General features: G+C 71.1%; 47 protein-coding genes, 1 tRNA gene and 1 pseudogene. 27 read left to right on the plus strand and 22 right to left on the minus strand.

Annotated elements, in window-relative coordinates; genetic code table 11:
- From FIF60_RS21675 to FIF60_RS15585, 7 genes and pseudogenes are all read left to right on the plus strand, one after another.
- A pseudogene (locus FIF60_RS21675) lies at positions 1 to 255 on the plus strand (hypothetical protein); the annotation flags it as partial.
- A gap of 377 nt (positions 256 to 632) precedes the next feature.
- Positions 633 to 1,655, plus strand: coding sequence for a UDP-3-O-acyl-N-acetylglucosamine deacetylase (gene lpxC, locus FIF60_RS15560; RefSeq protein WP_338032092.1), 1,023 nt, complete (start codon positions 633 to 635; stop codon positions 1,653 to 1,655).
- 94 nt (positions 1,656 to 1,749) lie between these two features.
- Positions 1,750 to 2,607 (plus strand): outer membrane protein assembly factor BamD, encoded by an 858-nt coding sequence (locus FIF60_RS15565; RefSeq protein ID WP_144187014.1) that lies wholly within the window; start codon positions 1,750 to 1,752, stop codon positions 2,605 to 2,607.
- 58 nt (positions 2,608 to 2,665) lie between these two features.
- The gene (recN, locus tag FIF60_RS15570) at positions 2,666 to 4,330 is read left to right on the plus strand and encodes a DNA repair protein RecN (RefSeq protein ID WP_144187015.1); all 1,665 of its coding nucleotides are present in this window, start codon (positions 2,666 to 2,668) and stop codon (positions 4,328 to 4,330) included.
- 2 nt (positions 4,331 to 4,332) lie between these two features.
- The gene (locus FIF60_RS15575; protein ID WP_158639249.1) at positions 4,333 to 4,800 is read left to right on the plus strand and encodes a GNAT family N-acetyltransferase; all 468 of its coding nucleotides are present in this window, start codon (positions 4,333 to 4,335) and stop codon (positions 4,798 to 4,800) included.
- A complete protein-coding gene (ligA, locus tag FIF60_RS15580) occupies positions 4,797 to 6,881 on the plus strand; it encodes an NAD-dependent DNA ligase LigA (RefSeq protein WP_144187017.1) in 2,085 nt (694 codons plus the stop codon). Before FIF60_RS15575 ends, ligA begins: the two co-directional genes overlap by 4 nt.
- Positions 6,874 to 8,751, plus strand: coding sequence for an AsmA family protein (locus FIF60_RS15585; RefSeq protein WP_144187018.1), 1,878 nt, complete (start codon positions 6,874 to 6,876; stop codon positions 8,749 to 8,751). Before ligA ends, FIF60_RS15585 begins: the two co-directional genes overlap by 8 nt.
- On the opposite strand, the gene FIF60_RS15590 is transcribed toward FIF60_RS15585, so the two are convergent.
- Together FIF60_RS15590 and FIF60_RS15595 are read right to left on the minus strand one after the other, a co-directional pair.
- Positions 8,733 to 9,173, minus strand: a complete 441-nt coding sequence (locus FIF60_RS15590) for a DUF1810 domain-containing protein (RefSeq protein ID WP_144187019.1) — start codon at positions 9,171 to 9,173, stop codon at positions 8,733 to 8,735. The genes FIF60_RS15585 and FIF60_RS15590 overlap by 19 nt on opposite strands.
- Entirely contained in the window at positions 9,170 to 10,954 is a 1,785-nt protein-coding gene (locus FIF60_RS15595; RefSeq protein ID WP_144187020.1) for an aminopeptidase P family protein, read from the minus strand. Before FIF60_RS15595 ends, FIF60_RS15590 begins: the two co-directional genes overlap by 4 nt.
- Before the next feature lie 188 nt (positions 10,955 to 11,142).
- On the opposite strand from FIF60_RS15595, the gene FIF60_RS15600 reads away from it, so the two are divergent.
- Positions 11,143 to 11,547 (plus strand): DUF1127 domain-containing protein, encoded by a 405-nt coding sequence (locus FIF60_RS15600; protein WP_144187021.1) that lies wholly within the window; start codon positions 11,143 to 11,145, stop codon positions 11,545 to 11,547.
- Between the two features lie 122 nt (positions 11,548 to 11,669).
- Here the strand turns inward: FIF60_RS15600 and FIF60_RS15605 are convergent, their stop codons facing one another.
- The 3 genes from FIF60_RS15605 to FIF60_RS15615 all read right to left on the minus strand — a co-directional run bounded on the left by FIF60_RS15605 (position 11,670) and on the right by FIF60_RS15615 (position 15,381).
- Entirely contained in the window at positions 11,670 to 12,560 is an 891-nt protein-coding gene (locus FIF60_RS15605; RefSeq protein ID WP_144187022.1) for a 50S ribosomal protein L11 methyltransferase, read from the minus strand.
- The gene (locus tag FIF60_RS15610) at positions 12,557 to 14,767 is read right to left on the minus strand and encodes an ATP-dependent helicase (RefSeq protein WP_144187023.1); all 2,211 of its coding nucleotides are present in this window, start codon (positions 14,765 to 14,767) and stop codon (positions 12,557 to 12,559) included. The genes FIF60_RS15605 and FIF60_RS15610 overlap by 4 nt, the downstream gene beginning before the upstream one ends.
- 119 nt (positions 14,768 to 14,886) lie before the next feature.
- Positions 14,887 to 15,381 (minus strand): pentapeptide repeat-containing protein, encoded by a 495-nt coding sequence (locus FIF60_RS15615; RefSeq protein WP_144187024.1) that lies wholly within the window; start codon positions 15,379 to 15,381, stop codon positions 14,887 to 14,889.
- Positions 15,382 to 15,456: 75 nt separating this feature from the next.
- Here FIF60_RS15615 and FIF60_RS15620 point away from each other — a divergent pair, with 75 nt between their 5' ends.
- Positions 15,457 to 16,401, plus strand: a complete 945-nt coding sequence (locus FIF60_RS15620) for a hypothetical protein (RefSeq protein ID WP_144187025.1) — start codon at positions 15,457 to 15,459, stop codon at positions 16,399 to 16,401.
- A 6-nt stretch (positions 16,402 to 16,407) separates the two neighbouring features.
- Here FIF60_RS15620 and metF read toward each other — a convergent pair whose 3' ends face one another.
- Positions 16,408 to 17,382 (minus strand): methylenetetrahydrofolate reductase, encoded by a 975-nt coding sequence (metF, locus tag FIF60_RS15625; RefSeq protein ID WP_144187026.1) that lies wholly within the window; start codon positions 17,380 to 17,382, stop codon positions 16,408 to 16,410.
- A 248-nt stretch (positions 17,383 to 17,630) separates the two neighbouring features.
- On the opposite strand from metF, the gene FIF60_RS15630 reads away from it, so the two are divergent.
- Together FIF60_RS15630 and FIF60_RS15635 are read left to right on the plus strand one after the other, a co-directional pair.
- Positions 17,631 to 18,422 carry an MlaA family lipoprotein gene (locus FIF60_RS15630; RefSeq protein ID WP_158639250.1) on the plus strand — a complete coding sequence of 264 codons (792 nt, stop codon included), beginning with the start codon at positions 17,631 to 17,633 and terminating at the stop codon, positions 18,420 to 18,422.
- Positions 18,419 to 19,054 (plus strand): MlaC/ttg2D family ABC transporter substrate-binding protein, encoded by a 636-nt coding sequence (locus FIF60_RS15635; RefSeq protein WP_239451658.1) that lies wholly within the window; start codon positions 18,419 to 18,421, stop codon positions 19,052 to 19,054. Before FIF60_RS15630 ends, FIF60_RS15635 begins: the two co-directional genes overlap by 4 nt.
- 75 nt (positions 19,055 to 19,129) lie before the next feature.
- Here FIF60_RS15635 and FIF60_RS15640 read toward each other — a convergent pair whose 3' ends face one another.
- Entirely contained in the window at positions 19,130 to 20,089 is a 960-nt protein-coding gene (locus FIF60_RS15640; protein ID WP_144187029.1) for a hypothetical protein, read from the minus strand.
- A gap of 123 nt (positions 20,090 to 20,212) precedes the next feature.
- On the opposite strand from FIF60_RS15640, the gene FIF60_RS15645 reads away from it, so the two are divergent.
- Positions 20,213 to 21,331 carry a hypothetical protein gene (locus tag FIF60_RS15645; RefSeq protein WP_144187030.1) on the plus strand — a complete coding sequence of 373 codons (1,119 nt, stop codon included), beginning with the start codon at positions 20,213 to 20,215 and terminating at the stop codon, positions 21,329 to 21,331.
- Complete coding sequence (locus tag FIF60_RS15650; RefSeq protein ID WP_144187031.1) at positions 21,328 to 22,416, plus strand: helix-turn-helix transcriptional regulator; 1,089 nt, start codon at positions 21,328 to 21,330, stop codon at positions 22,414 to 22,416. Before FIF60_RS15645 ends, FIF60_RS15650 begins: the two co-directional genes overlap by 4 nt.
- A gap of 4 nt (positions 22,417 to 22,420) precedes the next feature.
- Here FIF60_RS15650 and ettA read toward each other — a convergent pair whose 3' ends face one another.
- Positions 22,421 to 24,103: an energy-dependent translational throttle protein EttA gene (gene ettA / locus FIF60_RS15655; RefSeq protein ID WP_144187032.1), complete on the minus strand. Its 1,683-nt coding sequence runs from the start codon at positions 24,101 to 24,103 to the stop codon at positions 22,421 to 22,423.
- Positions 24,104 to 24,225: 122 nt separating this feature from the next.
- A complete protein-coding gene (locus tag FIF60_RS15660) occupies positions 24,226 to 24,465 on the minus strand; it encodes a hypothetical protein (protein ID WP_144187033.1) in 240 nt (79 codons plus the stop codon).
- A gap of 199 nt (positions 24,466 to 24,664) precedes the next feature.
- On the opposite strand from FIF60_RS15660, the gene FIF60_RS15665 reads away from it, so the two are divergent.
- Positions 24,665 to 25,474: a class I SAM-dependent methyltransferase gene (locus FIF60_RS15665; RefSeq protein ID WP_144187034.1), complete on the plus strand. Its 810-nt coding sequence runs from the start codon at positions 24,665 to 24,667 to the stop codon at positions 25,472 to 25,474.
- Positions 25,475 to 25,501: 27 nt separating this feature from the next.
- Here the strand turns inward: FIF60_RS15665 and FIF60_RS15670 are convergent.
- The 3 genes from FIF60_RS15670 to FIF60_RS15680 all read right to left on the minus strand — a co-directional run bounded on the left by FIF60_RS15670 (position 25,502) and on the right by FIF60_RS15680 (position 28,297).
- Positions 25,502 to 25,577, minus strand: a tRNA-Ile gene (locus FIF60_RS15670).
- A 59-nt stretch (positions 25,578 to 25,636) separates the two neighbouring features.
- Entirely contained in the window at positions 25,637 to 26,980 is a 1,344-nt protein-coding gene (locus tag FIF60_RS15675; protein WP_144187035.1) for a serine hydrolase domain-containing protein, read from the minus strand.
- Between the two features lie 102 nt (positions 26,981 to 27,082).
- Positions 27,083 to 28,297 (minus strand): E22 family MetX-like putative esterase, encoded by a 1,215-nt coding sequence (locus FIF60_RS15680; RefSeq protein ID WP_144187036.1) that lies wholly within the window; start codon positions 28,295 to 28,297, stop codon positions 27,083 to 27,085.
- A 113-nt stretch (positions 28,298 to 28,410) separates the two neighbouring features.
- Here FIF60_RS15680 and FIF60_RS15685 point away from each other — a divergent pair, with 113 nt between their 5' ends.
- Both FIF60_RS15685 and ppa read left to right on the plus strand, forming a co-directional pair.
- Positions 28,411 to 29,145, plus strand: coding sequence for a hypothetical protein (locus FIF60_RS15685; protein ID WP_144187037.1), 735 nt, complete (start codon positions 28,411 to 28,413; stop codon positions 29,143 to 29,145).
- A 68-nt stretch (positions 29,146 to 29,213) separates the two neighbouring features.
- Positions 29,214 to 29,768, plus strand: a complete 555-nt coding sequence (gene ppa, locus FIF60_RS15690) for an inorganic diphosphatase (protein ID WP_144187038.1) — start codon at positions 29,214 to 29,216, stop codon at positions 29,766 to 29,768.
- Between the two features lie 9 nt (positions 29,769 to 29,777).
- On the opposite strand, the gene FIF60_RS15695 is transcribed toward ppa, so the two are convergent.
- Genes FIF60_RS15695 through FIF60_RS15705 form a run of 3 tightly spaced genes read right to left on the minus strand, consistent with a single transcriptional unit; the run spans position 29,778 to position 34,632 of the window.
- Positions 29,778 to 30,755 carry an AEC family transporter gene (locus FIF60_RS15695; RefSeq protein WP_338032093.1) on the minus strand — a complete coding sequence of 326 codons (978 nt, stop codon included), beginning with the start codon at positions 30,753 to 30,755 and terminating at the stop codon, positions 29,778 to 29,780.
- On the minus strand, positions 30,674 to 31,858 hold the full coding sequence (locus tag FIF60_RS15700) for a M20 family metallopeptidase (protein ID WP_144187040.1): 1,185 nt from the start codon (positions 31,856 to 31,858) through the stop codon (positions 30,674 to 30,676). Before FIF60_RS15700 ends, FIF60_RS15695 begins: the two co-directional genes overlap by 82 nt.
- Positions 31,855 to 34,632, minus strand: a complete 2,778-nt coding sequence (locus FIF60_RS15705; protein WP_144187041.1) for a P-loop NTPase fold protein — start codon at positions 34,630 to 34,632, stop codon at positions 31,855 to 31,857. The genes FIF60_RS15700 and FIF60_RS15705 overlap by 4 nt, the downstream gene beginning before the upstream one ends.
- A gap of 86 nt (positions 34,633 to 34,718) precedes the next feature.
- Between FIF60_RS15705 and FIF60_RS15710 the strand changes: the two genes are divergently transcribed.
- Positions 34,719 to 35,690, plus strand: a complete 972-nt coding sequence (locus tag FIF60_RS15710) for a DUF808 domain-containing protein (RefSeq protein ID WP_144187042.1) — start codon at positions 34,719 to 34,721, stop codon at positions 35,688 to 35,690.
- A gap of 20 nt (positions 35,691 to 35,710) precedes the next feature.
- Here the strand turns inward: FIF60_RS15710 and FIF60_RS15715 are convergent, their stop codons facing one another.
- The 4 genes from FIF60_RS15715 to FIF60_RS15730 are packed head-to-tail and all read right to left on the minus strand — an operon-like array spanning position 35,711 to position 39,226.
- A complete protein-coding gene (locus FIF60_RS15715) occupies positions 35,711 to 36,454 on the minus strand; it encodes a maleate cis-trans isomerase family protein (protein WP_144187043.1) in 744 nt (247 codons plus the stop codon).
- Between the two features lie 11 nt (positions 36,455 to 36,465).
- The gene (locus tag FIF60_RS15720) at positions 36,466 to 37,746 is read right to left on the minus strand and encodes a TRAP transporter large permease (RefSeq protein WP_144187044.1); all 1,281 of its coding nucleotides are present in this window, start codon (positions 37,744 to 37,746) and stop codon (positions 36,466 to 36,468) included.
- Positions 37,743 to 38,207 (minus strand): TRAP transporter small permease, encoded by a 465-nt coding sequence (locus tag FIF60_RS15725; RefSeq protein ID WP_144187045.1) that lies wholly within the window; start codon positions 38,205 to 38,207, stop codon positions 37,743 to 37,745. The genes FIF60_RS15720 and FIF60_RS15725 overlap by 4 nt, the downstream gene beginning before the upstream one ends.
- 11 nt (positions 38,208 to 38,218) lie before the next feature.
- Entirely contained in the window at positions 38,219 to 39,226 is a 1,008-nt protein-coding gene (locus FIF60_RS15730) for a TRAP transporter substrate-binding protein (protein ID WP_144187046.1), read from the minus strand.
- 267 nt (positions 39,227 to 39,493) lie between these two features.
- Here FIF60_RS15730 and FIF60_RS15735 point away from each other — a divergent pair, with 267 nt between their 5' ends.
- A complete protein-coding gene (locus FIF60_RS15735; protein WP_144187047.1) occupies positions 39,494 to 40,480 on the plus strand; it encodes an MBL fold metallo-hydrolase in 987 nt (328 codons plus the stop codon).
- Positions 40,481 to 40,650: 170 nt separating this feature from the next.
- Here the strand turns inward: FIF60_RS15735 and FIF60_RS15740 are convergent, their stop codons facing one another.
- Together FIF60_RS15740 and FIF60_RS15745 are read right to left on the minus strand one after the other, a co-directional pair.
- Positions 40,651 to 40,860 (minus strand): hypothetical protein, encoded by a 210-nt coding sequence (locus FIF60_RS15740; protein WP_144187048.1) that lies wholly within the window; start codon positions 40,858 to 40,860, stop codon positions 40,651 to 40,653.
- Entirely contained in the window at positions 40,860 to 43,883 is a 3,024-nt protein-coding gene (locus FIF60_RS15745) for a PAS-domain containing protein (protein ID WP_158639251.1), read from the minus strand. The genes FIF60_RS15740 and FIF60_RS15745 overlap by 1 nt, the downstream gene beginning before the upstream one ends.
- Before the next feature lie 157 nt (positions 43,884 to 44,040).
- Between FIF60_RS15745 and FIF60_RS15750 the strand changes: the two genes are divergently transcribed.
- The 5 genes from FIF60_RS15750 to FIF60_RS15770 all read left to right on the plus strand — a co-directional run bounded on the left by FIF60_RS15750 (position 44,041) and on the right by FIF60_RS15770 (position 48,944).
- Positions 44,041 to 45,261: an NADP-dependent isocitrate dehydrogenase gene (locus tag FIF60_RS15750; RefSeq protein ID WP_144187050.1), complete on the plus strand. Its 1,221-nt coding sequence runs from the start codon at positions 44,041 to 44,043 to the stop codon at positions 45,259 to 45,261.
- Positions 45,262 to 45,333: 72 nt separating this feature from the next.
- Entirely contained in the window at positions 45,334 to 45,885 is a 552-nt protein-coding gene (locus tag FIF60_RS15755) for an Hcp family type VI secretion system effector (RefSeq protein ID WP_144187051.1), read from the plus strand.
- Positions 45,886 to 45,896: 11 nt separating this feature from the next.
- Entirely contained in the window at positions 45,897 to 46,595 is a 699-nt protein-coding gene (locus tag FIF60_RS15760; protein ID WP_144187052.1) for a DUF599 domain-containing protein, read from the plus strand.
- Positions 46,596 to 46,629: 34 nt separating this feature from the next.
- On the plus strand, positions 46,630 to 47,142 hold the full coding sequence (locus tag FIF60_RS15765) for a DedA family protein (RefSeq protein ID WP_144187053.1): 513 nt from the start codon (positions 46,630 to 46,632) through the stop codon (positions 47,140 to 47,142).
- 74 nt (positions 47,143 to 47,216) lie between these two features.
- Complete coding sequence (locus tag FIF60_RS15770) at positions 47,217 to 48,944, plus strand: SulP family inorganic anion transporter (RefSeq protein WP_144187054.1); 1,728 nt, start codon at positions 47,217 to 47,219, stop codon at positions 48,942 to 48,944.
- 1 nt (position 48,945) lies between these two features.
- On the opposite strand, the gene epmA is transcribed toward FIF60_RS15770, so the two are convergent.
- The gene (gene epmA, locus FIF60_RS15775; RefSeq protein WP_144187055.1) at positions 48,946 to 50,034 is read right to left on the minus strand and encodes an EF-P lysine aminoacylase EpmA; all 1,089 of its coding nucleotides are present in this window, start codon (positions 50,032 to 50,034) and stop codon (positions 48,946 to 48,948) included.
- Between epmA and FIF60_RS15780 the strand changes: the two genes are divergently transcribed.
- The 4 genes from FIF60_RS15780 to FIF60_RS15795 all read left to right on the plus strand — a co-directional run.
- Positions 50,033 to 51,091 (plus strand): lysine-2,3-aminomutase-like protein, encoded by a 1,059-nt coding sequence (locus tag FIF60_RS15780; protein WP_144187056.1) that lies wholly within the window; start codon positions 50,033 to 50,035, stop codon positions 51,089 to 51,091. The genes epmA and FIF60_RS15780 overlap by 2 nt on opposite strands.
- 45 nt (positions 51,092 to 51,136) lie before the next feature.
- The gene (efp, locus tag FIF60_RS15785) at positions 51,137 to 51,703 is read left to right on the plus strand and encodes an elongation factor P (protein ID WP_144187057.1); all 567 of its coding nucleotides are present in this window, start codon (positions 51,137 to 51,139) and stop codon (positions 51,701 to 51,703) included.
- Positions 51,704 to 51,721: 18 nt separating this feature from the next.
- Complete coding sequence (locus FIF60_RS15790; RefSeq protein WP_144187058.1) at positions 51,722 to 52,546, plus strand: inositol monophosphatase family protein; 825 nt, start codon at positions 51,722 to 51,724, stop codon at positions 52,544 to 52,546.
- Between the two features lie 87 nt (positions 52,547 to 52,633).
- The coding region (locus FIF60_RS15795; protein WP_144187059.1) for a hypothetical protein at positions 52,634 to 52,839 on the plus strand (206 nt) is incomplete at its 3' end.

Genomic DNA, 52,839 nt, shown 5'->3' on the forward strand with positions numbered 1-52,839 from the left:
CCGTCGATCTTCAAGCGGGTCACGCAGCAGCTGATGCAGCACGTCGAGCCTGCCCCCGCGGCTCCCCGCCAGGCGCCGACGCTCGGCGGCGCAGAGCCGCTTGCGCCGCGCCCGGCCGTCGCCACGCCGCCTGCCTATGCGGCGCAGCCCCAGCCCTCGGGGCTCGAGGCAAGCCCGCGCCCGGCCCAGCGGGCCATGCCTGCGGAGGATCTCGGCCTCGAGATCCCTGCCTTCCTCCGCCGCCAGGCCAACTGATCTCGGCGCGACCCCGCAATGAAAGGCCCCGGGAAGACGCTTCCCGGGGCCTTTTTCATGACCGAGGGCGTTGTTTTTCCTGCCCGCCCAGAACTCGCCCTAAATGTGGAAAAATCAGGGCGCTACACTGAAATATGCAGTAACAAGCCTTGACTTGAGGCAGGCCGCGCCGGGCCCTAGCGTCCCACCGTGTCGTGATCCGGCCGAGTCGGCTCGCGGCATCGGCTCGAAGGGCCGGTCCGGCAGCAGGGTTGACCTTTCCTGGGGTTGACCAGGCCTAGCAAGGATAGCACCTGCCGGCGCGACCCTATCCCGTGACGTGCCTCCCCCGGGTTCCGCTCCGCCCGGATTGTCGAAACTGCCGAGAGACATGCCCCGTGCAGATCACCCGTGACCCCGTGCAGCGCGACGCCCGCGCCATCCTCGCCCCGGCGAGGGGGGAGCGCGAGGTCCAGGCGACGGCGCTTGCGCCGCAGCGCACGCTGCGCGCGCCGATCGGCTGCACCGGCATCGGCCTGCATTCCGGGGCGCGGATCGCGCTGCGGCTGCTTCCGGCCGCGCCCGACAGCGGCATCGTGTTCCGCCGCACCGACCTTGGTGGCATCGAGATTCCCGCCCGGTTCGACCACGTGGTCGACACGCGGCTGAACACCACGCTCGGTCTTCCCGGCCGGCCCGACGCCGTCGTCGGCACGGTCGAGCATGTCATGGCCGCCCTCGCGGGCATGGGCGTCGACAATGCGGTGGTCGAGCTCGACGGCGCCGAGGTGCCGGTGATGGACGGCTCCGCCGCCCCGTTCGTGTTCCTGATCGAGTGCGCCGGCCTCGTCGCGCAGGAGGCGCCGCGCCAGGTCGTCGAGGTGCTCCGCCCCGTGCGCGTTGCCGAGGGCGAGGGGTTCGTCACGCTTCTTCCCGCCTCCTTCCAGGGCCTTGCCCTCGAGGCCGAGATCGATTTCCCGGCAGCCGCCGTGCGCCGGCAGAGCCGCGCCGTCCGCCTTACGCCGCATGGCTTCAAGGCCGACCTCGCCGCCGCCCGCACCTTCGGCTTCGCAGAGGAGGTGGAGGCGCTGCGTGCCGCCGGGCTCGCCCGGGGCGGATCGCTGAAGAACGCCGTCGTCGTCTCGGGCGCACGCATCCTGAACGAGGGCGGCCTCCGCTTCGCCGACGAATTCGTGCGCCACAAGCTTCTCGACATGGTTGGCGACCTCGCACTTTCGGGCGTCTCGCTCACCGCGCGCGTCGTCGCACGCCGCCCTGGCCATCGGCTGAACAACCTCGCGCTGCGCGCTCTCTTCGCCGATGACGCAGCCTGGCGCCTCGCTCCGGCGGGTCTCGGCGCCGGGGTGTCGGTGCGCGCGGGCGCGAGCGGCATCGCCGCGGCCGCCGCCGCGCCGGCCTGACATCATCCGCACGGGCGCTGGCCGCCAGATCCGGTCACATCGCGCCGAGCAGGCTCTGGCGCCGGCCGCCGGGGTGGTATAGTCGCTCCCTGCCATGACGACACCGAACCGCTCCTCGCCCCGCCGCCCGCTTCGTGGACGCGCGCTGCTCGCGCCGGCCCTGCTCGCCGCGGCGCTTCTCGTCGGATGCGGCAACACCGACGATCCGCGCGACCCGCTGATCTCGAGGGAGAGGCCGGTCGAGCAGATCTACAACGAGGCGGTTGACGCGCAGCAGGCGGGCAACCACGCCCGCGCGGTCGCGCTGTTCGAAGAGGTGGAGCGCCAGCACCCCTACTCGTCATGGGCGACCACGGCGAAGCTGATGTCCGCCTACAGCGACTACCAGCGGAGCCGCTACACGGAGGCGATCGGCACGCTCGACCGCTTCATCAGGCTTCACCCCGCGCACCGGGACCTGCCCTACGCCTACTACCTCCGCGCCATGAGCTATTACGAGCAGATCGCGGATGTGGAGCGCGACCAGAGGATGACCGGCCAGGCCATGGCGGCGCTGCAGGACGTGGTCAACCGCTTCCCCGAGAGCCCCTATGCCCGCGACGCGCGGCTCAAGATCGACCTCGCGCGCGACCATCTCGCCGGCAAGGAGATGACGATCGGCCGCTACTACCAGCAGCGGAACCTCTACGCCGCGGCGGTGAACCGCTTCCGCCGCGTGGTCGACGAGTACGACACGACGAACCACGTCCCCGAGGCGCTGCACCGTCTCGTCGAAGTCTATCTCGCGCTCGGGCTGACCGAGGAGGCGCGCAAGTCCGCCGCCGTGCTCGGCCACAACTATCCGGGAAGCCCCTGGTACCAGGACAGCTACGCGCTGCTGACGCCCGGCGCGCAGCCGGCGGAGGTCGACCGGCCCGGCATGCTGTCGCGCTGGTGGTCGTCGGTCTTCTGAGCGCGATGCGCGCGCCCCGCACCGCCGTCACGTTCCGCCGGCGCTGACGGCACCGGCCGTGCTCGTCTCCCTCTCGATCCGCGACGTCGTGCTGATCGACAGGCTGGATCTCGTGCCCGGGGCGGGGCTGACGGCGCTGACGGGAGAGACGGGGGCGGGCAAGTCGATCCTTCTCGACAGTCTCGGCCTCGCGCTCGGCGATCGTGCCGAGGCGGGGCTCGTGCGCGCGGGCGCGGCGCAGGCTTCCGTCGCCGCAGGCTTCGCCCCTCCCCCCGGCCACCCGGCACTGGCGCTTCTCGCCGAGCACGGCATCGGCGCGGAGGACGGCATCGTGCTGCGCCGGGTTCTCGGCGCCGATGGGCGAAGCCGGGCCTTCGTCAATGACGAGCCCGTCGGCGTCGCGCTGCTGCGCCGCCTCGGCGCGCTGCTCGTCGAGGTGCAGGGACAATTCGCGCAGGTCGGCCTCGCCGACGAGGCGACGCATGCCGGGCTTCTCGATGCGTTCGGCCGGCTCGGGGGAGAGCGCGCGCGCACGGCTGGCGCCCATGCCTCCTGGCGCGCGGCGCTGCGCGCGCTCGCCGATGCGGAAGCCTCCGTCGTCTCCGCGCGGAAGGAGGAGGAGTACCTTCGCCACGCCGTCGAGGAACTGGCGAGGCTCGCGCCTGAGGAGGGCGAGGAGGAGGCGCTCGATGCCTCGCGGCGGCGCATGCAGCAGGGCGAGAAGCGTGCCGAGGGCTATGCGGAGGCGCTCGCCGCGCTTTCGCGCCAGCGCGGCGCGGCGACGGCGCTGCGCGAGGCCGCCCGCGCGCTCGACCGCCTGCCCCAGCCGAACGACGAGGCGGAGCCGCCGCTCGCAGCGATCGGCCGCGCGCAGGATGCGGTGGCGGAGGCGGAGATGCTTCTCGAACGCCTCGTCGCCGACAGCGGGCCGGACCCGCAGGGCCTCGAGCGCGCGGAGGAGAGGCTGTTCGCGCTGCGGGCGATGGCACGCAAGCACCAGACGAGCGTCGATGCCCTGCCCGCGCTCCTTGCCGAGCTGCGCGGGAGGCTCGCCGCGCTCGATGCGGGCGAGGAACGGATTGCCGGGCTTGCCGCCGCCGCCGCCGCTGCGCGCGAGACCTACCGCTCCGCCGCCGAGGCCCTCACCGCGGCGCGGACGGAGGCTGCTTCGAGGCTCGACCGCGCGGTGGCGAAGGAGCTCGCACCGCTCAAGCTCGAGAAGGCGCGCTTCATCACGGAAGTGACCGCTCTTCCGGAGGCAGAATGGGGACCGGACGGGTCCTGCTCCGTCCGTTTCCTGGTCGCGATGAACCCGGGCATGCCTCCCGCCCCGCTGGCGCGCACGGCATCGGGCGGCGAGCTTGCGCGGCTCATGCTTGCGCTCAAGGTCGTGCTCGCCGCCGGCGGCACGGTGCCAACGCTCGTGTTCGACGAGGTGGACAGCGGCATCGGCGGGGCGACGGCGGCCGCGGTGGGCGAGCGCCTCGCCCGCCTCGCGGCCGCGCTGCAGGTCCTGGTCGTGACGCACTCGCCCCAGGTGGCGGCGAAGGCCTCCGTGCAGTGGCGCGTCGCCAAGCGCAGCGGCAAGGCGGGAACCGTGACCACCGTCACGCCGCTCGGCGAGGAGGAGAGGCGGGAGGAGATCGCGCGCATGCTTGCCGGAGAGCGCATCACCGATGCCGCCCGCGCGGCCGCCGACAGCCTTCTCGCGGCAGGATCATGACGATGACGATCCGCCGCGCGGGCCCTGGCGATGCAACCGCCCTGCTTGCGCTGGCCGCTGCTCTCGCACGCACGCAGAACGACCCGGACGACCGCGCGACGATCGAGGATCTCCGTGAGGCCTGGCTCGACCAGGCCGCACCCGGCCTCGCCCTCATCGCCGAGCGGGAGGGTGAGGCCATCGGCTACCTCGCGATGATGCCGAGCTTCGAGAGCAGCCACGGAAGCCATGGCTTCTACGTGTCCGACCTCTTCGTCACGGCCGCGCACCGCAGGCGCGGCACGGCATCGGCCCTGCTTGCCGCTGCGGCACGGGAGGCGCTCGCGCGGGGGCGGACGAGCCTCTGGTGGGTCGCGATGCCGGACAACGAGGACGCCCACATGTTCTACCGCCGCCATGCGAACATCGAGCAGCGCACGCTTGCCTTCGCCGTCCTCGGGGAGAGGCTCGCGGAGATCGCGCGGCGATGAGCACGCTCCGTGCGATCGCCCCGGAGGCGCTGACGGAGGCGCAGGCGGCGGAGGAGCTCGCCGCGCTCGCGGCCGAGATCGCGCGTCACGACGCGCTCTACCACCAGCGCGACAGGCCCGAGATCTCCGACGCCGCCTATGACGCGCTGAAGCGCCGCAACGATGCGATCGAGGCGCGTTTCCCGAGACTGGTGCGCCCCGACAGCCCGGGCAGGCGCGTCGGTGCCGCGCCGGCGCGGGGTTTCGCCAAGGCGCGGCACCGCAAGCCGATGCTCTCGCTCGACAATGCATTCGGCGCGGACGAGTTCGGCGAGTTCGTCACCCGCATACGCAACTTCCTCGGCCTATCTGCTTCGGAACCCCTCACCTTCGTCGCCGAGCCGAAAATCGACGGCGCCTCGATCAACCTCACCTACGAGAAGGGCCGTTTCGTGCGCGGCGCGACGCGCGGCGACGGAACCGAGGGCGAGGACGTCACCGCCAACCTGCTCACGGTCAAGGACCTGCCGCGCAGGCTGAAGGGCGACGCGCCCGCCCTGATCGAGATCCGCGGCGAGGTGTACATGGAGCGGGGCGAGTTCCTCGCGCTCAATGCCGGGCTGGAGGGAGAGGGCGAGGAGCCCTTCATGAACCCGCGCAACGCCGCCGCAGGTTCGCTCCGCCAGAAGGACGCCGCGGTGACGGCGAAGCGCCCCTTGCGCCTCTTCGCCTACGCGATGGGCGAAGCGTCCGAGAAGGTGGCAGACACGCATTCGGGCTTCCTCGAGCGGCTCGAGGCCTGGGGCTTCCACGTGAACCCCCTCTCGAAGCGTCTCGAGGACTGGGCGGACGCCAACTCGTTCCAGGAGGAGATCGGCGCGCAGCGCGCCTCGCTTCCCTATGACATCGACGGCGTCGTCTACAAGCTCGACAGGCTCGACTGGCAGGAGCGCCTGGGCTTCGTCGGCCGCGCCCCGCGCTGGGCGATCGCCTGGAAGTTCCCGGCCGAGCAGGCCACCACCGTGCTCCGCGACATCGAGATCCAGATCGGCCGCACCGGCGCGCTGACCCCGCGGGCGGTGATGGACCCAGTGACCGTCGGCGGCGTGGTCGTCCGCCACGCAACGCTGCACAACGAGGACGAGATCGCGCGGAAGGACATCCGCATCGGCGACACGGTGATCATCCAGCGCGCAGGCGACGTGATCCCCCAGGTCCTCGGCATCGTATCCGAGAAGCGGCCGGCCGATGCCGTGCCCTTCGTCTTCCCCGACCGATGCCCCGCCTGCGGCAGCCACGCGGTGCGCCCCGAGGGCGAGGCCGTGCGCCGATGCACCGGCGGGCTGATCTGCCCCGCCCAGGTGGTCGAGCGCCTGAGGCACTTCGCCTCGCGCGGCGCCGTCGACATCGAGGGCCTGGGCGAGGAGAACGTCATCCTCTTCCACGAGGCGGGGCTGATCCGCCAGCCCGCCGACATCTACCGCCTGAAGGACCATCGCGAGACGATCCTCTCCTGGAAGGGCTGGAAGGACAGGAAGCTCGACAACATTCTCGGCGGCATCGAGGCGAGGCGGCGCATCCCGCTCGAGCGGCTGATCTTCGGCCTCGGCATACGCCGCATCGGCGAGGCCAACGCCAAGCTTCTCGCCCGGCACTACGGAAGCTTCGACGCCTGGCGCGAGGCGATGATCGCGGCGCGGATCGTCGGGTCTGAGGCGCGGGAGCAGCTGGGCTCGATCATCGGCATCGGCCCGGCCATCGCCGAGGAGCTCGTCGAATTCTTCGCCGAGCCGCGCAACATCGCCGCCCTCGATGCGTTGATGGCGGAGGTGAAGGCGGAGGACGCGGCCACGTCCAGCGAGGCCGGCGTCCTCGGAGGGAAAACGATCGTCTTCACCGGGACCCTCGAGACGATGACACGGCCTGAGGCGAAGGCCCGGGCCGAGGCGCTTGGTGCGAAGGTGACGGACAGCGTGTCGAAGAAGACCGATCTCGTCGTGGTGGGCGCAGACGCCGGCTCGAAGGCGGCGAAGGCGGCCGCGCTCGGCGTCCGGACCGTCACCGAGGCCGAGTGGCGCGAGATGGCCGGGTTCAGTGCCTGACACGACACCGAGGCGGCCGCGACTCCGGCGCGCCGCCATCCTGGCCGGTGCGCTGATAGCCCTCATCGTCGTGCTCGCCGGGGCGGCGGTGCTGCTCCTGCCGCGCGTCGAGCTTGCGGGGTTCGCAGCCGGGCGCATCTCTGCATCGGTCGGACGCGGCGTGACGATCGAGAGCCTTCGCATCGATCCCGGACAAAGCATCGCCGTCACGCTCCGCGGCGCGCGTCTGGCCAACATCGAGGGTGGAACCGAACCCGACATGGCGCGGATCGAGAGGCTCGATGCCGTGATCGAGGCCTGGCCGCTCCTGCGCGGCGCGGTGGTCGTGCGACGCCTCGAGGCGGAGGGCGGGAGGCTGCTTCTCGAGCGCGACGGCGAGGGCCGCGGCAACTGGTCATTCGGCCCGGCCTCGGATGCGCCGTCGCCGCCGCCGCGCGCGGGCGTTCCCGTTGTCCTGGCGCTCGCGCTCGCAGACGGGGAGATCATCATCCGCACCCGCAGCGGCAGGCGCCTTGCCCTTCGGATCGACGCCGCGGCGCTGGAGGCGCCGGACAGCGCGTCGCCCGCGGCGTTGCGCGCCGACGGCGCCTACAACGACGCCCCGCTCACCCTCGAGGCGGCGCTCGGCAGCTTCGACCAGCTGCACGACGCCGACCTTCCCTTCCCCATCGCGCTCCGCCTCCGCTCCGGCAACGCGGTTCTCGCGCACGAGGGCACGGCGATGGACCCGCTGAATTTCGACCAGGTGCGGGGAACGACCACCCTCGAAGGGCCGAGTCTCGGCGAGATCCTTGCCGTCGCCGGGCTCGAGGCGGGCTCGGACGTGCCCGTCGCGGTCGCGGCCTCCGGCTCCCGGGACGACGCGGACTGGCGTTTCGCCGATCTCACGGGAACCGTCGACGGCCATGCCGTGTCCGGCCCGTTGGTCCGCTTCGTCGAGGGGCCGGATGCCGACCCCGATCTCGTCGAGGCCACCCTGACCTTCGAGAAGCTCGATCTCGCCCGCTTCCTCGAAACCCTGCCTGACGGCGGCGGCGACGATGACGGACTGCTTCTGCCGCGCGTCGTGCAGCGCGAGCCTGACCCGCTGTTCCGCGGCGACCTTGCTGCGGGCGAGATCGCGTTCCGCCGCCTCCGCGGCACCGATGCGACCCTGAAGGTCGAGATCGCGCCGGGGCGGCTTACGGTCGAGACGCTCGCGCTCTCGGCGTTCGGCGGCAGGATCGAGGGAAACGGTACGGTGACGGAACGCGACGGCGAGGCGAGCCTCGAGGCGTTCCTGTCCGGCCGCGGAACGACGATCGACGGCGCCCGACGCGCCGCGGGCATCGAGCCTGTGCCGCTCGCCGGGCCGTTCGACCTGCGCGCGAGCATCACGGGCTCGGGCGAGACGCTCGCGCAGGCGGAGCGCGAAGCGCGGATCGTCGGCGTATTCGCCATGCAGGGCGGAAGCATCGAGCGCGAGTTGGTCGAGCAGGTCTCGACCGATGTCCGCGCCCTGTTCCGGAGCAACGGCGAACGCGCGCGAATCCTCTGCCTGCTCGCCATGGTCGACATTGCGGGAGGGCGGGGCGATATCGCGGCCGCGCGGCTGTCCACCACGGCCGGAACGGTCGTCGCCTCCGGCCGGATCGATCTCGCGCGCGGCACCGTCGATGCGCGCATCGGCTCAGTGGCGGAAACGACGAGCGGGATCGCGCTCGATGTTCCGGTACGACTCTCCGGCGCGCTGGCTGACCCCTCGATCGCGACGACCGAATGGCCGAGGGCGGAGCGCGCGCGGTTCAGCGTGGCAAGCCGCGCTGGCGGGTTGCCGCCGTCGCTTCGCGAGATCGCCGAGGCGAATGCCTGCTACGGCGCGGCGCGCTGAAGCAGCGCGCCGGTCGTCTCGCAGCGCGCGCCCGCGCAGAACGCGTCGAGCGCGCGTTCGAACACCCCGTCATCCTCCAGCGCGGCCGCGGCGAAGAGCGTCATCGAGGAGCGGAACTTCATATCGTCGGGCGAGCCGAAGATCGCGTGCAGCGAGGTGTTCGGCTGGCTGAGCACGGCCTCGGTGCATGCACGCAGGCGCGGGCCGAGCACGGGGTGGGCGAGATAGGCCCTCGCCTCGGCGAGCGAGGCGATGCCGTAGCGCACGGCCATCGGCGACTGGCCGAGCCCGCGCAGCTGCGGGAACACGAACCAGATCCAATGGGTGCGCTTGCGCCCCGCGCGAAGCTCGGCCAAGGCCGTCTCGATCACCGGCGCCTGCGCGGTGACGAAGCGGGCGAGGTCATGCGGGTCGGCGGTCACAGCGTCGGGCAGGCGCCGCGCAGCCAGGACGCCACCTCGGGCTCGACGAGCGGGGCGATCTCGCGCAGCACGCGGGCGTGATACGCATCGAGCCAAGCGCGCTCCGCCTCGGTGAGCATCGACGGAACGATCAGCCTCCTGTCGAACGGCGCGAGCGTCAGCGTCTCGAAGCCGAGGAAGGGCTTGATCGCCCCCGCGATCGTCTCCTCGCGCACGAGGAGCAGGTTCTCGAGCCGGATGCCGTAGCGCCCGGGGGCGTAGAAGCCGGGCTCGTTCGAGAGGATCATGCCGGGCTCAAGCGCGATCGGCCGCGCGGCGCGGGAGAGGCCGGTCGGGCCCTCGTGCACCGAGAGGTAGCTGCCGACGCCGTGACCCGTTCCGTGATCGTAATCGAGGCCGACATCCCACAGCGCGCGGCGGGCCTGCGCCTCGATATGCGGCCCGGCGATGCCCTTCGGGAACTTCAGGGTCGCGATCGCGATGTGGCCCTTCAGCACCCGCGTGAACCGGTCGGCGATCTCGGCAAGCGCGGGCGCGGCCTCGCCCACGAGCAGCGTGCGCGTGATGTCGGTGGTGCCGTCGCGATACTGCGCGCCGCTGTCGAGGAGGAACACGTCCCCCTTCGCGATGCGCCGGTTCGTCGCCCCGGTCGCGCGGTAGTGGATGATCGCGCCGTTCGGGCCGGAGCCGGTGATCGCGGGAAAGCTTTCGCCGACGAAATGCTCCCCCCGCGCACGGAAGCGGAGAAGCGCCTCGCCGGCGGCGAGCTCGTCGAGCCCGCCCTTCGGCGCCTCGCGCTCGAACCAGGCGAGGAAGCGGGCAATCGCTGCGGCGTCGCGCCGCTGTGCCGCCCGGGCCCCCTCCTGCTCGGCTGCGTTCTTGCGCGCCTTGGGCAGAAGCACCGGGTCCGGCTCGGCAAGCACCGTCGCGCCGGCCTCGCGCAGCCGCGCGGCGAACCAGGCGGGCGCACTGCGCGGATCGACCATCACCGTCGCCTTCGCCGCACCGAGCGCCGCAAGCGCAGCGGCGAGGCCGGAAGGCGGCTCGACCGTCACCGCATTGCCCAGATGCGCGTGGAGCGTCGCGTCGAGGCGCGAGAGCTCGATGAACAGCGCGACGCGCCCGTCGGCATGGGCGATGGCGAAGGCGAGCGCGACGGGATTGTAGGGCACGTCGTCGCCGCGGATGTTGAGGAGCCAGGCGATGCTCTCGGGCGCCGTCAGCACCGCAGCGGCCGCGCCGGCCTTGGCGATTGCCTCGCCGATGCGGGCGCGCTTCGCCGCCGCCTCCTCACCCGCGAAGGCGATCGGGTGCGGCACGGGGCGGCCGGAAGGAACCCCGGGCCGGCCACGCCAGACCGTATCGACCGGGTTGCCCTCGACCGGGACGATCGTGGCGCCGGCGGAGGCGACGGCGGCGGAAAGCCGCGCCAGCGCCTCCTCGCCATGCAGCCACGGGTCGTAGCCGATGCGCTGGCCCTTCCCCAGCGTCTCGCGCAGCCAGGCCTCGGCCGGTGCCTCGATGCTGTGGCGGATGGTGAAGATGCGCGGATCCACCTCCGCCTCGGCCTGGAGCAGGTAGCGCCCGTCTGTGAAGAAGGCCGCGCGGTCGGCCAGCACGATGGCGAGGCCGGCCGAGCCGGTGAACCCGGTGAGCCAGCGAAGCCGGTCAGCCGAGGCGGGGATGTACTCGTTCAGGTGCTCATCCGCGCGGGGGACGATGAAGCCATCGAGGCCACGTTCGGCGAGCGCGGCGCGAAGCGCTGGCACGGAATCATTCACGAAGGGTTTCACGCGTGTTTCATAGCTCCGGAAATTCCATGCGCCCGACGCATGGCTGGATGGGTACCATCCCGCGTGTTCAAAGGCCGCCTCGGGCCCATGTTGCACATGCGAACAGGGGGTGGCAGCCGGCGCCACCGACGGCGACGGCCGAGAGCTGCCCCCCTCGCGCGCAAGGACCCTAGACCATGGACGCCCGCATCACCAAGGAGGAGACCGCTCTCCTTCTGAACTTGGCCCCGAGCCGCACGGCACGTGAGGTGGAGGCCATCCGGCTTGCCGCCATCCGCGCCCGCGACGAGGCGATCGGCCAGGCGATCAAGCGCGGGGTCGCCGCCTTCTTCAGCGGCATCCGCGCCGCCGTCGTGTTCCTCGTAAACTACCCCCAGCGCCGGGCGGTGTTCGACCAGCTCCAGTCCATGTCGGACCGTGAGCTTGCCGATATCGGCCTCGAGCGGGCCGATCTCGCCCGGGTGTTCGACGAGGACTTCGCCGTGACCCGCACCTCCGCCCGCCGCAGCGCCGCTTCGTTGGCGCCCGCGCCGGTCGCCGCGAACAGCAACGTCCAGCTCCGGATGCAGGCCGCCGCCTGACGCCCGGCTGAACCAAGGCTGCCAGAGGGCGGTCCCCGAGAGGGTGCCGCCCTCTTTCTTTTGCGCTCGTCCGCCGCCCAACCTCGCGCGCACCCGTCGCATGGCGACGGCCATGCTTCGGGTCAGCGTTTCCTGAGGATCAGCGTTGCCCAGTGGCCGATGTCGATGCGCCCCGCGAGCGCGAGGCCCGCGCGGCGGTGGGCGGCGAGAACCATCTGCGCCTGGTCGACCAGCAGGCCGGACAGCACCGCGTGCCCGCCGGGGGCGAGATTGCGCGCGAGGTCGGCCGCCATGGCGCAGAGCGGGCGGGCGAGGATGTTGGCGGTGACCAGCCCGTAGGGCGCGTGGCGGCGGATCGCGGGCGCCTTCCAGCCATTGCCGTGCACGAGCCTGGCAAGGCGGTGCAGCCGGTTCAGCCGCGCATTCTCGGCAGCCACGCGCGCCGCCCAGGGGTCGATTTCCACCCCGATTGCCCTGACATGCCAGAGAGCGGCTGCCGCGAGCGCCAGCACGCCGGAGCCGGTGCCGATATCGGCCATCCAGCCGCGCGGCCTCGGCAGGCGCTCGAGCGCCATCAGGCAGCCGCGCGTCGTCGCGTGTTCGCCGGAGCCGAAGGCGAGCCCGGCATCGATGGTCAGCGCGAGGCGGCCCGGCATGGTGGCCTCGGCGTCATGCGTGCCGCGGATCAGGAAGCGCCGTCCGATCGGCTGCGGCGGGAAGGCCTCGCGGGTGCGCGCGAGCCAGCCCTCGGCCTCCACCGCATCCTCGGCGAGCGCGGGCTGCGCGATGCCGGAGACGGCGGCGGCAAGCGCTAGCGCGCCCTCCAGCGCTGCGCGGTTGCCCGGCTCGCGCAGCAGCCCCTCCACCGTCCAGTCCGGTGCCGCCGCATGCGGGTCGTCATCGGCGCGGAAGATGGCCACCCCCTCGCAGGCGCTCTCGAAGGCGGCGGTGAAGGCGGGCACGGCGTGCTCGGGAACCGTCACGAACAGCCGCGGCAGCGCGGGGGCCGTCATGCCTTTTCCACGAACCGGTCAAGGATGCGCTTCGTTCCGGTGGCGAACTCCACGTCGAGCTTATCGTCGTCGACGCCGCGCACGGTGCCGTAGCCGAACTTCTGGTGGAACACGCGGGTGCCGACGGCGAGGCGGTCCGACCGTTCGGGGCGCGGCGCGATCTCCCACGCGCCTGCCTCGATCACGCGCCCGCGGCGCGCGCCGCCGAAGCTGATGGCGGGGAACATCGAGGACGCAGGCTCCGGCGCGCGACCACCGAAACCCTGGCCCTGCAGCCCCGGTGCCGCGGCACGCACCACCTCTGCCTCGGGCAGCTCGGCGACGAAGCGGGAGGGGATCGAGCTTTGCCAGTTCGCGTAGATGCGTCGGTTCGCCGCCCACGAGACGATCGCGCGCCGGCGCGCGCGCGTGAGCCCGACATAGGCAAGGCGGCGCTCCTCCTCGAGCGACTTCGTTCCGCCCTCGTCGAGCGCGCGCTGGTTCGGAAACAGGCCCTCCTCCCAGCCAGGCAGGAACACCGTGTCGAACTCGAGCCCCTTCGCCGCGTGAAGCGTCATCAGCGTCACGCGGTCTGCCTCGGCTGCCTCGTCATTCTCCATCACCAGCGAGACGTGCTCGAGGAAGCCCTGAAGCGTCTCGAAATCGGCGATGGCGCGGACGAGCTCGCGCAGGTTCTCGAGCCGGCCAGGCGCCTCTGGCGAGGCATCGTTGCGCCACATCTCGGTGTAGCCGCTCTCGTCGAGCATCGCGGCGACCGTCGCCACATGCCCCTCGCGGTCGAGCATGGCGCGCCAGCGCGAGAGGTCGCGGAAGAACTGCGCGAGCGCGGGCCGCGCCTTGCCCTTCAGAACGTCGGTGCCGACGAGCCGTTCGGCGGCGATCGAGAGCGGAACGGCCTCGCGCCGCGCGGCATCATGAATTGCGCGCAGCGCGGTGTCCCCCACGCCGCGGCGTGGCGTGTTGACGATGCGCTCGAAGGCGAGGTCGTCGGCCGGCTGCGCGAGGAGCCGCATATAGGCCATCGCATCGCGGATCTCGGCGCGCTCGTAGAAGCGAAGCCCCCCCACCACGCGATAGGGGAGGCCGAGCGTGATCATGCGCTCCTCGAAGGCGCGGGTCTGCGCGCCGGTGCGCACGAGCACCGCGACCTCGGCGAGCGAATGGCCCTCGAGCCGCAGCGCCTCGATGCGCGCACCCACCATGCGCGCCTCCTCCTCGCTGTCCCAGAGCGCGTGGACCTCGACCTTCTCGCCTTCGGCGTCCTCGCGCCCGGGCCGCAGCGTCTTGCCGAGGCGGCCCTCGTTCTGCGCGATCAGGGCGGAGGCCGCGGCGAGGATCGGCCGCGTCGAGCGGTAGTTGCGCTCGAGCCTCACGATCACAGCGCCGGGGAAGTCGCGCTCGAACCGGAGGATGTTCTCCACCTCCGCGCCCCGCCAGGAGTAGATCGACTGGTCGTCGTCGCCGACGCAGCAGATGTTGCGATGCTTCTGCGCGAGAAGCCGAAGCCAGAGATACTGCACCGTGTTGGTGTCCTGGTACTCGTCGACCAGGATGTAGCGGAAACGCCGGTGATACTCGGCAAGCACGTCGGGCTCGCGTTGCAGAAGCGTCACGACATGCAGCAGCAGGTCGCCGAAATCGGCGGCGTTCAGGGCAAGAAGCCGCGCCTGATAGTCTGCGTAGAGCGCTCGGGCGCGGCCGCCGGCGAAGTCGGTATCCTCGGCCGGGCTCACCTGCGCAGGGGCGAGGCCGCGGTCCTTCCAGCGCTGGATCGCCGCCATCAGCCCCGGCGCCGGCCAGCGCTTGAGGTCGACATTCGCCGCCTCCATCACCTGCTTGAGCAGGCGAAGCTGGTCATCGGTATCGAGGATGGAGAAGTTCGAGCGGAGCCCGACGCGCTCGGCATGGCGGCGGAGCATGCGCACGCAGAGCGCGTGGAAGGTGCCGAGCCAGAGCCCCTCGGCCGGGCGGCCCAGCATCGCAGCGACACGCTCGCGCATCTCGCGCGCGGCCTTGTTGGTGAAGGTGACGGCAAGCACCTCGCCCGGCGCGGCGCGACCGGTCAGAAGCAGATGCGCGAATCGGGCGGTCAGCACCCGCGTCTTGCCCGTGCCTGCGCCGGCGAGCACGAGGAGCGGGCCGTCGAGCGTCTCGACGGCCTGGCGCTGCTCGGGGTTCAGCCGCGCGAGATAGGGGTAGGGGTCCATTCCAGCAGCATGGTCGGAGGCGCCTCCGGCGGCAACGCCGCCAGACGGGCCATGCGCGGCAACGCCGCTAGGAAGGCCGTGCGCGGCGACGCCGTCAGACGTGTTCAGCGCGGCAGCGCCTACTGACAGATGCCGATCGAGCCCTCGGCGCAGACACGCTCGCCATCTAGCCAGCGGGCACCGCCAAGCCGGGCGTTGTTGAGGTCCACCCCGCCGAGATCCGCGCCCGTCAGGTCTGCGCCGCGGAGGTCGGCGCCGAAGAAGCGCGCCTGGCGAAGGTCGGTCTTGTGCAGCGTCGCGCCCCGCATGTCGGCCCGGGTGAAGTCGGCCGAGCGGAAATTCGCCTCCGTCAGGTCCGCGTCGCGAAGCCTCGCGGACACGAAGCGCGCATCGGGCCCATCGACGCGGACGAGCTTGGCGCCGGTGAGGTCGGCCCGGTGAAGCGAGGAATCGCGCAGCACCGCCCCCGTGAGGTCGACCCCCTTCAGGTCACGCCCCGCAAGCAGGCAGCGACGCCAATCGACTTCGGGGCCCGCGGGAGATGTGCAGGCAGCGTGGGAGGGTGCAGCGCCGAGCAGCAGGAGCGCCGCGACCAGGACAGGTAGCGTGTGCATGCGGGGCCATATAGAACAGACGTCCGGCGGCGCAAAGGCCCGATCCGCCGGAACAGTCACTGCGGCGGGAGTCGGATGCGCCGGTTTTTCGAGCTTTGTGCGCGCCGCGGCGCTCTCCTGCTCGCCGTCTCGATTTTTGTCGGCCTGTTCGCTCCACCACTTGCACGTGCGATGCGTTTCATCGTCACGCCGACGGTCGTCGGGCTGATGACGCTCGTGCTGCTGCGAGTCGATTTCGCTGCCGTGTTCGCCTATCTCCGCCGCCCGGGCCTCGTCGCCTGGCTGCTCGGCTGGCTCATGGTGGCCTCGCCTCTCATCGCCTTCGGCTTCGTCTGGCTCGCCGCCGAGGCAGGGCTGGAGGGGCCGCTGGGCGCCGCCTTCGTGGTCGCCGCCACAGGCTGTGCGGCCACCTCCGCACCCGCCTTCGCCCGGCTTGTCGGGCTCGATGCGCAGCTCTCGCTCGTGGGCTCGGTACTCTCCACGCTGGTCGTTCCCTTCACCGCGCCGCCTCTGGCGCTCGGGCTGCTCGGCGTCGCCCTGCCGCTGACGATCGGCGGGCTGTCTGCGCGGCTCGCACTCGTCGTCGGCCTGCCGCTTCTCGCGAGCCTCGCGATCCGGCGTGTGGCGGGGCAGGAGCGGCTGCAGCGCTGGGGGGTGGCGATCGACGGTGCGGCGGTTGCGCTCGTCGGCCTCTACGGCATCGGCGTGATGGACGGGATTCTGGCCGCGATGCTCGCCCGGCCAGGCTTCGTGCTCGGCGCCACCGCGCTCGCCTTCCTGGTCAATTACGGGCTGAACCTGCTGACGGCCGTGGCCTTCTGGCCGTTCGGCAAGCGGATCGCGCTGTCCACCGGGCTTCTCTCGGGCAACCGCAACATGGCGCTCTACCTCGCCGTGATGCCGTCCGACAGCGACCCGGCGCTGCTGATGTTCTTCGCGCTCTGCCAGTTCCCGCTGTTCCTGAGCCCGTTCCTGCTCAGGCCCGTCTATCTCAGGCTCGTGCCGCCGCAGAAGGCGTAGGCGCGTTCAGGCGGCTTCCGTCGCCTCGCCGGGCCTGGCGGCCGGGCGGACGCCGAGGATGTGGGCGATCGCGTAGGTCAGGTCCGGCCGGTTCAGCGTGTAGAAGTGGAACTCGTCGATGCCGGAGGCCTGGAGAAGCCGGACCTGCTCGGCGGCGGCGACGGCCGCGACCATGCGCCGGGTCTCGGCGTCGTCGTCGAGACCCTCGAAGAGGCGGGCGAGCCAGGGCGGGACCGAGGCGCCGCACATCGCAGAGAACTTCACCACCTGCGCGAAGTTCGTCACCGGCAGGATGCCGGGAACGATCGGAACCGAGATGCCCGCGGCGAGGCAGCGGTCGAGGAAGCGGAGATAGGTGTCGGCCTCGAAGAAGTACTGGGTGATGGCCCGCGTCGCGCCGGCGTCGATCTTGCGCTTGAGGTTGTCGAGATCGGCGTCGGCAGAGGCGGCGGAGGGGTGGGTCTCGGGATAGGCAGCGACGGAGATCTCGAAGGGTGCGATCGCGCGCAGGCCCCCGACGAGGTCCGCGGCGAAGGCGTAGCCCTCCGGGTGAGGCTCGTAGCGCGTGACGCCGGCGGGAGGGTCGCCGCGCAGCGCGACGATGTGGCGAACCCCCGCCTCCCAATAGGCGCGGGCGACCGCATCGACCTCGGCGCGCGACGCGCCGACGCAGGTCAGGTGCGCCGCTGCGGTGAGCGAGGTGTCCCTCGCGATGCGCGCCACGGTCGCATGGGTACGCTCCCGCGTCGTGCCGCCCGCGCCGTAGGTGACGGACACGAAGCGCGGCCCGAGCGGCTCGAGGCGCCGGATGCAGGACCAGAGCTGCGTCTCGAGCGCCTCGGTCTTCGGCGGGAAGAACTCGAAGGAGAGCTTCGGCGCGCCGAGCCCGTCCGGCCGGCCGGGAAGGGCGGCGAAGCGGGGCCCGGCCGCCCAGCGGGCGAGCACGGAGCGCGTGGTGCTGTCGTCAGTCGTGCCGGCCATGGGCGCCGATCCCTCGAATGGTGGATCTCATGAATGGCCGCGCCCGCCCTCCCGCGCAAGCCCGGCGGCGCGTGCGTGAACCCTGTCACACCTAAGGGGGATCTTCATAAACCGCTTGCAAACCTGTCTTTGCGACCGTAGGTGCGGCACGCTACTGTGGTGCGGTGCGGCAGGCAGGTCTGGCGCGCGCCGTTTTGCTGCGGGCGCGCCGTGCCGTGCGGTCGAGAACAACAGAGACGGGTGCATTCGTGATCCCTCGCCTGCCCCTCAGGGTCGTTGCCGCGGTCGGCGCCCTCGCGCTTGTTGCCGGTTGCAACCTCCCTCCCCCTGCCTCCGACCCGGAGGCGCGGGCAGAGTATTTCGAGACGAACGACCCGCTCGAGCCGGTCAACCGCGTCACGCACACCTTCAACCAGGCCGTCGACACCATGCTGCTTCGGCCCGCGGCCGAGGCATACCGGATCTTCATACCCCAGCCGATCAGGACGGGCCTCGGCAACTTCCTCGACAACCTGCTTCTGCCCCGCACCACTGTCTACAACGCGCTGCAGGGCAACTCCGACCGGGCGGCCGATTCCTTCTCGCGCTTCGCCATCAACTCGACGCTCGGCGTGTTCGGCATCTTCGACTTCGCCTCCGACATGGGCTTTCCGCCGCAATACGAGGACATGGGCCAGAACCTCGCCGTATGGGCCGGTACGCTCGATGGCGGGCCCTACATCGTGCTGCCCATCCTCGGGCCGTCGAACGTGCGCGACACCACCGGCCGCATCATCGACTTCTTCACCGACCCCTGGCAGTGGCTCGGCCAGGGCGACACGGTCGAAGCGCTCAGGATCGCGCGCGTCGTCGCGCAGGCGATCGACACAAGGGAAGGGCTCATCGAGCCGCTCGATGCGCTGAAGGCGCAGAGCCTCGACTACTACGCCGCGATCCGCAGCCTGTACCGCCAGCAGCGCGACCGCGACATCCAGAACCAGAGTGTCGGCCAGCGCCGCTACTTCGACTGGACCGGCGAACGCCAGGGACTACCGCAATGATGACGCGCCGTTCCGCGCTTCTGCTCCTCGGCACCGCCGCCGCGCTGCCCGCCCTCCTCGCCGCGCCGCGCGGCGCCGCCTCGACCGACCTTGCCGCGCGGGCGGGAGCGTTCATCGAGGAGCGCGGCAACCAGGTGATCGGCATCGTCAACGGCAATGGCGGGACCGACGCCAAGCGCGACGCCGTCGCCAAGGTGCTGCGCGAGGCGGTGGACGTGCAGGGTGTCGCGCAGTTCGTGCTCGGCCGCCACTGGCGCACGGCAAGCGAGGCGCAGCGGCGGGAGTACCTGTCGCTGTTCGAGGAGACGCTGGTGCGCAACCTCTCCGCGCGCTTCGGCGAGCTTCGCGGCGTGACGTTCAATGTCGGGCGCAAGCAGATGGCCTCGGAGACCGAGGCCGTCGTCTCGACCACCGTCTCGCGCCCGAACAACCCCGATGTCATGCTCGACTGGCGCGTCGCCGATGTCGGCGGTGCGCCCAAGATCGTCGATGTCGTGGCGGAAGGCTCGAGCCTGAGGATCACCCAGCGCTCGGAATACGCCGCCGTCGTTCAGCGCGGCGGCGGCATGGACGGGCTCCTCCGCGCGATGCGCCAGCAGCTCGCCCAGCTCGAGAGCCAGGAGCGGCGCTAGAGTACGGCCCGATCGATCGGCATCAACCGATCGGGAACGCGTGCCCTCGAAGCGTAGACGGCGAGAGCCGAGGCCTCAGCGCCGCACCACCTCGAGATAGAGAAGCGCGCCGTTGATCGAGGGAAACACCCTCCGCTCGGCGATCTCGGCTTCCGGCAGGACGGTGACGAGGCGTGCGAGCTGCGATTCGTCGCGTGCCGACAGCCTTGCGCCGCCGAGGATCCAGAACGCCCTGTCCGGAGCAGCCGCGGCCCAGGCGCTGAGCATCAGCCGCCCGCCGGGGCGCAGGCGCGCGAAGCTGTGGCGGATGATCGCCTCGGCCTGCCGCCCGCTGAAGTACGCGATCGACTTGCAGTAGACGAAGTCGAACGGCTCTCCAAGATCGTCCTCGGCAAGCGCATCGATGACGGGGCCGACATGTGGAACGACCCACGGAACGGGCAGTTCCGCCGCGATGTCCGACGCGGGCTCGTGATCATCGACGAGCGCGACCCAGCGTCGGATGCCGCCGGACGGACCCGCCGCAGAGAGCTCGGCTTCGCGGAGATGCGCCGGGGCGATGCAGAGGACCCGCGCTCCTGGCCGCTCTTCGGCAGCCTGGTCGGCCAAGCGGGCGATCAGCCGGCGATGCTCGCGCACCGCCTCGCAGGTCGGCAGGCCGGACGTGGCGGCGAACACGTTCCGACCCACCGCGTCGGCCGAAGCGATCAGCCGGGCAGCGTCGGGATGGCGGAGCATCAGGTCGGCGATCTCGCCGTCAGGGGGGCGGCCGAGGTGGTCGGACGTCCAGGCCCGCGCCGCGAGCGGGTCGCGGCGCAGGAGCTCGGTGAGCGGATGCGCCGCGAGCGCCCGCCTGAGCGGCAGAAGCTCCTCCTCCGCCGGGCCGAGCGCGATCCCCGCGAGCGCAGCAGCGAGCTCCGATACAACCCGGTACGCGCCGGTTGCGGAGTGGATCTGCTCTGCCCAGACGCCGGCCAGGCGAATCACCTCCGCAGGCTCCGGCGGCGCGAACAGGATGGGAATGCGTCCCGACATGACCCCTCTCGTTCGCGGCGCTGAGTGCCGCGTTCACAGTTATGTGTGCGCCAGGTCACACGAGCATCACCCGAATGGGTGACTACGGTTGAAACACTGGGCCGGTGCCGTCACGCTCTGGGCGTGGAACGGTCGGAGCTTCTTTCCCTGTCCCTTGCCCTCGCCGAAGCGGCGTTCGAGGGCGAACCGCTGAAGGATGCACTCGGGGGTCTCGCCAGAGGCTTCCGCGCGGACGAGGTGATGCTCTACCGCGACGATGTGACGGGCGCGATGGCGGTGGTCGAAAGCCTGCGCCTGCCGCCCGACCAGCTTGCCGAGTACCGCAGCGCAGCACTTGCGCACAACCCGCGAAGGCCGGTCTGGAGCCGCGCTCCCTTCGGCCGGGCGATCGACTTCGATGCGGTGGTTCCGCCCGAGACCCTGGCGGAGGGACCGCTCGGCGCGATGATGCGGCGCACCGGCTTTCCGTCCCGCCACACGGCGGGGATCAGGGTCGCGATGGGCCCGGGCGCGGAGGCGCGCTTCTCCATTGGCCGCAATACCGGCGGGGCCTTCGGCAGCGGCGCGCTGGCCGCGATCGAGGCGATCGCGCCGCATCTCGCCGCCGCGCTGCGGGCTCGCCTCCTCCTCCTCGGCGACACGACGCTCGGCGGCCACGCCGCGCGGTTCGGCGATATCGAGCTTCTCCCCACGCCGCTCGCCCTGACCGACGCGCTGCCGCGACTGCGCCAGGCAAACGCCGCGTTGCGCGCCATCGTCGCGCGGCGGGACGGGCTGACCCTGGGGCAGACGCGCCTCTGCGCCGCCGATCCCGCCGCCGACCGTGCGCTCGAGGCAGCGGCGATCGAACTGCCGCTCGCCACCGTGCTCGGCCGACCCGGCGTGCGCGGCATCACCGTGCCGCGGACGGGAGGGGGGCTTCCCTACGTGATCCAGGCCGTCGCGCTCGGCCACGGGGCATGGCTGCGACGGGGCGTGCTGTTCACGGTCGCCGACCCGGAGGCCCGCAAGCCATCCCTCCCGACGCTGCGCGCCGTGCTCGGGCTGACCGCTGCGGAGGCGGCGCTCGCGACGGAGCTCGCCGCCGGCGCGACGCTGGCCGAGGCAGCGAGCGCGCGCGGCGTCTCGCACGAGACCGCGCGCACCCAGCTCAAGTCGATCCTCGCGAAATCGGGCTGCACGCGGCAGGCGGAGCTCGCCCGTCTCCTCGCCCGGCTCGGACAGGGAAGCCAGGCGGCGTGAGCGGCGAGGAGGAGGCCTGGCTCGCTCCCGTCGCGCTCGGCTTCTACGGCGCCGCAGCCGGCACGTCCGATTTCGGCCACGCGCTCGAGCAGTCGCGCCAGAGCCTCGAGGCCGACACGCTCTATTACTACGTGGCCCGGCTCGACGACGCACTGCGGCGCGACCAGCACGTGCTCGGCCGGGTCAGCCGCGACCGGATCGAGGAGTACTCGAGCACCTGGGTGGTGCTGAACACGCGCCAGCGCTTCTGGCCCGAGGTGCGGGACGGAAGCATCGTCGATTTCGACACCATCGTGCCGGCGGCGGAGTTCGCCGCCTCGCGGCTCTGGCGCGACTTCATGCGCCATCACGTGCCGATGCTCCATTCGCTCGGCCTCGCCATTTCGCATGCGCCGGGGCTCCAGGCCCGGTTCGCAATCGGGCGCACCCCCGAGAGCGGCCCCTTCCCCGACCGCGTGCGCACGCGCCTCGCCGCGCTCGCGCCCCATGTCCGCCGGGCGGCGACCGCGCGGCTCCATCTGCTCGGGCTCGAGGCCGAGACGCTGCTTCCCGAAGCCGCGGTCGCGGCACTCGACATCGCGCTCGCGCGCTACGCGCCCAACGGGAGCTTCCTCGGGGCGAATGCCTCGCTTCGGCGGCTCGCGGCGCGAGGGGAAGGCCTCGATCTCGGGCCGGCTGGGATCGAGCCGGCACGGCCGGGCGACCGTGTGGCGCTTGGCGCGGCGATCCGCTCGGCGACGGCGCCGACGCGCGTCGCGCTCCGCCGCGACGGCGGGGTGCCCTACATCGCCGAGGTCCTGCCCGGGCAGGAGCCGGGCGAGCCCGTGCTCGTGGTCGTCACCGACCCCGCCGCGCCGCCGGGGCCGTCGCCCACTCATCTCGCCGTGCTGTTCGACCTCCCGCACGTGCAGGCGGTTCTCGCCTACGACATCGCCGGCGGCATGACGCTGCGGGAGCACGCGGCGGAACGGGGCGTGCCGGTCGAGACCGCGCGGTCGCGGCTGAAGGCGGTGATGGCGCGGCTCGGCTGCCGCCGCCAGGCGGAGCTCGCCGCGCTGCTCGCCCGCCTGCCGGCGTTGTCCTGACGGCTCAGACGCGGACGAGCGGCTTGTACTTGATCCTGTGCGGGTCGGTCGCGTGCTCGCCGAGGCGGCGGCGCTTATCTTCCTCGTAGGCCTCGAAGTTCCCCTCGAACCACTCGACGTGGCTTTCGCCCTCAAACGCGAGGATATGTGTGCAGAGGCGGTCGAGGAACCACCGGTCGTGGCTGATCACCACGGCACAGCCCGCGAAATCGGCCAGTGCATCCTCAAGCGCGCGCAGGGTGTCGACGTCGAGGTCGTTGGTCGGCTCGTCGAGCAGCAGCACGTTCGCTTCCGACTTCAGCATCTTGGCCAGGTGCACCCGGTTCCGCTCGCCGCCCGAGAGGATGCCGACCTTCTTCTGCTGGTCCGAGCCCTTGAAGTTGAAGGCGCCGACATAGGCGCGCGAGGGCACCTGGCGCTTGCCGAGATAGATCACGTCGGTGCCGCCGGAGATCTCCTCCCAGACGGTCTTCGACGCATCGAGGCTGTCGCGACTCTGGTCGACATAGCCGAGCTTCACCGTCTCACCGATGCGCAACGCGCCGGCATCGGGCTGCTCCTGGCCGGTGATCATGCGGAACAGCGTGGTCTTGCCCGCGCCGTTCGGGCCGATCACGCCGACGATGCCGCCAGGCGGAAGCTTGAAGTCGAGGTTCTCGATCAGCAGGCGGTCGCCATAGCCCTTCGACAGCTTCTCCGCCTCGATCACCGTGCCGCCGAGGCGGGGCCCGGGCGGGATGATGATCTCGGCCACGCCGCCGGCCTGCTCCTGGTTCCTGGCAAGCATGTCCTCGTACTTCTGGATGCGCGCCTTGTTCTTGGTCTGGCGCGCCTTCGGCGTTGCGGCGATCCACTCCGCTTCGGCCGCGAGCGCCCGCATCCGCGCGGTCTCCTCCTTCTCCTCCTGCGCAAGCCGCTGGCGCTTCTGGTCGAGCCAGGAGGTGTAGTTGCCCTCGAAGGGAATGCCGCGGCCGCGCTCGATCTCGAGGATCCAGCTCGTCACGTTCTCGAGGAAGTAGCGGTCGTGGGTGACGACCATGACGGTGCCGGGATAGTCGTGCAGCGTGCGCTCGAGCCAGGCGACGCTTTCGGCATCGAGATGGTTCGTCGGCTCGTCGAGCAGCAGCAGGTCAGGCTTCTCGAGCAGGAGCTTGCACAGCGCCACGCGCCGCTTCTCTCCGCCGGAGAGGTTCGTCACCGGGCTGTCGGGGGGCGGGCAGCGCAGCGCATCGAGCGCGATCTCGATCTGCCGATCGATCTCCCAGCCGTTCGCGGCGTCGATCTTCTCCTGCAGTTCCGCCTGCTCGGCGAGAAGCGCGTTCATCTCGTCCTCGCTCATCTCCTCGGCGAAGCGGGCGGAGATGGCATTGAACCGGTCGAGCGCGGTGACCACGTCGCCCAACGCATCGCGCACGTTCTCGGCGACCGTCTTGGTCGGGTCGAGCTGCGGCTCCTGCGGCAGGTAGCCGACGCGGGCGCCCTCGGCCGCCCAGGCCTCGCCGCCATAGTCCTTCTCGATGCCGGCCATGATCTTGAGCAGCGTCGATTTGCCGGCGCCGTTGACGCCGAGCACGCCGATCTTCACCCCGGGGAGGAAGGAGAGGGTGATGCCCTTGAACACCTCGCGGCCGCCCGGATAGGCCTTCGTGAGGTTCTTCATGACATAGACATACTGGTAGGCGGGCATCGGCAGGCCCTCGCGGCGATGGCGGTTCGGGAAGCGCGGGTTCTACAGCGGAACCCGAAGGGGTGGAACACCTCTTCGGGGCGGGTGGGCGATGCGGGGAAGCCGGCCTGGGAGGCGAGGGTTCAGCGCACCCGGCCGAGCGTGGCGGCGACGCGCGCGGCAAGCCGCCGGACGGCCTCGACGCGGTGCCGCTCGCTGATCTCGCGCGCTGCCTCGCGCACCGGCCCGCTCGCCGGCGCGGCGGCAAGCGATAGGACGGCACGCAGCCCCTTCGTCTGGTCATCCGGCTCGGCGAGCGCCCAGGCCGCCACCCGGTATGGACCGACCGTCCCCTCCGACGCGATGTCCAATCCCTGATCCATGTCCCGCATTCTGCTCCTGCCCCCCGAAGAGTCGGGAGAGGACACCGGCATGGATTACGCAAAGGTGAAGCACGGAATGGTGAGGCCATCGATGTGACGGAGCAGACACGTTCAGACACGACGACCTGACGTCCCTGCCGGAGCCGGATCTGATACTGTGATCTTCGAAGCTAGGCTTGCAGACCCTGTGGTGCACACGATGCCCAGAAGCGATGCTCAGTTCGCGGGAGCGATCCCGGTAATCTACGACCGCCTGATGGTGCCGCTCATCTTCGAGCCCTACGCGATCGACCTCGCGGAGCGGCTCGCGGGTGCGATGCCTCGCGCCATTCTCGAGATTGCCGCCGGCACGGGCGCCCTGACGCGGATGATCGCAGCGCGAGTGCCGGCCGAGGCGCGCATCGTCGCGACCGATCTCAATCCGCCGATGCTCGATCAGGCCGCAGCGCGACTGGCCGGAGACACGAGGATCGCCTGGCAACAGGCCGAAGCCTCCGCGCTGCCGTTTGGGAACGCCCGGTTCGACGTGGTCGCCTGCCAGTTCGGTGCGATGTTCTTTCCGGACAAGGAACAGGCCTATCGCGAGGCGCGCCGCGTTCTGAAACCGGGCGGGCGGCTCCTGTTCAACGTCTGGGACAGGATTGCCGAGAACGAGTTCGCCGAGGCGGTGACGGACGCGCTGGCGCTGCTCTTCCCCGACGACCCTCCCCGCTTCATGGCGCACATCCCGCACGGCTACCACGACACGAAGCGGATCCGCGCCGAGCTCGTCGCGGCCGGGTTCGAGACGGTGTCGGTCGACGCTGTCGGGTTCGTCAGCCGGGCCACGTCCGCGACCGACGCGGCGGTCGCCTATTGCCAGGGAACGCCGATGCGGAACGAGATCGAGGCGCGCGACGCCTCCGGACTGGCGGCGGCAACCGAAGCCGCGGCAGCCGCGCTGGTGCGACGTTTCGGAAGAGGGCCGATCGAAGGCCGCATCCGGGCCTACGTCATCGAGGCCGCCTGAGGGCGCCGCGAAGGGCAAAGGGGGCGCTGGTGGGCCGGGCAGGACTCGAACCTGCAGCCAGGCCGTTATGAGCGGCCAGCTCTGACCATTGAGCTACCGGCCCACCGCACGACCATTGATGCGGTCAGGGCGGGGCCGCGACAAGCCCCGCCCTGTCCGCCATCAGCCGGTGATGGCGGCGTACACCTTCTGCATCATCAGGCGCCGATAGGCCGCGCGTCCCACCGACGGCGCGGCCGACATGTAGACGACGGTGAGCTCCTCCTTCGGGTCCACCCAGAAGTAGGTGCCGCCATAGCCTGCCCACATGAACTGGCCCTCGCGGCCAGGCACGCCGGCCACGCCATCGGCGAGCCTGGTGGCGAAGCCGAGGCCGAACCCGTAGCCCTTCGTGCCGAGCAGGAGCTCGCCCGGCGTCACGGGCTGGGCGATCGAGGCGTCGAGATGATCGGCCGTCATCAGCCGCACCGTCGCGGGCGAGAGGATGCGCACGCCATCGAGCACCCCGCCATTGGCGAGCATCTGGGCGAAGCGGAGATAGTCCGCCGCAGTGGACACGGCGCCCGCCCCGCCCGACGCGTTTGCCGGCGCCTGGTTCACGTCGAGCAGCCCGACGGGCGCGTTGTTCAGCGCGGGGTCGACGCCGAGGCCCTGGGCAATCCGCCCCTGCTTGGGCTCTGCCACCACGAAGCCCGTGTCGGCCATGCGCAGCGGCCGGAACAGCCGCTCCTCGAGGAAGGTCTCGAGCCTCTGCCCCGATGCCGCCTCGACCACGCGGCCGAGAACGTCCGAGGAGAGGCTGTATTCCCAGGTCGTGCCTGGCTGCTTGGCGAGCGGCGCTCCGGCGACCGCTGCGGTGAACTGCTGCGGCGTGAGCTGGCGCGCGTCATAGGGGTCGGTGCCGCGGAACAGCCCGCCCTGGGTGTAGGCCGCCTTCACCTGCGCGTTCTGGGTGATCTCGCCATAGGCGAGCCCGGAGGTGTGGCGAAGCAGGTCCTGCACCGTCATCGCCCGCGCCGCCGGAACCTGGGCGTAGGACACCGCGGCGGTGATCGGGTCGAGCCGCGGCTGGCTCACCAGCATCGGGCGGTCGAACTCGCGAAGATGGCGGGCGACGGTGTCGGTAAGCTGCAGCCGCCCCTCCTCGACGAGGATCATCGCCGCGACCGAGACGAGCGGCTTGGTCATCGAGTAGATGCGGAACACGGCATCGGGCTCGAGCGCCGCGCGGGCCTGCTTGTCGCGATAGCCCACCGCCTCGGCGAAGACGAGCTTGCCGCGGCGCGCAACCATGACGACCGCGCCAGGAAGCCGGTTCGCGTCCACCTCCGCGGAGAGGAAGCGGGCGATGCGGCCGAGCCGCTCCGCGTCGAGGCCGACCTCCTCTGGCTTGGCGGTCGGCAGGGCCTGGGCCTGGGGCTGAGCCTGGGGCTGGGCATGGGCAAGCGGGATGGCGAGCGCCACCGCAAGCAGCGGCGGCATCGCGAGAAGCGAACGACGGTTCATCGGAACGTCCTCCGGAAATTCTTGTCGGGGGGATTGGCGGCGGGAGCGATGCCCCCGCCGCACCCGCCATGGTAGCGCCGCGGATCGTTCCGCCAAGCCTTTCTAGTGCGCGAGCAGCCGCCTGATCGCATCCCCCGCCTTGGCCATGCTGACCACCCCCTCGAGATGCCCGAGCGGCCCGTTCAGCTCGAAGGTCTCCACCTGCCTCCCCTGCGAGCGCAGGAGGTCCGCGAGGCGGCGATTGTTCTCGATGGGGAACAGCCTGTCGGTGACGGAGGGAACGATCAGCCAGCGCGCGCGGCTCCGCGCATAGGCCGCCTCGGGCGTGTCGTAGCCGGAGAGGAAGAGCTGGTTGGCGCGCACGAGATAGAGGAAGTGATTGGCGTCGGAGACGCGCGCGCGCGCCATCGCGGCATCGTCGAGCCATTTCTCCATCGCGAAGCGCTCGCGCACGCTTCGCCGTGGGTCCTGCCCCTCGGCGAAGCGGACGCCGATCGTCGCGGCCCAGCCCGGGTCGCGCGCATGCAGCGTCACGAGCCTGAGCGCTTCGGCGAGGCCGGTAACGGGCTCGGTACCGCCGTGATACGTGCCGTCGCGCCAGTTCGGGTCGAGCCGGATCGGCGCGGCCCAGAGCTCGAGCCAGCCGATCGTCCAGCCGTCGGCGCGGTCGGTGCCGATCACGGACATCACACGGTCCACCCTGTCGGGATAGGCGGCGGCCCATTCGATCGCCTGAAGCGCGCCCATCGAGGCGCCGGCGACAAGCGCGAGGCGGCGCACCCCGAGCCGGTCGAGCAGCAGCTTCTGCGTCTCGACGAAGTCGCGCATCGTCACCACGGGGAAGTCGAGGCCCCAGGGCCGGCCCGTGTCGGGGTTGGTGCTCGCGGGCCCGGTGGTGATCGTGCTCGGGTCGCGCGTGTTCAGGTTCACCGGCGTGTCTGCCGCGATGACGAAGTACTTCGTTGTGTCGATCGGCTTGCCCGGGCCGATGATCGCGTCCCAGTACCCGGCCGGGCCACCGGCGGCATAGCGGCCGAACGCGTGGCTGTTGCCGGAGAAGAAATGCGTGATCAGAACGGCGTTGTCGCCCGCGCCGTTCAGCGACCCCGCCATCTGGTAGCCGATGCGCATGCGGGGGATGGCCTGGCCGTTCTGCGTCACGAAGCGGGGGATCTCGAAGCTCTTCTTCTCGACGATGAGCTCCGGCGCCGCCGGAGCCTGCGCGGGCGCCTGCTGCGCGGAAGCCGGCACGGCAAGGGCAAGCGCTGCGAGCGCTGCGAGGGCAGCGGGCGCGGGCAGAAGCTGTCGTCTGAGCATGAGCGGGGGCCCTTCCAGTGAACCGGTGGGCCATGCTGCACGCACGGCGTGCACGGGCGCAATCGCGCCAGCCGGTGCGCTACACTGCGCCCCCATCGGCACGGGACCATCGGATGATCGCCATCGGCGAGATTCGCACCTGGCTCGGCATCCTCGGCAATGCCGTGCGCGCCCGCGTCCCGGCCGACCTCGTCGCCGCTGACGCGGAGCCGGACGACGCGCGGCTCGACGGCTATCTCGTGCGCGCCGCAGCACTTTCGGCGGCGGGATACTGGGTTCGCGGCTTCACCCTCCCCGGCACCGAGCAGGGATACAGGATCATGGGGGCCGAGGGCGCGGCAGCGCTCACAAACGAGGTTCGCGCACTGCGCGACGCCGCCGCAGCACTTCCGCTTCCCGGGCTCGCCGCCGCGCTCGACCTTGCCCTCTCGCTCGCGCTGCTCGGAAGCATGGTCGCTGCGCTCATCTGGATCTCCGGGCGGCGGCCGGTTCCCTGGCGGGTCGTCGCGGCAACCACGCTCGCAGTCTATCTCGTGATGGCGGTGTGGGGCCTCGCCTCCGCGTGGTTCGGCCTCAAGCTCGGTGGCTTCGCGTTCTCCGAGGCCTCCTTGAGGGATCCGAGCGCACGCGAGTTCGCCGTCCGCGGCGTCACCGCCGCGCTCGGCCTCGCATCGGTCGTCATGCCACCCATCGCGCTCGGCCGTGCCGCCCGCGTCGTCGCGCCCGGGCTGCGGCTGCCCTTCCTCTCCGGGCTGCTCGCCTGGGCATGCTTCATCGCGCTTGCCTTCGCCACCGTCCTGTCCGGGCTCGAAGGGGCGCTGATCAGGCTGCTTTCCGCACCAGGATGAGCCTCGGCCATGGCGCGCGGCGGGGCGTGTCGCTATGGTCCGCCGCGCTTCAGCGAGGAGAATGCCCCGTGGACATCAGCCGCATCCCCATCGGCCGCAACCCGCCATCCGACATCAACGTCGTCGTCGAGATCCCCCAGGGCGGCGTGCCGGTGAAGTACGAGCTCGACAAGGAGAGCGGTGCGCTGATGGTCGACCGTTTCCTGCACACGGCCATGTACTACCCGGGCAATTACGGCTTCGTGCCCCACACGCTCGCTGAGGACGGCGACCCGATGGACGTGATGATCGTGACGCAGGCGGTGCTCGTGCCGGGCTGCATCGTGCGCTGCCGGCCCGTCGGCGTGCTGCAGATGCGCGACGAGGCGGGGGCGGACGAGAAGGTGCTCGCCGTGCCGGTCGACAAGCTTCACCCGTTCTACAGCGGCGTCAGGAGCTACACGGACCTTCCCACGATCCTGATCGAGCAGATCGCCCACTTCTTCAAGCACTACAAGGACCTGGAGAAGGGCAAGGAGGTCACGCTCGGGGAATGGGGCGGGCCCGAGGTGGCCGAGCGGCTGATCCGCGACAGCATCAAGCGGGCAGAGGACGCCAAGCTCGCCAAGCCGCACTACGAGTAGCGGGCGGCCTCACCCGAGCACGGCATTCCAGAGCGCAAATCCTGGCGCCGCCGCGATCGTGCTCCAGAGGCAGAGGGCGGCGGCGACGCGCATGTCCTGCCCGCCCGCGACGGCGACGAGGAAGAAGCCGAGGCTGACGGGGCAGGCGGCCATGAGCGCGCCCGCCGTCACCGCGCCTGCGGGCAGGCCGAGCAGGAGCGCCGAGCCGACATAGGCCGCGGGCTGGAGGAGCAGCTTCGCCGGCAGCGCCCAGGCGACGCCGGAAAGCGGCTTCAGCGACACACCTCTCTGCCCGGCCGACAGCGCCGCGCCGAGGCTGATCAGCGCCCCCGGCACCGCGCCGCCCGAAAGCATCACCGCAAGCCGCGACACCGGCGCGGGCAGCGACAGGCCGAGGCCGCGCATCACGAGCGCCGACACCATCGCCCAGGCGATCGGCGCGCGGACGAGCGCGCGCAGCCCGGCGCTGAGCCCGCCCTTCGTCATCATCACCATGCCGAGGTTGAGCGTGCCGAGCACGTCGAGCACCAGGATGGCGATCGCCGCGCCAACCGCCGCAGGGTCGGCCCCGAGGGGCGAGACGGCGATGGCAGGCAGGCCGATATAGCCGAGATTGGCGCTGATCGCGGCCATGAAGGCGACGCGCCGGAGCCCCGGCCGTGCGAGCAGCGCCGCTGCCCCGCCGGCGATCGCGCTCGCCATCACGTAGGCGACCGGTGCGAGCAGGGCCGCGGGCGGCGGCGGCTCCGCCTCTGCCACGAAGCGGAACACGAAGGCCGGAAGTGCCGCGTAGAGAACGAAGGCGCGCAACCCGGCCTGGGCGGCCGGCGGCTCGAGCGGCCCGCGCCCGAGCAGCCAGCCGAGCAGGATCAGAGCGAAGAACGGCGCGAGGACCGGAAGCGGGATCAGAGCCCCGCCGCCTCCATGCGGCAGATCGCGCGCGCAACCGCCTGGGCGCGCGGCACCAGGCTCGCCACCTCGAGATATTCCTCCGGCGTGTGCGCCTTGCCGCCCACGGGGCCGACGCCGCAGATCGTCGGCGCGCCCACCGCGGCGGTGAAGCCGCTATCCGCACAGCCGCCCGAGAACTCGCCCTTGAGCTCGGCCTTGCCGGAGGCATCGCGGTAGAGCTCGAACAGCGCCTCGGACGCGCCGCCCTGCGTCACGGGCAGGAACTCGCCGTTGATCCGCCAGGAGGCTTTCGTGCCCGGAACGTTCGCCGTGCGCACGATCTCGTCGATCCGCCCGAGGATCTCGTCGCGCTGCGCGGGCTCGACATAGCGGAAATCGATGTCGCCCTCGGCCCAGGGGGCGACGGTGTTCACGCTCTGCCCGCCGCGCACGACGCCGACATTCAGCGTGATGCCGCGGCCGAGGTCGGTCAGCGCGTGGATCGCCTGCACCTTGCGCGCGAGCTCCTCGATCGCGGAGATGCCGGCCTCGAAATTGCCGCCCGAATGCGCGGCCTTGCCCTCGATCATCATCGTCGAGAACACGCCGCCCTTCCGGCCGGTGACGACGTTGCCCGAGGGCCGGCCAGGCTCGCTGTTGAACACCGCCCGCGCCGTGCGGCCCTCGGCCTCGATCAGCGGCCGGCCTTCGGGAGAGGCGATCTCCTCGTCTCCGGTGAAGAGCCCGACGAGCGGCGCGGGGTGTCCGCCGAACTTCTGGAAGGCGGCGATGACGAAGCAGTTCATCACGAGCCCCGCCTTCATGTCGGCCACCCCCGGCCCGTAGGCGAGGCCGTTCTCGATGCGGAACGGACGCCGCGATGCCTCGCCCTTCGGGAACACCGTATCGCGGTGGCCCATCAGCACAATGTTGCGGCCGGCATTCGCGCCGCCGCCGCCGCCCTCGGGGCCGGCGAGCACCGCACGCAGCACGTCGCCCTGCTTCTGCCCAGGCTTCACCTCGACGGGGATGTTCGCTGCGGCGAAGAACGCCTTGATCTGATCGCCCACGGCATCGACGCCCGGCTTGTCCGCGCTGCCGCTGTCCGTGTCGACCATGCGCTGGAGCATCGCGAGCATCGCGTTCTCCTGCGTGGCGAGCCAGGCGGTGATGGCGGCTTCTGTCGGTGCGGCGTTCATGCGGGTCTCCCGGGTTGGTCCGCCGCAGGGTTGGCGGGAGCGGCCGCGCGGTCAAGGGAGGGCGGGTGGAAGGAGTAGCGGCGGGCTTCGGGAAGGAAGCGCGCAAGGTCGCCGAATGTCAGGTTGCGCCCCACGGTGCCCCAGAACAGGCCGGCCCGCTGCAGCGTGGCGCGCAGGAGATCGGCCGGCTCGCCATCGATCGAGAGAGCGTGCGGCGCTTCGATCACGACCACATCGGGCGCCTGGTCGGCGATTGCCCGGTGCAGGCTGCGCAGCAGCGCGACGTCGAGCCCCGTCTCGCAGGCGAGAAGGAAGGCGAGCGCGCAGCAGGCCGACTGGCTGCTGTCATCGCCGAGAAAGCGCTGCAGCTCCTCGCCGCTGCGGCTCGCCCGCGCGAGCCGATAGAGATTGACGAAGCGCTTCGCGCCGCGCGGGCCACTGGCGGCGAGCGGCATCAGGGAGGCCAGGACGCCCGCCTCCGGCTTGGTCAGCGTCACGCGCCTGACCTCCGCCGCGCGGGTCTCGATTAGCCTCTCGTCTCCGGGCTGGGGCACCTCGTCAGGGTCGATCACATAGTCGCCGTCCATCGGCTCGGGCGTCGGCGGCGCCGGGGCAGGCTCCTCTTCCTCCGCGCTCGCCTCGCGCTCGGGCAGCAGCACGCGCGCGAGCCCCGCGAAATCGTTGGTGCCCGCGCCAAGCCGCGGCAGCCAGAACGGCACCTGGAAGATCTTCTCGAGATAATCCCCAGGCCCCGCCTGCCCGTCGCCGCCGAGCTGGCCCCTGTAGAAGTTGCGCAGCGCGCCCTCGAGCCAGCGCGCATCGACGGCGACCACGACGACGAAGAGCCGGAACTGGAGCAGGAGCCCCACCGCCTCGAGAACCTTCACCACCTGCTCCTCGCGAAGCCGGTCGAGGTCGTCGATGTAGAGGATGATGCGGTCCAGCGTCGGCAGGTCGGGGCGCGGCGCGCGAGGGTCGGTCGGGCGCTGCGCCGCCATCAGGTCGTCGAGCCGCTGGAAGCTTCGCCGCAGCCGGCCGACGAGGCCGATCTCCTGCTGGTAGCCGCGCAGCTCGTCGCTCTCGTTCAGGAAGAACCGGAGCAGGGCCTGCGGCGTGGCGGCGGCCTTCTCGATCGCATCGAGGCCGGACAGGGCCTTGGCGGCCGTCGCCTCCCGCTCCGCCAACGCCTTCGCCGCGGCGTCGCGCGCCTCGGCGAGCGCGGCGCGTTCGCGGCGAAGGTCAGCCTCGGCCTTCTCCTCCGCCTCGACGGCATCGAGCAGAGGAGAGAGCCGGTTCACCGCCTCGATGATGCGGCCGACAAAGGGTGCGGTGAAGGCGACAAGTGCAGCGGCCGTCTCGAGCGCCCCGCGCGGCACGAGCCAGGCCGCGAGCGCGGCGAGCGCTATGGCGGCCGCGAGCGTCACCGCGAGGCGCCGCGAGGCAAGCTTCACGACGCGGCGAAGCATCGCGAACCCGCTCCGCCCACCCGCGGCGAGCGTCAGCGTCTCCTCCGCAAGCCGCTCGATCGTCGCCGGCTCCGCCGCACCGAGCCGGCCGAGATCGCGCAGAAGCGCCGTCAATTCCTCGCGGCGGTCGAGCAGGATCATGCCGGCCCGCTCGGCGAGCGCCGCGGCGGGGCGGGTGAGTTTCGCGTCGAGCGCCTTCAGCCGCGCATCGATGTCGGCGAGCGTGTCGCGTGCCTCGCGCACGGCCTCGTCTGCCCCCTTGCGCGCGAGGCGGGCCGCTTCGGTCCGGGCGCTGATCTCGGCAAGCAGCGTGGAGGCGCGACGGCTCGCGGCCGTGCCTGTGCCCTCGATACGCGCGATCTCGTCGCGCAGCCCCTCGAAGATCTCGACGGCGAGGCTCGCCCAGAGATTCGCATCGGCGAAGCTCCAGGCGTTGAAACGGATCTGCGCGACGCGCGTCGCGAACGGGCTTGCCGCATCGTCCTTCCAGGCCGCGCCGATGCGCTCGACCTCGGCCTGCATCATCGCCATGAAGGTGGACTTGCCGCTGCCCCAGTCGCCGAACAGGCCGATGGCCAGGGGCGGGGCATTGTCTGCGAGGCAGGCGAGCTCGGCGAGGCGCCGCGCATCGGCGCGTCGGCCAAGCGCATCGTCGGTCGCCGCCGGTGCGTCTGCGGCGAAGGCGGCCGGCGCGACGGTCGGGACCGAGAGAAGCTGCCGCCAGGCCAGGATGTTCTCGCCGCTTTCGGGGTTGCGTTCGATCGCTGCGAGGATCGGTGCACGCAGGCTGTCGGGGCTGATGGCCCAGTCGCGCTGCCAGACGCGGCGGAGGGCGGCGGCGAGACGCGCCTGGTCCGGCGGCGCGACAAGCGCGGCGATGAGGTGCCGTGCATCGATCCGGGTCCGACCGACCGTCGCTTCGGCCACCGCACGCGCCACGCCGAGCGCCTCGGTCGCCAGCGGCGACAGCGCCACGCTGTCCTCGGCCGTGCCGCGGAGGGAGAGGATCACCTCCTCGATGCGCGACTGGCCGACGAGCGGCTCCAGTGCTTCGACCAGCGCGCCGGCGATCAGGTAGATGCCACGGCTGCCGGCTGCGCTTCGGGAATGGCCGCGCTCCCGCTCGCCGACGATGACCATGCCGGCGATGAGTTCGGAGAGGCCGACGGCACGCCGGCCGGAGCCGCGCGGCGGGAGCGATGCGGCGACCTGACCGGCCGCCTCGATCGCGGCGCGCGTGGTCTGCGAGAAGTCGAAACCCCTCGCCTCGGCGAGGGTGCGCGGAAGCTGTGAGCGCGGGGGGTCCATCCCCGAACGTTACCCCGCCGGCACGTCTGCGCAAAATCCCGCCAGCTGGGCCATACTGCCCTCCCCGCCCCGTCCGGACACACCCCGTGAGCACAGGCCTGATCGCGCTTCTCGACGACATCGCGCTGATCGCGCGCAAGGCGGCCGTCACGCTCGACGACGTCGCCGCCCAGGCCACGAAGGCAGGCGCCAAGGCCGCCGGCGTGGTGATCGACGACGCCGCCGTCACTCCACGCTACGTCACCGGCTTCGCCGCGGCGCGGGAGATCCCGATCGTGCGGCGGATCGCGGTCGGCTCGCTCAAGAACAAGCTGCTGATCCTGCTTCCCGCCGCACTCGCGCTCAGCCTGTTCGCGCCCTGGGCGATCACGCCCCTGCTCATGCTCGGCGGCGCCTATCTCTGCTACGAGGGCGCGGAGAAGGTTCTCGAAGCCGTCTTCCCGCACCTCGCGCACAAGCACGAGAAGGCGATCGGCATCGCCGACGAGGACCCGCAGGTGGCGGAGGACGCCAAGGTGCGCGCCGCCATCTCGACCGATTTCATCCTTTCGGCAGAGATCATGGCGATCGCGCTCTCGACCATCCCCGAGGCATCGATCTGGAACCAGGCCGCGATCCTCGCCGTGGTGGGCCTCGGCATCACCGCGGCGGTATATGGCGCGGTGGCGCTCATCGTGAAGGCGGACGATGCCGGCCTCGCCCTCTCGGCGAGCTCCTCGGCGCCCATCGCCGCCCTCGGCCGCGGGCTGGTGAAGGTGATGCCGCCGTTCCTGACGACGCTCTCCGTCGTCGGCACGGTCGCGATGCTCTGGGTCGGCGGCGGCATCATCGTGCACGGGCTCGAAGGCTACGGGTTCACCGCGATCGGGCACGCGCTGCACGATGTCGCGCACGCCGCCGGCGCGGCCGTGCCGGTTGCCAGCGGCGCCGTCCAGTGGCTCGTGAACGCGACCGGGTCGGGGCTGTTCGGCCTCGCCATCGGCCTCGCGCTCATCCCCATCGTGCAGCAGATCCTCGCGCCCTTCGCGGCGATGTTCCGGCGCTCCCGCACGGCCTGACGAGGGCGCGCACGCCTGCCTCAGGCGGTGATCGGACGCGCGAACAGGCTGCCCCAGCGCGCGGCGAGCGGCGTGGTATCCACGCCAAGCATCCTGAGCCCGGACCAGAGAGGCAGCGTCGTCGCGTCATGGACGGGGATGCCGGTGCGCCGCTCCGCTTCAGCCGCGACCATTGCGGCGGCGTAGTTGGTGCACCAGGTGAGGATCGCATCGGGCCTGGCCGCAGCGACCGTATCGATCTGGGCAGCGATCGCGGTCAGCGGAACGGAGGCATAGGAGAGGTTGTCTGTCAGCCCCAGGTGGCTTTCGGCGACCGTCTCGAATCCCCATTCGGCGAAGCGCGCGACGAGGCGCGCCTGGTAGGCCTCGGCATAGGGGGTGGCGAGCGCAATGCGGCGGGCGCCCGTGTCGCGAAGCACCGCCTCGAGCGCGAGGGTGGATGTCGTCGCCGCGATGCCTGTCTCGGCCGTGATGGCGGAGGCGAGCGCGCGGTCATGCTCGACGCCGATCAGCCCGCCCTTCGAGCCGTTCCAGAGGATCACCCCAGGCCGCGCATCGGCGAGAAGCCGCGCGGCGGTGAGCATCCCGTCCATGTCGTAGCGATCGGGGAACGGATCGACGGCGCCGCGCACGCCGATGCGCGCGAAATGCGCGGAGACGGCCGGCACGGAGGCGAGCAGCGCCGTCGTCACCCGCTCGACCACAAGGTTGCCCGAGGGCGTGATGACGCCCATCGCATGCGCAAAGCCCATCGCGTCCGTCATCGTCGCCTCACTCAGAACCCCGCCGCGCGCGGCAGCCACAGGACGAGGCCCGGCACGAACATGCAGACCAGCAGCAGCCCATACATGGTCAGGACGAAGGGCCAGACATGGCGCGAGATCTCGCCCACCGAGATGCGCGCGAGACCGCACACCACGAACAGCACGACACCGACGGGCGGCGTGAGCATGCCGATGACGAGGTTCAGCACGAACAGGAACCCGAAATGCAGCGGATCGATCCCGTAGTCGAGCGCGATCGGGTGCAGGAGCGGCACGAGCATGATGTAGGCCGCGTTGCTCTCGAGGAAGCAGCCGACGACGAGCAGCACGACCTGCACGAGGAACATGAAGGTGAGCGGATCGTTGGTGATGCCCTTCAGCCATGCGGCGAGCTTCATCGGGAAGAGGTCGATCGTCAGCATGTACGTGACGGCCGAGGCAAAGGCGATCATCGCGCCGACGACGGCCGTCGTGATCACCGTCGCGCCGATCGCGTGCGGCAGGTCGGCGAGCGTCAGGCGGCGGGTGATGAAGAAGCCGATGACAAGGGCGTAGACGACCGCGACGGCCGAGCCCTCGGTCGCGGTGAAGGCGCCGCCGATGATGCCGCCGATGACGACGACAGGCATCATCAGGACGACGAAGGAGCGGCGGAGCTCCGCCCCGACGCGGCGGAAACTGAAGGCCTCTCCCGTCAGGGGCAGGCCGCGGCGATGGGCGATGATCGACGACAAAAGCATCATCAGGACGACGAGCATCAGCCCCGGAATGACCCCGGCGAGGAACAGCCCGCCGACCGAGACGCTCGAGCCCGCCATGAAGGCATAGACGATCATCGCCCCCGAAGGCGGGATGATCGGGCCGAGATTGGCCGACGCGGCGATCACGGCGGCGGAGAAGCCGGTTCCGTAATGCTTCTCGAGCGGCTTCAGCATCGTCGAGCCGAGCGCAGAGGCATCGGCCACCGCCGCGCCGGAGACGGTGGAAAGCCCCATGCCTGCGAGAACGGTCACATGCGCGAGGCCGCCGCGCACCCGGCCGATAGCAGCGTTGGCGAGGTCGATCAGCCTCTCCATGATGCCCGCCTTCAGCATCAGCTCGCCCGCCAGGACGAAGAACGGAATCGACATCAGCGGGAAGGCGTTCACCGCATTCATCATGCGTGTGGGCAGCATGTTGAGCGGAAAGCCGCTCTCGATCACGCCCGCCACCGCGCCGAGGCCGAGCGCGAAGGCGAGCGGCAGGCCGAGGATGGCGGAGGCGAAGAACACGAGCATGATGGTCACGCTCATGCGCGCGCTCCCGGCGCGATGGCTGCTGCGGCGAAGTGGAGCGCGGAGACGGCCATGCCAGCGATCACCGGCACGAGGAACCATCCGGCAGAGAGGTCGAGCGAGATCATCTGCTCGTCCCACTGCTCCGACGCGATCAGCCACGCTTCCCACGCGACGAGGGCCGAGAGCGCGGCGCAGGTGGCGAGCACCAGGCGATGCAGAAGCGCGCGCGCGGGCCGGGGCAGGGCTTCGGCGAGCAAGGTGATGCCGATATGCGCCCGCGCGCGGACCGCCACAGAGATGCCGAGGAACACCATCGCGACGAAGGCGAGCCGCGCGATCTCGTCGGCCCAGGAGATCGAGGCGTTGAGCCCGTAGCGCGCCACGACCTGCGCGAACACCACCGCTACCATCACCGAGACGATGGCGACGAGAAGCGCGCGGATCGCGGCGTCGAGCCCGGAGAGGATCCTGTCCACGCGCGTCCGGGTCAGGCGCCTGCCTTGGCGACCTCCGCCTGCACGCGATCGACCAGCTCCGCGCCCACCCGACCCTTGATCGTGTCGACGACGCCGGCGGAGAGCGCGCGCATCTTGGCGAGCTCCGCGGCCGGCAGCGGGTCGTATTGCATGCCGCGCGCCTGGAGCGTGGCCAGCGCCTCGCCGTCCGTCTTCTCCGCCGCCTCGCGCTGCGCCTTGATCGCGGTTCCCATCGCCGTGCGGATGATCTGCTGCTGCTCGGCCGGAAGCGCGCCGAAGGCGCGGCGGTTTGCGACGATCGAGATGAAGTCGAAGAAGTGGCCGGTGTTGGTCAGGTGCTTCTGCACCTCGAAATAGCGGCTCGCGAGGATGATCGCGTAGGGGTTCTCCTGCCCGTCCACCACGCGCTGCTGCAGCGCAGAGTAGAGCTCGCGGATGTCCATCGCGACAGGGTTGGCGCCGATGGCACGGAAGGTCGCGAGATGCGTCTCGTTCGGCTGCATGCGGATCTTGAGCCCGCGCAGGTCCTCGACGGTCCTGATCGGCTTCTGGCCGGTCGTCACGTGGCGGAAGCCGAGCTCCATGTAGCCGAGCGAGATGAAGCCCTTGTCTGCCATCCGCCCGTCGAGCAGGTCGCCGACCGGCCCGTCCACCACCTTGAACGCGGCCTCGCGCGTCGGGAACTGGAAGGGAAGGCTGATCGCCTCGAGCTCCGGCACGGTGCGCGAGAGGAACGCCATGCCGACCCAGGTCATCAGCAGGGTGCCGGCGCGAACCTGGCTCACGTTCTCCTGCGCGCCGCCGAGCTGCATGGCGGGGAAGGTGTCAACCTCCATGCGCCCGCCGGAAAGCCGCGCCACCTCGGCCTTGAAGCCCTCGATGGCGACGGAGGAGGAATGCTCGGTCGCAAAATTGCCGGCGATGCGGATGCGCTGCGCCTGCGCGAACACAGCAGGTGCTGCGAGCGCGACGGGGGCTGCGGCGAGGGTGGCGAGAGCGGTGCGGCGGCGAAGCGACATGGCGCGAGAACCTCCCGGGTTGGACCGCGCGCCGAAGCGGGCACGGCGGCAGGGGGAATGCAGCCCGCGTGCCAGCCGCGGCGGGCCACCTCCGCGAGCCTCGCACGGGCGGGCTGCCTCTGGAAGCGGCATCTGCCATCCCTATGCTCACCGGAACGTTCCCGTGGCGGATGCAGGCGCCGCGTGCATCGACGTTGCGTCGTGCTACCGTCCAGCCGCGCGGCCAGCCACGCGCCGCGCTCAGAACAAAGCCAAACGAGGAAACACATGGACCAGGTTCGCGATCTGCGGCTCTCGCGCCGCGCCGCACTCGGCGCCTTCGGCGCGGCCGCCACCCTGCCGCTCGCCGGCGCCGCCGAGGCGGCGGCCCCGATCACCGGCATCCGCGCCCCCGACTGGTACCGGTTCAGGATCGGCGAGTTCGAGGCGACCGTGATCCAGGACGGGCCGCTTGCGCTCGGCGAGCCATCCGGCGGGTTCCCGCAGCATCCGAAGGAGGACCTGGCGAATCTCCTGCAGCAGAGCTTCCTGCCGACGAACGCGCTGACGCTCGACCAGAACTGCCTGCTTCTGAACACCGGCCGGCAGTTGATCCTGTTCGACAACGGCGTGGGCTTCACACGCCCGTTCGGGCCGAACACGGGGCTTCTGCTGGCCAATCTCCGCGCCGCCGGCGTCCACCCCGACCAGGTCGACGCGCTGGTGATCAGCCACGCCCACATCGACCATTGCTGGGGCATCATCGGCGGCGACGGCAAGCCGAACTTCCCCAACGCACGGGTGTTCATCTCGAAGGCCGATTTCGACTACTGGACGGCGGAGGACAGGCAGAACGCCCAAGGCTTCGTCGGCGACTTCGTCAAGGGCGCGCGGCGCAACCTGCTTCCGGTGCGCGAACGCATCACCTTCGTCGAGGACGGCAAGGAGGTGGTGCCGGGCGTGACCGCCGTCTCGGCGCCGGGCCATACGGTCGGCCACATGGTCTACGCGATCCAGTCCGGCAACAGCAAAGCGATGTTCATCGGCGACCTCGCGCACCATCAGGTGATCATGCTTCGCCGGCCGCAGATCGAGTTCGCCTTCGACACCGACGCGCGCCAGTCCGCCCAGTCACGGCTGCGCATCCTCCGCCAGCTCGCTCAGGAGCGCATGGCGCTCGTCGCCTACCACTTCCCCTTCCCAGGCCTCGGCCATGTCGCGGCCGAGGGCGAGGGGTTCGGCTGGTACCCCGCAGCCTGGGGCGCCGACATCTGAACCACGGTGCTCCCGGGCGCGGCGCTCGCGCCCGCCCGGGATGCCGCCGCTTCCGAAATGTCGCGCTCTGCCGCGCAGGAGCAGACGACCGAGCCGTCGGCGAGACGATTGGGCAGCGTCGGCTCCTCGCAGTGCGGGCAGAGAAGCGGCTCGGTCATCCGCGCCCCGCCTTATCCGCGCCCCGGCTCGCCGCGGCCGCGATCAGGCAGCGGCGCGAGGGCGGCGATGGCAGAAGCGAGGCGCGTCTCGCCTGCCGATCGGGCAAGCGCCTCGGCCGCGTCGCGCGCCGCCTCGAAGCCTGCGACGTAGCCGGCATAGGTCGCGCGGTCGAGGCTTCCGGCCAGCGCCGCGGCCGGTGCCCGCTCAGGCTGTCGTGCCATCAGCCCGCCTTGGCCGGGCTCTGCGCCTTCAGCGCGGCCAGTGCGCGATCGACCACGTCGCCGAGCTCGCGGACGATCGCGATCGCCTCCTCCCCGTTGCCCGCACGCGCGGCGTGCTCGATCGCCGCGGCACGCTCGGCGAGCTCGCGCAGGCCGTAATTCGCCGCCCCGCCGCGAAGCGCATGCGCCTCCCGCTGCAGCATCGGCAGGTCCGAGGCCGCAGCGGCCGTGTCGAGCGAGCGCGAGCGCTGCCGCACCTCGTCGACGCACGCCCCGATCAGCATGACCAGCGTGTCGGGAGAGAGGCCGCGGCGGAGCCTCGCGAAATGGTCCGCGTCGATGCCCGTCTCCGTCTGGCCGCGCTCCGCCGCCTGCGCCTCGGCGCTGACGCGTGGGAGGTGGCGCGCGAGCGCCTCGTTCAACATCCTGCCCGTCACCGGCTTGGCGAGAACGCCGTTCATGCCGGAGGCGAGGAAGCGCTCGCGGTCGCCGGCCATCACGTTGGCGGTGAGCGCGATGATCGGCACGCGCCCCGCAGGCCCCGGAAGGGCGCGGATCTCGCGCGTCGCGGCAAGCCCGTCCATCTCGGGCATGTACATGTCCATGAAGACGATGTCGTAGGGGCGCGTGCGCGTCGCCTCCACCGCCTCGATGCCGTTGCCCGCGACATCGACGTGGTGGCCCTCCTTGCGGAGCAGGGTCGCCGCGACGAGCTGGTTCGCCGGGCTGTCCTCTGCGAGCAGGACGCGGGCGCGGCGCGGCGGGGCGAGTGCCACCGGCTCGGGCGCCGCCTCGGGCGCGCGCTCCGCCTCGGGCAGCTCGAGGGTGAACCAGAACACCGCGCCGCCGCCCGGCCGCCCATCGATGCCGACCTGGCCGCCGAGCAGCTCGACGAGGCGGCGGCAGATCGCGAGCCCGAGCCCCGTGCCGCCGGTGCGGCGGCTGTCGGGGCCCTCGAGCTGCGAGAAGGGCTGGAACAGGAGCGTGCGCTGCTCGGCCGGCACGCCCGGCCCGCGGTCTGCCACGGAGAAGCGGAGCCGCCAGCTCCCCGGCCCCATCGCCTCGCCGGTGACCGGCGCGACGGAGACGACGATCTGCCCGCGCTGGCTGAACTTCACCGCGTTCGAGATCAGGTTGAGCAGGATCTGCCTGATCCGGCCGGCATCGCCGCGCAGCGCGGCGGGGACGCCCGGGGCGATCTCGACGGCGATCTCGAGGTCGCGCTCGCGCGCCGCCGGCCTGAACAGCTCGACAGAACCCGCGAGCAGCGGCGCGACCGCGAAGTCGGAAGGCTCGAGGACGAGCTTGCCCGCCTCGATCTTCGAGAGGTCGAGGATGTCGTTGATGATGGCGAGAAGGTGCTCGGCACTCTCGCGCGCGGTCTCGACGTAGCGGCGCTGCTCGGCATCGAGGGGCGTGTCGACGAGCAGGCCGAGCGTGCCGATCACCGCGTTCATCGGCGTGCGGATCTCGTGGCTCACCACCGCGACGAAGCTCGACTTCGCGGCCGAGGCGGCCTCGGCGATCTCGCGGGCGCGGCGCATCTCCTCCTCGCCGCGGCGGCGAGGCGTGATGTCGGTATAGGCGGTGACGAAGCCGCCGCCAGGCAGGCCCGTGCGCTTGATCTCGATCACCCGCCCGTCGGGGCGCGTACGCTCGTAGACGCCGAAGCTGCCCGCGCGCACCACGTCGAGGCGGCGACGCACCTCCGTCTCGATGTCGTCGGAACCGAACTCGCCCCCCTCGGCCTGGGCGCGGATGATGCTCTCGTAGGTCGCGCCTTCGAACAGCAGGTGGCCGGGCAGGCCGATCACCTCCTCGAGGCGGTCGTTCCAGGTCACGAGCCTGTAGTTGGCGTCGAAGACCGTCACGCCATCGGAAAGGTTCGCCAGCGTTGTCTCGAGCAGGGCCGATTTCTCGTCCGCCTGGCGCTTGGCGCGCGCCATCTCGCGGTTGGCCTCCTCGAGCACCAGCCGTTCCTGGGAGAGGTCGTTCTCGCGGCGGGAACGGCGGCGCACCTCGAGCAGCAGCGCGGCGAGGAGTGCTACGAGCGCGAACGTCACCGCCGCGGCGGCGGCGAGGGTGGGGATGGAGCGGGCAGCGATGTCTGCGCCGATCACCTGCTCGGGGATGGCGACGACGGAGATGAGCGGCACTTCCGGCACGTGCCGGAAGGCGACGTGCAGCCGCTCGCCCGGGATGCTCGGCGAGGCGACGGCCAGCGTGCCGCGCGGCGCCGCCCGCATGCCCCAGAACAGGGAGGAGGCGGAGATGTCGCGCCCCGCCGCGCCGAGCAGCTCGCCCGACGAGGCGCGGACCACCCCGTCGCTGCCGACGAGGGCGAGCACGGCACCGCGGTCGCGCTCGGCGTCGATCACCGGGCGGAGCAGGTCCGGCGGGTCGAGCAGGGCGGCGAGCACGCCGGCGAACCCGCCATCGGCCTTCTGGAGCCGCACGGCGACGGCGACGGCCGTCGAGCCGTTGATGCGGCTGACGAAGGGGCGGCTGACATAGGGCCTGCCGCCATCGCCGGCGGCAAGCGCCAGGAAGAAGTCGCGATCGCCTGACATCACGTGGCCGGAGGGCGAGATCGGCGCGGCGGAGAGGATGACGCCGTCGGAACCGATGACGAGGGCCTGGGCGACGGAATCGTCTGCCGGGCGCACCCGCTCGAACACGGTCGCGGCCGAGATCGCCGCCGGGTCGCGCACGCCGCCGCGTTCCGCGGCATCGCGCGCAGCGACGAGCCTCGTATGCACCTGGGTGAAGACGCGCCTCGCATGCGCGTCGAGCGTGGCGGCCGTCGTCGAGGCAAGGCGGGCGGCCTCCTCGCGCTGCGCCTCGCTTTCGGCCGAAAGCTGGCCGGCCACGCCTGTCCAGAGCACGGCGATGGCGAGCAATCCCGCGGCGATAAGCCCGAGCGCGCCCGGCCGGGTGATGAACAGGCGGTTGGGGAGGAAGCGGCCCAAGCTGCTGCCCTTGCCTGCGGAGGAACCCGTTCCGGTGTCACCCAAGCCACTCATGCGCACGCCCTGAAGCCCGAACGCTGCCACTCTGCCGGGCAGGCATGCCATGCGCAACAACCGCGGATCGCCGCCTTGCCGATACCGGGCCGGCTACCTATGGTGCCGCCGCCCCGCTCGGGCATCCCATCGAGACGTGTTCCGGAGACCCAGAACGATGCCGAAGATCAAGGTGAAGACGCCCGTCGTGGAGATGGACGGCGACGAGATGACGCGCATCATCTGGGGCTTCATCAAGGACAAGCTGATCCTGCCGTACCTCGACGTCGACCTGAAATATTTCGACCTCGGCGTCCAGCATCGCGACGAGACGAACGACCAGGTGACGGTCGATGCCGCGAACGCCACCAAGCAGTACGGCGTTGCGGTGAAGTGCGCGACCATCACGCCCGACGAGGCGCGGGTGAAGGAGTTCGGCCTGAAGAAGATGTGGCGGAGCCCGAACGGCACGATCCGCAACATCCTCGACGGCACGATCTTCCGCGAGCCGATCATCTGCAAGAACGTGCCTCGCCTCGTTCCGCACTGGGACAAGCCGATCGTGATCGGCCGCCACGCCTATGGCGACATCTACAAGGCGGCCGAGTTCAAGATCCCCGGCCCCGGCAGCGTGACGATCACCTGGACGCCGCATGACGGCACCCCCGGCCTCGCCATGGAGGTCATCGACATGAAGGGCCCGGGCGTGGCGCTCGGCATCCACAACACCGTCGCCTCCATCCAGGGCTTCGCCCGTGCCTCGTTCAACTACGGGCTTCTGCGCAACTACCCGGTCTATCTCTCGACCAAGAACACCATCCTCAAGGCCTATGACGGCACCTTCAAGGACGTGTTCCAGGAGGTGTTCGACGCCGAGTTCAAGGCCGAGTTCGACAAGCGCGGCCTGACCTACGAGCACCGGCTGATCGACGACATGGTCGCATGCGCGCTGAAGTGGAACGGGGGCTATGTCTGGGCCTGCAAGAACTACGACGGCGACGTGCAGTCCGACATCGTCGCGCAGGGCTTCGGCTCGCTCGGGCTGATGACCTCGGTATTGATGACGCCGGACGGCAAGACGATCGAGAGCGAGGCTGCCCACGGCACGGTGACGCGCCACTACCGCGACCACCAGGCCGGCAAGGAAACGTCCACGAACCCGATCGCCTCGATCTTCGCCTGGACGCGCGGGCTCTCCTATCGCGGCAAGTTCGACGGCACCCCGGATGTCGAGAAGTTCGCCGCCACGCTCGAGCGCGTCTGCATCGAGACGGTCGAGAGCGGCTTCATGACGAAGGATCTCGCGGTGCTGATCGGGCGCGAGCAGAAGTGGCTGAACACCCAGGCCTTCCTCGACAAGCTCGACGCCAATCTCAAGACCGCCATGGCCTCCTGGTGAGGCCGGACTGACCTGCCGCCCCGGCGCCGGCCTGCGCCGGGGCGGGCGACCCACCCGCGTCGGGAGAGAGCGATGTACGAGTTCTACGTCACGATCGTCGGCGCCAGGCAGGGCGCGTTCAAGGGCGAGGCGCCGTCCGAGCGGCACGCAGGCAAGCTCGTCGGCCTTGCCTATGACCAGGGTTCCGCCGCCGCCGTCTCGGCCGGCGGGCGGAGGGGCAAGGTGACGCATCAGCCGGTGCGCTTCACCAAGCAGTGGGGCGCGGCGAGCCCGCAGCTCCTCGAGGCGCTCGAGACGGGCGAGCGCCTCACCAGCGTCGTGTTCGAGTTCCTGCGCACGACCGACGAGGGCGAGGAGGAGGTGTTCCACCGCGTGACGCTGCATGGCGCCGTGGTGGCCGAGCTCCGCTCCTTCGTCGATCTCGACGCCGAGCCTTCGGCGCTGATGCCGCTGCCTGCGCTCGAGGACGTCACCCTCGCCTTCTCGGGCATGGTCGTGGAGAACCTCGCGCACGGAACCAGCGCGACCCTCGGCGACCTGCCGAAGGCGGCTGGCCGCAAGCCCATCGGCAAGGTGGCAAGCAAGGCGGCAGCGACCAGGCGGGGCACCCGCGCCAGGCGCTGAGCGCGCTCGCGGTGGGGCCGCTCTCGCTTCTCGATCTCGCGGCGCTCGCCGTCTTCCTCGCCTGCTGGTTCGGCTACGCCTCGATCGTCGACCGCGTGCCCCGAATCCGGGCGAAAAGCGTCATCGCGGCGATGGACGAGCACCGGCGGAGGTGGATGCGGGCGATGGTGGCGCGCGACCCGCGCGTGTTCGATGGCATCGTCATCGGCAACCTGATGTCCTCGGCGAGCTTCCTCGCCACCACCGCCATCTTCATCCTCGGCGGCCTCGTCGCCATGCTCGGGGCCACCGAAATGGGGCTCCGGGTGGTCGGCACTATTCCCTTCGCCGCGACGCCGACCGAGGCCCTATGGGAGATCAAGATCGGGCTTCTGATCGTGATCTTCATCCAGGCCTTCTTCGCGCTGACCTGGTCGATCCGGCAGTTCAACTACCTCCAGATCATCGTCGGCGGGGTTGGGCAGGCAGCGGACTCTGCCGCCTACGCCCAGGCGGAGATGGCCGCGCGGGTCGCGAACCGCGCCGCGAAGCACTTCAACACCGGGCTTCGTGCCTACTATTTCGGCCTCGCCGCGCTTGCCTGGCTGATCCACCCCGTCGCGCTGATGGGCGCGAGCCTTCTCGTCCTGGCCGAGCTGCACCGGCGGGAGTTCCGCTCCGTCGTCCGCGAGGCGATGACGGAAGGGCGATCCGCTCCCGGCGGGGGTTGACCGGCCGCCCCCCGCCTCCCCACTTGCCCCCGTCATGGAAGCCCTCGCGGCAGACGCTCTGAGACTGGTGCGGGAAAACGGCGACATCGCCGTGCCGCTCACCTTCCTGTTCGCCTTCTGCGAATCCGTCGCCCTCTTCTCCTTCCTCGTTCCCGCCACCGTGATCCTGGTCGGCCTCGGCGGGCTGGTGGGGGCCGGCGCGCTCGAGTTCGTTCCGCTCTGGATCGCCGCCGCCCTCGGCGCGATCGTCGGCGATGCGCTGTCGTACTGGCTCGGCTGGCGGTTCAAGGGGCGGATCGTCGGGCTGTGGCCATTGTCGCGCAGGCCGGAGCTTCTGCCGAAGGCCGAGGATTTCTTCCGCCGCTGGGGCATCCTCGGCGTGTTCGTCGGCCGCTTCATCGGCCCGATGCGCGCGACCGTACCGCTCGCTGCCGGGCTGACGGCCATGCCGCTTCTGCGCTTCAAGCTCGCAACCGTCGCCTCGGCCTTCGTCTGGTCGGGCGTGATGCTTGCGCCCGGAACGCTCGGCGCCGCCCTGCTCGCCTGACCGCGGAAGGCTGACCCGCCCGGCGTGCAACCCGGCGCGCTTGCCTTTCCTTCGCGCCAGCGCAACCATTGCGCATGGTTGATGGTTCCGCCGGTGCCACGGCGGCGCTCGCCCGACCCGCGCCGCCCGCGTGGCATCTCTTCGTCCCGAAGCTGGTCACCACCTTCAGGCAGGGCTACGGCGCGGGCGATTTCCGTGCCGACGTCATCGCGGGCCTCACCGTCGCCATCGTCGCCCTGCCGCTTGCCATGGCGCTCGCCATCGCCTCGGGCACCACGCCCGATGTCGGCCTCGTCACCGCCGTTGTCGGGGGGTTCCTAGGCTCGGCGCTCGGCGGCGCGCGGTTCAACATCTCCGGCCCCACCGGCGCCTTCGTCGTCGTCGTGTTCGGGGTGATCGAGAAGCACGGCTATGACGGGCTGCTCATGGCAACCGTCATGGCCGGGCTGATGCTCGCCGCTGCCGGATTGTTCCGCCTCGGCACCTGGATCAAGTACGTTCCCGAGCCGGTGGTGGTCGGCTTCACCGCGGGCATCGCGGTGATCATCTTCTCCTCGCAGATCCGCGACCTGTTCGGCCTCTCGATCGAGAAGCTGCCTGGCGGGGTGGCGGCGCAGTGGGCGACGTTCTGGGAGGCGCGGGCGAGCCTCGCGCCGGCCGCGCTCGTGGTGTCTGCCACCGCGCTCGCGCTCATCATCGCGCTCCGCCGCTTCGCGCCGAAGCTTCCCGCCTTCCTCGTCGCCGTGGTGTTCGCCTCCCTGCTTGTTGGGTTGATCGGGCTTCCGGTCGAGACGATCGGGTCGCGCTTCGGTGGCATCCCCTCCTCGCTGCCCGCGCCGTCGCTGCCGCCCTTCTCGCTCGCGCGCATCGGCGAGCTGATCGAGCCTGCCTTCACCATCGCCTTCCTCGCCGGTGTCGAGAGCCTTCTCTGCGCTGTGGTGGCAGACGGCATGACCGGGCGGCGGCACCGCTCCAACGCCGAGCTGGTCAGCCAGGGCATCGCCAACCTCGCCTCCTCGGCCTTTGGCGGCCTGCCGGTGACGGGCGCGATCGCGCGCACCGCCACCTCGATCCGCGCCGGCGCGCGAAGCCCCGTCGCGGGCATGCTGCATGCGGTGTTCCTGCTTGCCTTCATGCTCGTCGCGGCGCCGCTCGCCGCCTACGTGCCGCTCGCCTCGCTTGCCGCCGTGCTTGTGATCGTCGCGTGGAACATGAGCGAGCAGCACAAGCTGCGGCACATGCTCGCGACCGCCCCGATGGGCGAGCGCGTCGTCCTGCTCGTGACGTTCCTGCTCACCGTTCTGGTCGACCTCACGCTTGCCATCGAGGTCGGCGTCGTGCTTGCCGCCATCCTGTTCATGCACGGCATGGCCGAGGCCGTGTCGCTGACCTCAGACGGCTCGCGGGTGATGGTGCCCGACATCGACGATTTCGCCCGGCCGCGGGAGGACCGCTACACGCAGCGCGATGCGCTTCCGGAAGGCGTGGAGGTTTTCCAGCTTCGCGGCCCGCTGTTCTTCGGCGCGGCCGGCAGGCTCGCGGACGTGATGGAAACGATGCCGCGCAACCCGCGCCACTTCATCCTGCGCATGCGCGAGGTGCCGTTCATCGACAGCACGGGCGTCGCGGCGCTCGCCGATTTCGTGCGCCGCTGTCGCGCCAACGGCACCCATGTGATCGTCACCGGCATCCAGCCCCAGCCGCGCGCGGTGATGGCGCGTATGGGGCTGACCGATGCGATGCCGGGCTTCTCGATCGTCGAGGATTTCGCCGCGGCCCTGCAGATGGCGCGGGCGGCCTGAGTCACACCGCGGGCAGCCACAGCACGTCCTCGATGCGCCCAGCGCCCGAGGCGAGCATGGCAAGCCTGTCGAACCCCATGGCGATGCCGGAACAGGCAGGAAGCCCGAACTCGAGCGCGGCGAGGAAGTCCTCGTCCACCGCGCGGCGCTCGCCCGTCCCCCTCTCCCGCTCCGCGGCCCAGGCAGCGAAGCGGGTCCGCTGCTCTGCCGCGTCGGTCAGCTCCTCGTAGGCGTTGGCGAGCTCGAGCCCCGCAGCGAAGAGCTCGAAGCGGAGCGCGACGCGCGGATCGTCCGGGTCGCGCCGCGACAGCGCGGCCTCCGAGGCCGGCCAGTGCGTCAGGAAGGTCGGGCGCTCCCGCCCGATCGCGGGCTCGATGCGCTCGAGCAGCAGGCGGAAGAAGAGGTCCTGCCAGGTCTCTCCGGGCCGGTGCACGATTCCGAGGGACCGCGCTGCCTCGGCCAGAAGCGCGACATCGGGGGCCAACGGGTCGGGGGCGGTGCGAAGGATGTCGAGGCCACCGCAGTGCCGCCGGAACGCCTCCGCCATGGTCAGACGTTCGAAGGCCCGGTCCGTCGGCACGGTCATCGATGCCGTGCGCAGGCCTTCGGGGACGAGCGCGCGCACAAGCGCCTCCGTCTCCTCGAGCAGGGCCCCTAGTCCCGCCCCGGGGCGGTAGAATTCGAGCATGGTGAACTCGGGCTGGTGGTTCCGTCCCGCCTCGCCGTTTCGGAACACCCGCGCGAGCTGGAAGATCGGCCCCGCCCCCCCGGCGAGAAGCTTCTTCATCGCGAATTCGGGGCTGAACTGCAGGAACAGATCCCGCTCCTCCCCGCCAAGCTTGGCGGCATAGCGCGTGGCGAAGGGGTCGAGATTCGGCTCCATGCCCGGGCAGGGCTGCAGCACGGGCGTTGCCACCTCCATGTAGCCGCGGGCGCAGAGGAAGGCGCGAAGCTCTGCCTCGAGCCTGGCGCGGCGGCGCAGGAAGGGCAGCCGGGCGGCAAGCCGCTCGGGATGCCAGGCCGGAGAGATGCTTCGGGGCGAGATCAAGCGTTGCCTCCAACCCGGCGAGGGACTACACGCCGCGACCATGCCGGACGGCATTGCGCCCGCAAAGACGCTGCGCTCGGTGGCCGCGCTCGAGGCCACCGGCCTCGTGCCCCCCGACGACGCGCTCGCCGCGGTCGAGGCGCGCTACGCCATCGCGGTCACGCCGCATGTCGCCGGCCTGATCGACCGTACCGACCCGCATGACCCGATCGCCGCCCAGTACATCCCCCACCCCTCGGAGGCGGTGACGGGGGACGACGAGCACCCGGACCCGATCGGCGACGACGCGAAGAGCCCCGTGCGTGGCATCGTGCACCGCTACCCCGACCGCGCTCTGCTCAAGCCGCTTCTCGCCTGCCCGGTCTATTGCCGGTTCTGCTTCCGGCGCGAGAGCGTCGGGCCCGATGGCGGGGTGCTCGGCGAGGCCGAGCTCGAGGCGGCCTACGACTACATCCGTGCCCGCCCGGCGATCCGCGAGGTGATCCTGACGGGCGGCGACCCGCTGATGCTCTCGGCCCGCCGCCTCGGCGCGATCCTCCGCGCGCTCGAGGCGATCCCGCATGTCGAGCTTCTCCGCATCCACACCCGCGTGCCGGTGGCAGAGCCCTCCCTGGTCAAGCCTGCTCTGGCCGCGGCGCTGCAGACAGAAAAGCCGCTCTGGCTGATCCTGCACGCGAACCATGCGCGCGAGCTGAATGCCCAGGCGCTTGCCGCGATCGCGGCGATCAGACGCGCGGGCGTGCCCATCCTGTCGCAGAGCGTGCTTCTCGCCGGGGTGAACGACAGCGAGGCGGCGCTCGAGGCGCTGCTCCGGGCCCTGGTCGCGGCGCGGGTCAAGCCCACCTATCTGCATCACCTCGACCCCGCCCCCGGCACGGCCAGGTTCCGCGTGCCCCTGTCGCGGGGGCGGGCGCTGATCAAGGCGCTGCGCGGTCGCCTCCCGGGCCATGCCCTGCCGACCTATGTCGTCGACCTCCCCGGCGGCGCGGGCAAGGTTCCGGTCGCGGAGAGCCCTGCCGCGGCCGACGCCAAGGGCTGGGTGCTGACCGACCCCTGGGGAGGGCGCCATCGGCTTGCCGATGGGGGCGAAAGCGTCTAAAGCCCCGCCCCAACCCCGGAAACCAGCGACGAGAGCGGCTCTGCCATGAAGATGCAGGCGAACCAGATGCGCCCCGGCCACGTGATCGAGCACGAGGGCCGGCGCTGGACGATCCTCAAGAGCGCGATCAACACCCCAGGCAAGGGCGCGGCAGTCATCCAGGTGGAGATGCGCGACCTGAAGTCGGGCGCGAAGAAGGACGAGCGCTGGCGCACCGTCGACACCGTCGAGCGGCTGCAGACAGAGCAGAAGGAGATGGATTTCCTCTTCGCCACCGGCGACATGCTGACGCTGATGGACAAGGAAACCTACGAGCAGACGGAGCTTTCGGCCGCCCTGGCGGGCGATGCCAAGCAGTTCCTCCAGGAAGGCATGGTGCTGACGGTTGACCTCGTGGACGGCGACCCGGTGGCCGTTCACCTGCCCTCGACCGTGACGCTCGAGATCGTCGAGGCCGACCCCGTCGTGAAGGGGCAGACCGCCGCTTCCTCGTACAAGCCGGCGGTGCTCTCCAACGGCGTGCGCACGATGGTGCCGCCCTTCATCGAGAGCGGCGAGAAGATCGTGGTCCGCACCGAGGACGCGAGCTACGTCGAGCGTGCGCGCGGCTGAGGCCGCGACGCCCCCATCATGGCCGTTCCGCGCTTCTCGCCCGTCGTCAACACCATGATCTCCGCCGCGCAGAAGGCGGCGAAGCGGCTGCTGCGCGACTTCGGCGAGGTCGAGAACCTGCAGGTCTCGGTGAAGGGGCCGTCGGATTTCGTGAGCCAGGCCGATCTCCGCGCCGAGGAGACGCTGCGCACCGAGCTCGCCAAGGGCCGCCCCGACCATGCCTTCCTGATGGAGGAGGGCGGCAGCTCGGGGCCGGACGAGTGGAAGTTCCGCTTCGTCGTCGACCCGCTCGACGGCACCACCAACTTCCTGCACGGCATCCCGCACTGGGCGATCTCGATCGGGCTCGAGCGGCGGCTCGGCAAGACGAGCGAGGTCGTCGCCGGCGTGATCTACTCGCCGGCGCAGGACGAGCTCTTCGTCGCCGAGCGGGGTGTGGGCGCCTTCCTGAACGAGCGGCGGCTGCGCGTATCGGGCCGGCGGGAGATGCGCGAGGCGCTGTTCGCGACAGGCATTCCCTTCGGCGCCGTGCCGAACAAGCGCGAATTCACCGCGACCCTTGGCACGCTGATGCCGCAGGTCGCCGGCATCCGGCGCGCGGGCTCGGCGGCGCTCGACCTCGCCTGGGTCGCGGCCGGGCGCTACGATGGCTACTGGGAGCTGCACCTGAACCCGTGGGACATCGCCGCGGGCATCCTGATGGTGCGCGAGGCGGGCGGATTCGTGACCGACCCCGACGGCGGCGACGCTTTCTCGTCGGGCGACGTGGTCGCGGCGAACCCGGCGCTTCATCCCAAGCTTCGCGAGGCCGTGCTGGCCGGGATCGCCGCCGCGCGGTCATGACGGCAGCGCGCGGGTTGGTGCCCTCGCGCGTCATCGCGTAAGGTCCGCGCACGACGTGGTCCAGGGGCAAGGAACTTCAGCGGAGACATGCGACGGAGGTTGCGCCTTACCGTCCTGATGCCCGCACTCGGGCTGATACTCGCGCTCGTGTCGGAACGCGCCGGGGCGCAGGAGCCGGGCGTGCGGGTCGACCGCTCGGTGCTAGACGCGCTCGGGCCGTCGCCGCGCGGCGTTCTCGGGCTTTCTGCGCCCGAGCCGGAGCGCCGCGCCGCGCCGCCGCGGCAGACGCGCCG

The sequence above is a fragment of the Elioraea rosea genome, assembly GCF_007644105.1.
GTDB classification, from domain to species: Bacteria; Pseudomonadota; Alphaproteobacteria; order Acetobacterales; family Acetobacteraceae; genus Elioraea_A; species Elioraea_A rosea.

Excerpts from the sequence above, each read along its gene's own strand:
- FIF60_RS15770 (WP_144187054.1), top strand. The coding sequence starts at position 47,217 with ATGGTTGATGGTTCCGCCGGTGCCACGGCGGCGCTCGCCCGACCCGCG.
- FIF60_RS15750 (WP_144187050.1), top strand. The coding sequence starts at position 44,041 with ATGCCGAAGATCAAGGTGAAGACGCCCGTCGTGGAGATGGACGGCGAC.
- FIF60_RS15730 (WP_144187046.1), bottom strand. The coding sequence starts at position 39,226 with ATGTCGCTTCGCCGCCGCACCGCTCTCGCCACCCTCGCCGCAGCCCCC.
- FIF60_RS15675 (WP_144187035.1), bottom strand. The coding sequence starts at position 26,980 with ATGAACCGTCGTTCGCTTCTCGCGATGCCGCCGCTGCTTGCGGTGGCG.
- FIF60_RS15740 (WP_144187048.1), bottom strand. The coding sequence starts at position 40,860 with ATGGCACGACAGCCTGAGCGGGCACCGGCCGCGGCGCTGGCCGGAAGC.
- FIF60_RS15575 (WP_158639249.1), top strand. The coding sequence starts at position 4,333 with ATGACGATCCGCCGCGCGGGCCCTGGCGATGCAACCGCCCTGCTTGCG.
- ligA (WP_144187017.1), top strand. The coding sequence starts at position 4,797 with ATGAGCACGCTCCGTGCGATCGCCCCGGAGGCGCTGACGGAGGCGCAG.
- FIF60_RS15635 (WP_239451658.1), top strand. The coding sequence starts at position 18,419 with ATGATGACGCGCCGTTCCGCGCTTCTGCTCCTCGGCACCGCCGCCGCG.
- FIF60_RS15665 (WP_144187034.1), top strand. The coding sequence starts at position 24,665 with ATGCCCAGAAGCGATGCTCAGTTCGCGGGAGCGATCCCGGTAATCTAC.
- FIF60_RS15705 (WP_144187041.1), bottom strand. The coding sequence starts at position 34,632 with ATGGACCCCCCGCGCTCACAGCTTCCGCGCACCCTCGCCGAGGCGAGG.
- ettA (WP_144187032.1), bottom strand. The coding sequence starts at position 24,103 with ATGCCCGCCTACCAGTATGTCTATGTCATGAAGAACCTCACGAAGGCC.
- epmA (WP_144187055.1), bottom strand. The coding sequence starts at position 50,034 with ATGGTCGCGGCGTGTAGTCCCTCGCCGGGTTGGAGGCAACGCTTGATC.
- FIF60_RS15720 (WP_144187044.1), bottom strand. The coding sequence starts at position 37,746 with ATGAGCGTGACCATCATGCTCGTGTTCTTCGCCTCCGCCATCCTCGGC.
- FIF60_RS15755 (WP_144187051.1), top strand. The coding sequence starts at position 45,334 with ATGTACGAGTTCTACGTCACGATCGTCGGCGCCAGGCAGGGCGCGTTC.
- FIF60_RS15780 (WP_144187056.1), top strand. The coding sequence starts at position 50,033 with ATGCCGGACGGCATTGCGCCCGCAAAGACGCTGCGCTCGGTGGCCGCG.
- FIF60_RS15615 (WP_144187024.1), bottom strand. The coding sequence starts at position 15,381 with ATGCACACGCTACCTGTCCTGGTCGCGGCGCTCCTGCTGCTCGGCGCT.
- efp (WP_144187057.1), top strand. The coding sequence starts at position 51,137 with ATGAAGATGCAGGCGAACCAGATGCGCCCCGGCCACGTGATCGAGCAC.
- FIF60_RS15680 (WP_144187036.1), bottom strand. The coding sequence starts at position 28,297 with ATGCTCAGACGACAGCTTCTGCCCGCGCCCGCTGCCCTCGCAGCGCTC.
- FIF60_RS15715 (WP_144187043.1), bottom strand. The coding sequence starts at position 36,454 with ATGACGGACGCGATGGGCTTTGCGCATGCGATGGGCGTCATCACGCCC.
- FIF60_RS15685 (WP_144187037.1), top strand. The coding sequence starts at position 28,411 with ATGATCGCCATCGGCGAGATTCGCACCTGGCTCGGCATCCTCGGCAAT.
- FIF60_RS15745 (WP_158639251.1), bottom strand. The coding sequence starts at position 43,883 with ATGAGTGGCTTGGGTGACACCGGAACGGGTTCCTCCGCAGGCAAGGGC.
- FIF60_RS15735 (WP_144187047.1), top strand. The coding sequence starts at position 39,494 with ATGGACCAGGTTCGCGATCTGCGGCTCTCGCGCCGCGCCGCACTCGGC.
- FIF60_RS15660 (WP_144187033.1), bottom strand. The coding sequence starts at position 24,465 with ATGGATCAGGGATTGGACATCGCGTCGGAGGGGACGGTCGGTCCATAC.
- FIF60_RS15605 (WP_144187022.1), bottom strand. The coding sequence starts at position 12,560 with ATGACGGCCCCCGCGCTGCCGCGGCTGTTCGTGACGGTTCCCGAGCAC.
- metF (WP_144187026.1), bottom strand. The coding sequence starts at position 17,382 with ATGGCCGGCACGACTGACGACAGCACCACGCGCTCCGTGCTCGCCCGC.
- FIF60_RS15600 (WP_144187021.1), top strand. The coding sequence starts at position 11,143 with ATGGACGCCCGCATCACCAAGGAGGAGACCGCTCTCCTTCTGAACTTG.
- FIF60_RS15790 (WP_144187058.1), top strand. The coding sequence starts at position 51,722 with ATGGCCGTTCCGCGCTTCTCGCCCGTCGTCAACACCATGATCTCCGCC.
- FIF60_RS15610 (WP_144187023.1), bottom strand. The coding sequence starts at position 14,767 with ATGGACCCCTACCCCTATCTCGCGCGGCTGAACCCCGAGCAGCGCCAG.
- FIF60_RS15640 (WP_144187029.1), bottom strand. The coding sequence starts at position 20,089 with ATGTCGGGACGCATTCCCATCCTGTTCGCGCCGCCGGAGCCTGCGGAG.
- FIF60_RS15765 (WP_144187053.1), top strand. The coding sequence starts at position 46,630 with ATGGAAGCCCTCGCGGCAGACGCTCTGAGACTGGTGCGGGAAAACGGC.
- FIF60_RS15620 (WP_144187025.1), top strand. The coding sequence starts at position 15,457 with ATGCGCCGGTTTTTCGAGCTTTGTGCGCGCCGCGGCGCTCTCCTGCTC.
- FIF60_RS15700 (WP_144187040.1), bottom strand. The coding sequence starts at position 31,858 with ATGAACGCCGCACCGACAGAAGCCGCCATCACCGCCTGGCTCGCCACG.
- FIF60_RS15565 (WP_144187014.1), top strand. The coding sequence starts at position 1,750 with ATGACGACACCGAACCGCTCCTCGCCCCGCCGCCCGCTTCGTGGACGC.